The following is a 57,671-nucleotide window of genomic DNA, read 5'->3' as shown; positions in this document are numbered from 1 at the left end:
AATCCCGAAACTAAACAAGTCAAATTAATTGACTTTAGTATTGCATCTTTACTCCCACGGGAAACGCAAACATTCATCAATCCTAATGTATTAGAAGGGACACTAGCTTATATTTCCCCGGAACAAACAGGAAGAATGAATCGGGGGGTTGACTACCGAACTGATTTTTATTCTTTAGGTGTCACTTTTTACGAATTACTTACGGGAGAATTACCATTTCAATCAAATGACCCAATGGAGTTGGTACATTGTCATATCGCTAAAATGCCTATGGCATTAGGTGAGACCAGCCCCCGTCTTCTCCCAAGGGGAGACGCGAAGCGCGATGGCGGTCTCCGTCACGATAGCGCAGCGTTAGCGAGTCTTCTCCCAAGGGGAGGAGCGTCTGGGGGACTGGCGAATCCGAAGGGGAACAGGGAAGAGATTCCCCAGGTGATTTCAGATATTGTGATGAAATTGATGGCGAAAAATGCGGAAGATAGATATCAGAGTGCATTGGGAGTGAGATTTGATTTAGAAAATTGCTTATATCAGCTACAGGTTGATGGTGTAATTACAGGTTTTGAAATTGCACAAAGGAATGTGTGCGATCGCTTCATCATCCCTGACAAACTCTATGGAAGAGAAACCGAAGTAGAAAACCTACTCCAAGCATTTGAAAGAGTCAGTCTTGGTGTAACAGAAATGATGCTGGTAGCAGGGTTTTCAGGAATTGGTAAAACTGCGGTTGTCAACGAAGTTCATAAACCAATTGTGCGCCAACGTGGTTACTTTATCAAAGGCAAATTTGACCAATTTCAACGGAATATTCCTTTCAGTGCATTTGTGCAAGCATTCCGAGATTTAATGGGGCAGTTATTAACTGAAAGTGATGCACAAATCCAGCAATGGAAAAACAAAATATTCTCAGCAGTTGGCGAAAATGGACAGGTAATTATTGAAGTCATCCCGGAATTAGAAATAATTATTGGCCAGCAATCACCTGCCATAGAATTATCAGGAACGGCGGCACAAAATAGATTTAATTTATTATTCCAAAAGTTTACCCAAGTTTTTACTAGTGCTGAACATCCATTAGTAATGTTTTTAGATGATTTGCAATGGGCAGATTCAGCATCACTGAATTTAATGCAGCTGTTAATGGTTGATACAGGTCATCTTTTATTAATTGGTGCCTATCGTGATAACGAAGTTCACCCAGCACATCCATTAATGTTGACTTTGAGTGAAATCAAAAAAAAGCAAGCAACAATTAATACAATCAATCTAGCACCACTGAGTCAAGTTCGGGTAAATCAATTAGTTGCTGACACCCTAAAATGCTCGGAAAGTTTGGCATGGACTCTTTCTCAATTGATCTATCAAAAAACTCAAGGCAATCCGTTTTTTGCAACCCAGTTTCTCAAAGCATTGCATCAAGAGAGACTAATTGAATTTAATTTTGAGTCAGGTTTTTGGCAATGTGATATTGCCAAAGTGATAACTCTTGCAGTTACAGATGATGTTGTGGACTTTATGAGTTTTCAATTACGAAAACTACCGTCATCAACTCAACAGGTGTTGCAGTTAGCTGCTTGTATTGGCAACTATTTTGATTTAGAAACTTTAGCAATTGTTTCCGAACAGTCAAAGGTAGAAACGGCTGCGGATTTATGGAAAGCATTGCAAGAAGGATTGATTTTACCGATTAGTGATATTTATAAGTTTTATCAAGATTCATCATTAGTCATTAGTCATTGGTCATTAGAAAATAGCAAACAAGGGACAAAGGACATAGACGCGCTGGCGGCTACTCTTCTCCTGACGGAGACGCTACGCGAACGAGAACGCCAAGGGCGAACCCACAGGGTAGGACAAAGGACAGCTTCTTATAGATTTTTGCATGACAGAGTACAGCAAGCAGCTTATTCTCTGATTCCCAATGAACAAAAAGCAGTAACTCATCTCAAAATTGGTAGGTTACTTCAACATAAATTAGTCGAATTAGAGATTGAGGAAAAACTATTTGATCTTGTCGGACATTTGAATTTAGGAATTGACTTCATTACTCAATCCAATGAACGAGAAGCATTAATTAAACTTAATTTAAAAGCTGGAATTAAGGCAAGAAATTCTACAGCTTACGCCGCAGCAAGGGTTTATTTGCAAACAGGAATTGAGCTACTAGAGGTCAATTGTTGGCAAAGTCAGTATGAACTGACTCTGAATCTGTATGTGGCAGCAACGGAAGCCAGCTATTTGAATGGTGACTTTGTGGCTATGGAACAGCAAGCCATAGTGGTGTTGTCACAGGCACAGAGCATTTTTGACAAAGTGAAAATCTACGAAATTCAAATCGCGGCACTAACGGCTAGGAGCCAAATTCTAGCAGCGATCGCGGTGGGAAGAGAGGCACTGAGTCAATTAGGAGTGGATTTACCAAGTTCGCCAGATGAAGTGAAAATCGACAAAGTGCTACAAGACCTTGCAAGTCTTCAAAACGGTAGAGAGATTGCCAGGCTGATCGACTTACCTGTAATGAGCGAACCCAGGGCGATCGCTGCGATGCAACTGTTAGGAATGTTGTTTGTACCAGTGTTCGTGGGAATGGCAGGTTTAGTACCCCTGTTGAGCGCGACTATGGTGAGGTTGTCTCTCCAGTTTGGCAATTCCCCTGCCTCGACGGTCGGCTATGTGATTCATGGAGTAGTACTATGTGCCTTTTTGGGCGAAGTCGAAACAGGCTACGGGTTTGGTTGTTTAGCGCTCTCGTTGCTGGAGAGGTTTAATTCTCAGGATTTGAAGTCCAGCACCCTCAGCCGATTTGGAGCTTTTATTCAACATCACCAGGAAGCACTCTTAGCAACGCTACCAACTCAGAAAGAGGGGTATATGACTGGTATGGAAACCGGTGATTTTCTCAACGCTGGCTACAGTATGACAGGTTACGCTTCTACTGCCCTTTTCGCTGGTGTAAACCTGGACACTTTGTCATCCGAATTGGCTACTTATAGTACTGTCCTGGCTCAGGTGAAACAAAATTCGGCGCATATTTATTTGGACATAAAGCGGCAAACAGTGCAGCATTTGAGAGAAACAGTCAGCCAACCCGATCGCTTAATTGGTACTGCCTACGATGAAACGGTGATGCTGCCAAAGCACCAGCAAGATAACGATATCAGCGCCCTTGCATTTGCCTACAGCTATAAACTGCTGCTTGCCTACTCTTATGGAAATTATCAGGCTGCGCTGGACTACATAACCCAACTCAAGTCTTATTTGATGACAGTATCGGGATTGGTTTATATTCCCATTTTCCATTTTTATGCTGCACTCACGTACCTGGCACTCTTCCCCAGCCAGTCAGAAGCAGAGCAAGCAGACACTATTCTTCAGGTGCAAACCCATCAAACTGTTCTGCATCAATGGGCGCAAAATGCCCCAATGAACTACTTACATAAATGGTATCTAGTAGAGGCTGAACGTTATATAGTTTTGGGTCAAAACGTCTTAGCCAGTGAATGTTATGACCAAGCCATAAATCTTGCTCAAGAACATCAGTTCATCAACGAAGAAGCTTTGGCTAATGAACTGGCAGCAAAGTTTTACCTCAACTGGGGCAAAAAGCGCATTGCCCAAGAATACATAATCAACGCCTACTATAGCTATGCTCGCTGGGGAGCTAAAGCCAAGGTTGCCGACCTAGAAAGACGCTATCCGCAACTCCTGGCGACCATATTACAACAAACCCATTCTCCTCTCTCTAAGAGTGAAACTGTGTTTGCGTTGGGGAGTGCCACATGCACCAGTTCCCCCACTTCTAGCAGCAGTGTCTCTGTAGCTTTCGATTTAGCTGCCATTCTTAAAGCTTCCCAAACTCTTTCTGCTGAAATTGAATTAGAAAAACTGCTTTCATCGTTGCTTGAAATCGTCATCAAAAATGCCGGAGCCGATAAATGCGTGTTAATGCTGTTGCGAGACAATAGCCTGTTAATTAAAGGCTTAATTACCGAGGGAGAAAACCCAGTTGTGTTGCAGAAAATTCCCGTTGAAGACAGCCAGGAAATTCCCTTAAAGCTAATTTACAAAGTCAAGCACGACAAACATACTGTTGTTCTGCTGGATGCGACAGTTGATATAACCTTAGCTAACGATCCATACATCATACGTCAGCAGCCAAAGAGTATCTTGTGTAGTCCGATTTTGCATCAAGGTAAATTGATGGGCATTTTGTATTTGGAAAACAGTTTAGTGACGGGGGCGTTCACAAGCAATCGCGTTGAACTCCTGAATTTACTTTGCGCTCAAGCCGCAATATCCTTAGAAAATGCCCGACTTTATGAGCGATCGCTAGAGTATTCCCAACAGCTAGAGCGATCATTTCACGAATTGCAGCAAAAATCAGAAGATTTACAACAAGCTCAATTACAAATCGTCCAAAGTGAAAAAATGTCTGCATTGGGTAACTTAGTTGCTGGTGTTGCTCACGAAATGAATAATCCTTTGGGTTTTATTGCTGCTAGTCTGAAACAAGCCAAACCTAACTTTGCTGAGATTATTGAACATTTGAAACTATATGAACAAAAGTTTCCTACTCCCGGAAATGAAATTCTCGAACACGCTGAATCAATCGACTTGGAATATACCTTAGAAGACTTGCCCAAGATGATTGATTCTATGTCTATGGCATGTGACAGGTTAAAAAATATCAGTACTAGCCTCCGCACTTTCTCTCGTGCCGATAAGGACTACAAAGTACTATTTGATATTCACCAAGGTATCGATAGCACGATTTTAATTTTGAAACATCGTCTCAAGGCCAATGAACAACGTCCAGCCATTGAAGTTGTCACAAATTACAGAAATTTACCTCAAATAGAATGCTTCCCCGGTCAATTAAATCAGGTATTTATGAATATCCTGGCAAACGCTATTGATGCCTTAGAGGAGTCAAATCATGGACGCAACTTTGAAGAAATTAAAGCCAATCCCAATCTAATTACAATTACAACCTCAGTCGAAAATCATCTAGTTAAAATTGCCATTCTGGATAATGGAAAGGGTATGAATGAAGAGGTCAAATCAAAAATATTTGGCTATTTATTTACGACGAAAGCTGTCGGTAAAGGGACGGGGTTGGGGTTAGCGATCGCTCGTCAAATTGTTGAAGAAACCCACGGCGGTAAATTAAGTTTTAATTCTGTTTTCGGTGAAGGTACAGAATTTATCATTGGAATTCCGGTATAAAAGGGAGTCGGGAGTCGGGAAACACCCTTCCCTCAGCGTCCAATTTCCACATCTTCCAAGATGCCAAGTGCATCGGGGATGAGAATGGCTGCGGAGTAGTAGGCGCTGACAAGGTAAGAAACGATCGCTTTTTCGCTGATGCCCAAAAACCGCACAGACAAACTGGGTTGGTATTCATCAGGGATACCCGTTTTGTGTAGACCTACCACCCCTTGGTTTTCTTCTCCAACACGGAGTACTAAAATAGAGCTAGTACCTTCCCTGGTGATCGGAATTTTGTTACAAGGAAAAATCGGATAGTTGCGCCATGCAGGTACAATCTTTCCGTTCACTTGCGTGCTTGGGGAATAGATTCCACGACGGTTACACTCCCGGTTAAAAGCAGCGATCGTGCGAGGGTGAGCCAGGAAAAAATGGGATTTGCGCCGCCGAGAGAGCAATTCATCAAAATCATCTGGAGTCGGTGGGCCGGTGCGGGTAAAGATGCGTTGCTTAAGATCGGCATTGTGCAACAACCCAAAATTAGGGTTATTAAGTATTTCGTATTCTTGCCGTTCCCGCAACGCTTCGATAGTCAGCCGTAATTGTTGCTCCGTCTGGTTCATCGGTTCGTTGTAGAGGTCAGCAACTCGCGTATTCACCTGTAAAATTGTTTGAGCGACGCTTAACTCATACTCCCGTGGACTCAAGTCGTAATCAACAAATGTCCTGGGTAACTCAGTTTCCTGACTATGACCGGCAGACATGACGATCTCGGCTTGATTGTACCTATCCTGAGGTTTGCTCAATATAGCTCTCAAGCGATCGACCTGAGTTTGCAACGCTTCAGACTGGTTTAGCAACTCCCGAAACGCCTGTACTGGCAAAGACAAAACTATACAACGAGTAATAGCTCTCAGGCTAACCTCCCAAGTTTCCTGAGACAGAACTATAGCTTCGCCACCAAAACAATCGCCATCAGCTAGAATATCCCGTAAAGCTTCCGTTTCATACTTTCCGGCCTTCAGCTGATTAACTTTACCATGAGCAATTAATAACACCTGGTCGGCTGGTTGACCTTCCTGGACAATTACCTCACCAGGGGCAAATTCTTGTTGCACAAAGCGGGCTGCCAAGGCGTTGAGTACCTCAATATCCTCAAACCCACGCAGTAAAGATAGTTCATGAAGTGCTTGGGGAATGACCTGTACTTCGTCCCCTACATTGGTAAAGCTAACCCGTCCATTGCCAACATCATAAGTCAAGCGACGGTTAACCCGATAAGCTCCACCTGTGACTTGCACCCAAGGCAACATCTGTAACAACCACCTGGGGGTAATGCCCTGCATCTGGGGCGGAGTTTTCGTGGTTTTGGCTAAATTCCGTGCCCCTTTAGTGCTTAAACTTATCTGGGGTTGCCCGTTTTCTTGGTCTAAATTTGGCCCAATCGAAGCATCTGTCATAAAGTTAACGTTTCATGCGACTAAATTTACTTTCCTAAGAGAACGTGAGTTCGACGAACCTCTCCCTACCTTGAACTTTAGTTCAAGTCTGTTCCTCTCCGACTCGGAGAGGGACGGTTTTGCGTAGTCAAACCTTCTTAGAGGTTTTTTGATTGAGCAAATTGGGTAGATATTATATGAGCAATCGAATTCACGTTAAGAGAGAGCAGGGGGGTAGAGGCGAACGGTCGGAACACTAAGAGCGATCGCCCCTACTTTCAAGAGGATGTCCGACTACTTAAAGACCAATTTCTACATCTTCAAGAATACCTAATGCGTCAGGAACAAGAACGGCTGTAGAGTAGTAAGCGCTGACTAGGTAGGAAATAACAGCTTTTTCGTTAATGCCCATGAAGCGCACAGATAAACTAGGCTGATATTCATCAGGAATGCCAGTTTTATGAAGACCAATCACACCCTGGTTGGTTGCTCCCGCACGGATTAAGAGAATCGAGCTAGTACGCTCTTTCGTAACTGGAATCTTATTGCAAGGATAGATGGGAATACCACGCCAAGACGGAATTGCACTGTTACCCGTGGGGATAGGATCGGGATAGAGTCCTAGACGGTTGCATTCTCGACCAAAAGCAGCAATAGCGCGGGGATGAGCTAAGAAAAAGCTCGGTTCTTTCCAAACAAGAGAGATCAACTCATCAAGATCGTCAGGAGTTGGGGGGCCACTGCGGGTAAAGATGCGTTGTTTGAGATCGGCATTGTGTAACAGTCCGAAGTTACGATTGTTAATTATTTCGTGTTCTTGGCGTTCCCGTAATGCTTCGATGGTGAGCCGCAATTGTTCTTCAGTCTGGTTCAGGGGTTCGTTGTAGAGGTCAGCAACCCGCGTATTGATTTGCAAAATAGTTTGAGCGACGCTTAACTCATATTCTCGTGGATTGAGTTCATAGTCTGCAAAAGTCCCTGGTAATACTTCCTCTGCAAGGTGGCCGGAGGTAATATCAATCGAGGCTTCCCCTTCTTGGTTTTTGGGCTGGCGCAATTTTTCTCTGAATTGATCTACTTGCGCTTGCAAAGCCTCAGACTGGTTAACCAGGTTTTGAAAGGCTGTTTGAGGCAGAGATAAGATTGTAGAACGAGTCAGGGCGGTGAGAGTGACATCCCAAGTATCCTGGGATTCCACTAAAGCGTAGTCACCAAAATGATCGCCATCGGCTAATACATCCAAAACAACTTGCTCATCATACTTGCCAGGTCCAATTTTATTGACTTTACCATGAGCAATCAACAATACTTGATCGGCCGATTGACCTGCTTGGATGATCACATCTCCAGCAGCAAATTCTTGTTGCACAAATTGACTAGCCAAGGCGTTTAACACACCGACATCTTCAAATCCCCGCAATAAAGGTAACTCAGTGAGTTCTTGAGGAATAACCTGTATCTGAGCGCCTGTATTGCTAAAGCTAACCCGTCCATCCCCAACTGTATAGGTTAAGCGGCGGTTGACCCGATAGGTTCCACCCACTGTTTCTACCCAAGGCAGCAGTTTTAAGAGCCACCGTGAGGTAATACCCTGCATCTGGGGTTGGGTTTTGGTGGTTGTTGCCAAATTACGCGCCGCTTCTGTCCCCAAACTTATTGGCTGTTGCTCAATTTGATTTTCTAGGGGAGTATTTGCTGCATTAGTCATGATAAATCTCCATTGGTAGTGTTTGTTGACAAATTATTTAATTGACCGGAATAGGGACTCAGATTGAGCTAACCTTTAGTTCTTAACAGCGATCCGATTTTGGTAGCTGAAGTCCCTAACCCTGTTGGGCCACTCAGTAAGTTCTGCACCACTGGCTGAACATTGGTTTGAGTTGTTTCCTGACCGACACTTGGTCTAATTTGAGTTGCAGCAGTCCCTAAGCCTGTAGGGCCTTGGAGTAAGCGCTTTTCTGTCGAGTTATTCCGCAATTCAAATTCCTTATAGCGGTCTACTGCTCTATGCCATTTGAGTACCCCACACATCCACTGCTCTAGTTTCTTGATATATCCGTATAGTTTCTTGCGGGTACTTGTATCTAGTCCGAAATCATCACACAAGGCAGGGAGTTCAGTCGCAACAATATGTTCAAACTGAAGGGCACGAGAGGTCATGAGGTCGTTAACAATTGCCACAGCGTGGGGAATATCGCAGTTCAGGAAATTCTGAACCGCCAGCACACCGTTATTAATCTCGCCCTCGAATTCGATTTCTTTCTGATAAGAGAAAATATCGTTTGTCAAACAGGCGAAATCAGCAGCCGAATTATCGATATTCTGCATGGTTCGGGTGCGGAATATCTCTGGTGGGATCTCGTCTCCTTGGGAAAGTCGAGACAGGCTCATGGTTAGATCGGAGCCAAAGGTCTTACGACGCATTTCCACATAGTCTATCGGGTCGGGAATGCGATTCTGGATCTGGTTAGCCAGTTCCCATAACCAACTTTCCGTCATATCTTCAATCGCCTGACGAAACTGACGACGAGCATTAGGGTTCATGGGGCCAGCCGTCCGCGCCCAAATATCCGCCAAACCCCGTTCGACTGGGTTAGTGGCTTCGGGAACAGGACTCCCATCAAGGGGCATAAAGGCCGACAACCTCGCGTTGAAGATTTTTGCCCCAGCCATGTTGCGGCTATAACCATACAGTGCAGGGAAGTAGTCATCAGCATAGGTTCCCCAAACCAGCCAGCAGGCTGTGATATTCAACTCAGCACTAGACCCATTGGGATGAATATAAGCACCGCATAAAGCTACGTCAGCCACATCGAATTTATGGTCATCCCAGATGTAAATGCTGGGCATCCCTGGTAGTCTGTCCAGCATCCCCATTTGACGCGCCCATTCCTTAGAATGCCGCCGAGCCTCGTCTAGATGGGGATTCAAACTGGTGGAAAAGGGCATATAAAACTGTGGTAAGCTTACTGGCCCTACAGGCTGGTAGGGAACATGGGTAAAGCTTTTGAATCGTTTTAGTCCCAAACTATCGTATAAGGCTCCTAGACGAGCGGCCGATGTGCCTAGTCCAGTGGGGCCACCTAAAAACCAACTTGCTGGCGAAGATTTGTCTGATGTCTGGTTCATGTAGCGGCTCGATCGCGTATGCCACTCATGACCCCCCGACTGCCAGTCCTGAAGTCCTTTGGCATATAGGACGACTTTCACACGCTCATCAGGAGTCAGACTATATTCCTCGAACAAGGAAGGAAGCTCAGTGACAAAGGTATTCTCGAACTGTTGCACGCGAGATGTGAGTAAGTCGTTAGTGAGGTTGGCCGCTTCTTGGGTACTCACATCGAGGAATCGTTCCAAGACTAAGATACAGTTCGCATTTTCCCCTTCTTCTTCTACTTCTCTTTGGTAGGAGAAGATGTCATTTCGCAGATGTACCCCATCAGAAAAGGTATCTTTGAGGACACGCATTGGTCGAGTAGGCGCGATCGCTGCCGGAATTTCTGCCCCAACCGCGTGTTCCACTAGGTTAGCTGACCAGGGCGCTCCCCCTACCTTACGGCGCATCTCAATGTACTCAATGGGGTTAGCGACTCGATCCTGGCTGATATTGGCGAGTTCCCACTGAGATTCTTTGAGAAGATTGATGGTACTTTCAAAAAATCGGATTACCCAGTCTTGGGAGGCATTGGGGATGGTGCGGTTCCAGAGGTCTACTAAACCCAGTTCTACGGCATTAGTGGGTTCTGGCGGCGTTTCTTGGGGCTGGACAGGCATAAACGCTGGTAGTCCATTGAGGTACTTCTTAGCCCCCGCCATATCTTGGGTACGCTTGTAAAGCTCAAGGAAGTGATCGTCGAAGAAAAATACCCAAACATACCAGTCAGTTACCAGATTGAGCATCTGTTCATCGGCATCTGGATGGGTATAGGAACACAATAGTGCATAGTCATGGGCATCAAACTTGCGCTCATCCCAAATCCCATAATCTTCTGATCCCTCTGCCCCACCCAAAATTCCCATTTCATAAGCCCAAGCTTTAGAATGTACCCGTGCTGCTTCCAGGTTTGGGTTTAGCCGTGCCGGCCAAGGTACATAAAAACTCGGCAACTCAAAAGGTTGCTTACTTGAAGTCATTGTCCATTTAAACCTATCAGTTTAAGCTCATTGTATTGATTTAAGTCTTGTTATTTTTTTGATATTTTTGGTTAATCTTTGGTACCATAAAGTTGCTCCTTTTAATCGAAAAATTCACAAATTATTCTTACCAGAATTTCGTGAAATTGTTTAAGATAATCCCCTTTTTGCTAGTGAAATCTCACTATGCAGGAGTCTGAATGAATATATACTGATTGACTATCAATTGCTGCTTCTGAACGACTAGGTTCACGCCCCCAGCAACTCGAACCCACTAAGAAAGTTTGTCATACATCTTCAGCGAAGTATTATCTTTGCTTGATCTCCAAAAATAGCTATAAACATCTGTCTTTAAGATAATCTCAGCTTTATCAATAAAATGCAATAACAGTTAAGAAGTTTAGTTATCATTAAGTAGATAGTTAAGAAAATAATTAAGTAGACAGTTAAGACAATTAAGACAGTTAAGACAATAATTAAGTAGACAATTAAGACAGTTAAGACAGTTAAGAAAATAATTAAGTAGACAATGAAGTGAATAATTAAAATATAAAAAAAAATAATAAGTAATATATCAGTTCCCAACGAGAGTAATGCATGGTAGTCCCTACAGAACAGTGCAGGTAATCAGAAATAGAGCCAATCCTCCAGCAAACCGAGCCTACAAGCAAGGAAAATCGTTACTGAAACGATCGCTTGTTTCTTGTTCTGAACCTCGAAACCCTATATATTTCGTACCTGCACCTGTTTATAAGGACTAGCGAAGAAATATCCAGAGGCGATCGCTGGATAATTGAGGCATTGTCTCAACTGGAATAACCTGCTATGTTGCGATCGCGTAGCGTCTCGCTGTCCCTTGTTGATCAATAATCTTATATATTCTGGGAACACTAAATCTGGAAGTCTTAAAGATTTAGCAGTATGGTTAGTAATCTTGTGAATGTTCCTGGATACAAGGTAAATGAAGAACTCTACAATGGTTCCAGAACTCTAGTTTATCGAGGGTATCGAGAAACCGACTCATTACCTGTAGTCATTAAACTACTGAAAAATCCTTATCCGAGTTTCAGTGAACTCTTGTCGTTTCGCAATCAGTACACCATTGCTAAAAATCTCAACTCACCGCTAATCGTCCAAACCTATAGCCTCCAAGCTTATCAAAATGGCTATGCGCTGGTGATGGAAGACTTTGGGGGGATTTCTCTCAAGGAGTGGGGAGTGGGGGGAAGCGTAAAATCTCTGATGGAGTTTTTAGAGATAGCGATCGCACTATGCAATACCTTAGATATATTATATCGAGAGCGGATTATTCATAAAGATATCAAACCCGCCAATATTTTAATTAATCCCGAAACCAAACAAGTTAAATTAATTGACTTTAGTATTGCATCCCTACTACCACGGGAAACTCAAACACTGATGAATCCCAATGTGTTAGAAGGGACACTTAGTTATATTTCTCCTGAACAAACAGGCAGAATGAATCGCGGGATTGATTACCGGACTGACTTCTATTCTTTGGGTGTGACTTTTTACGAATTACTGACTGGTGAATTACCGTTTCAATCAAATGACCCGATGGAATTGGTACATTGTCATTTAGCAAAGCTGCCACCATCCCTTCGGAAAGTCAAAGGTGAAGAGATTCCGCAAATCTTGTCAGATATCGTGATGAAATTGATGGCAAAAAATGCCGAAGATAGATATCAAAGTGCATTGGGACTGAAGTTTGATTTAGAAAATTGTTTAACTAAACTCCAACAAAATGGTAAGGTTGAATATTTTAAAATTGGACAACGTGATGTGTGCGATCGCTTTATCATCCCTGATAAACTTTATGGACGAGAAACCGAAGTATCAACCCTACTGCAAGCATTTGATAGAGTTAGCCTTGGTGCAACAGAAATGATGCTGGTAGCTGGTTTTTCAGGTATTGGTAAAACCGTTGTCGTTAACGAAATTCATAAACCAATTGTCAAACAACGCGGTTATTTTATTAAAGGTAAATATGATCAATATCAACGGAATATTCCCTTTAGTGCATTTGTGCAAGCATTCCGAGATTTAATGGGGCAATTATTAACAGAAAGTAATGTTAAAATTCAACAATTTAAAAATAAGATTTTAGCGACTCTAGGTGATAATGGACAGGTAATTATTGAATTCATTCCAGAATTAGAAAAAATTATTGGTCAACAACCACCCGCTACAAAATTATCAGGAAGTGCAGCCCAAAATCGATTTAATTTATTATTCCAGAAATTTACTCAAGTTTTTACTAGTGACAAACATCCATTAGTAATATTTTTAGATGATTTGCAATGGGCTGATTCGGCATCGTTAATGCTAATGCAGTTATTAATGGCTGATACCAAGTATCTGTTCTTAATTGGTGCTTATCGAGATAATGAAGTTAATCCAGCACATCCATTAATGTTGACTTTAAATGATATCCAAAAAACAGCAGCTACGATTAATACGATTACTTTAGCACCACTTAGTCAAGAGCAATTGAATCAATTAGTTGCTGAGACACTTAAGTGTACAGAAAACTTGGCATTACCTCTTTCTCAATTGGTATTGCAGAAAACTCAAGGTAATCCATTTTTTGCTATCCAGTTTCTCAAGGCATTGCATCACGAGAATCTCATTCAATTTAACTTTGAGTCTGGATGTTGGCAGTGTGATATTACCCAAATTAATGAACAATCGATTACAGATGATATTGTTGCATTTATGGGTTTGCAATTACGAAAATTATCGTTATCCACTCAAAATATCTTGCAGTTAGCAGCTTGTATTGGTAATCAGTTTGATTTGGTAACTTTAGCTATTGTTGCAGAACAATTTGAAACTGAGACATCTGCTGATTTATGGCAAGCTTTACAAGAAGGGTTGGTTGTACCAATTAGCGAGCTTTATAAACTTTATCAAGGGGAAAGTAATGAGAAATTAGCGCGTCAAAATAAAAGTAACAATAAACATTTAGCTAAATATAGATTTTCGCACGATCGAGTACAACAAGCTGCCTATTCTCTTATTTCCGAAAACCAAAAACAACTTACGCACCTCAAAATTGGGCAAAGGTTACTTAATGCTACACCCGAACACGAGCGAGACGAGAAACTGTTTGAAATTGTTAATCAGTTGAATCAGGGAGTCGCATTAATTACTACTCAAACTGAGCGTTACGAACTAGCAATGCTCAATTTTGCGGCTGGACAAAAGGCAAAATCTTCAACTGCTTATGTAGCCGCAATGCAGTATTTAAATCAAGGCATTAAACTACTAACTATAGAAAGCTGGCAGCATTGTTATGAAATAACTTTAGCTTTACATGAGTTAGCTGCCGAAGTTGCTTGTCTGAGCGGTGATTTTGAGTTAATGGAGCAACTTGTGGATGATGTATTGCACAATGCTCAGAACTTACTAAACACTATTAAAGTCTATGAAGTAAAAATTCTGGCCTATGTGGCGCAGAGCAAACAACCAGAAGCTATTAAAATCGCCCTCACAGTTCTAGAATTATTTGGAATTGTGTTTCCAACCCAGCCTAGCCCAGCAGAGATTAATCAAAGTTTACAAGAAACTCAGTTACTCTTGAACGAAAAGCAGTTAGAAGAATTGCTGAAATTGCCTGAAATGACCGATCCTGAAGCCCTAGCAGTCATCCGAATTCTGGCAGCAGTGACAGCAGCAGTCTATCAAGCGGTTCCGCCTCTGTTGCCAATGATAGTGTGTAAACAGGTTTGCTTATCGATTCAACAAGGCAATGCGACTGTATCGACACTGGCTTACGCTTGGTATGGCGTGATTCTTTGTATCACAGGGGAAATTGATTTAGGAAATCAGGCAGGTCAATTGGCGTTGGATCTCCTCGCAAAATCTCGGAGTCAGGAATTTAAAGCCAGCACGATTAACATGGTGTATCCGTTTGTGAAGCCGTGGAAATATCCCCTTCAAACATCTCTTGTTCCTCTCCTGGAAGGATATCAGAGTGGTTTGGAAATGGGTGCTTTAGAATATGCCGCTTACTGTGCTTATAATTACTGTTCTATATCCTTTTTCTTAGGCAAAGAATTAACTGTTTTAGAAAAAGAAATGGCCGCTTATAGTCAAGCATTGGCTCAACTTAATCAGGAAGTTTCTTACAACTATCTGAAGATTTTTTATCAATCTACTTTGAATTTAGGGTCAACTTTAGTTAGTCAAAGTCATCTACCTTGGCAATTTCAAGGCGTAGTTTATAATGAAGCCAAAATGCTACCCTTGCACCAAAATGCTAATGATCTTTACGCCATTGGTACGCTGTACGTCAATAAATTGATCCTTTGCTATCTGTTCCAACAATGGGATGAAGCTATTGTAGTGGCAGACTATGCTCAACAATATTTAGATGGGGTAGCTGGCTGTATCATGGTAGCAATTTTTCATTTTTATGATTCATTAACCCAGCTAGCTATCTTACCTGATACTTGTGAAGAGGAACAAGAAAGATTGCAGCAGCGAGTCCTGGTCAATCAGCAAAAACTGAAGCAATGGACATCTCATGCTCCCATGAACTTCCAGCATAAATATTCTTTAGTCGAAGCCGAAAAATATCGCGTTTACGGACAGAAGAAAGATGCAATGGAACTTTACGATCTTGCTATTCAACTGGCTCAAAAAAATCAATATCTCCAAGAAGAAGCCCTCGCTAACGAACTCGCCGCTAAGTTCTATCTCGATTGGGGTAGAGAAAAAGTCGCCCAAACATATATGCAGGAAGCATACTATTGCTATGCTCGTTGGGGTGCAAAAGCCAAAATAGAAGATTTAGAAAAACGCTATCCTCAACTACTGCAAACAATTCTGCAACAGCGACAAATTAATTTCAATCCTCTAGAAACTATCGCTTTCTCTTCTGGCACTTCCTCATCTCATCGCGCTTCTACTACTACCAACACCAGTATTTCTAATGCCCTAGATTTTACCTCGATCCTCAAAGCTGCTCAAACTATCTCCAGTTCCCTAGAATTAGATCAACTCATTACCACCTTGACTAGCATTATCCTAGAAAACTCCGGTGCGAAAAAAGCTGTGTTAATTCTTCCCCAAGATAATATTTGGCAAATTAGGGCAATTACCTTTATCAATCATGAGAAAATACAAACTATTCTGGAATCTCAATTACTCGATGATTGTCAAGATATTCCCGTAAAAGTGATCAATTACGTCAAAAATACTCAACAAACAGTAGTTATAGACAATTGCAAAACAGATATTATCGGTTTGATTGGGGAATATATGTATCGAATACAACCCCAGAGTGTATTATGTACTCCGATTATGAATCAAGGGCGTTTGGTAGGGATTATTTATCTAGAAAATCAAGTGACTCAAGGAGTATTTACTAGCGATCGCCTTTCTGTGATCAATTTCCTTTGCACTCAAGCTGCGATCGCTTTGGAAAATGCCCAGTTATATAATCATCTCCAAGAGCGAGACAAGTTCCTCAGTAGTATTTACGAAGGTGTTGGCTGTCTCATCTTTGTGACTGACATCCGAGATAATGGTAAGTTTGAGTACACCGGATGGAGTAAATCGTGCGAACTAACGGTTGGTATACCTGCTTCGGAAGTGCTGGGTAAAAGTCCGCAAGAAGTAATGGCTCCTGATGAAAGTGCAGCAATCGAGCAAAAATATCTGCATTGTTTCCAAACTGGAATACCCATCACTTATGAAGAATGTCTAACATTTAATAACGGGAAAATTTGGTTCTTAACCACACTCAGTCCTTTAAAAGATGAGACGGGAAAAGTTTATCGCGTAGTCGGGACAACTATTAATATTACGGATCGCAAACAAGCTGAAGAAACAGTAACCGAAAAATCTCAAGCACTCGAAATAGTCTTAGAAGATTTACAAAAAGCGCAATTACAAATTGTTCAAAGTGAGAAAATGTCTGCACTAGGTAATTTAGTTGCTGGCGTCGCCCATGAAATGAACAATCCTTTGGGTTTTATTGCTGCGAGTCTCAAACAAGCTAAACCAACTATTGCTGATGTTGTTCAACACTTGAAACTTTATCAACAAAGTCTACCTAATCCGAGTACTGAAATTATTGATCATGCAGAAGAAATTGACTTAACTTATAGTTTAGAAGATTTACCCAAGTCAATTGATTCAATGGTGATGGCGTGCGATCGCCTCAAAAATATCAGCACTAGTTTAAGAACTTTCTCCCGTGCAGACAAAGATTACAAAGTGCCATTCAACATTCATGAAGGTATTGATAGTACGATTTTAATTCTCAAGCATCGCCTCAAACCAAATGAGCAACGTCCAGCAATTGAAGTGATAACTGAATATGGAAGCTTACCCAAAGTTGAATGTTTTCCTGGGCAACTAAATCAAGTATTTATGAACATTCTCGCCAATGCTATTGATGCTTTAGATGAGTCGAACACTGGGCGGAGTTTTGCAGAAATTAAAGAAAATCCTCACAAGATTACAATCAAAACTTCCTTGAAAGATCATTATGTTGAAATAAAAATTGCTGATAACGCCAATGGCATGAATGAAGCAGTCAAAGAAAAGATATTTGACCATTTATTTACTACGAAATCTGTAGGCAAAGGTACGGGGTTAGGGTTGGCGATCGCTCGTCAAATTATCGTAGAAAAACACAGCGGTTCGATACAATGCAATTCATTCCCAGAGCAAGGTACAGAGTTTGTAATTGCTATTCCAGTGCGGCAATGAAGATTGGTGAGTGGAGAAGTAAGCTGTTGTGATTATATGCACATTGAGGCGGCAGGGGAGCAGGGTGCAGGGAGCAAGGGAGAGGATTTACAGGTTTCGCCTAATCATGCTTGTGATGCAATTTGCAGGCGCAACAGTTTACACCCAATAACGGTTCGGATAAGCAGGGGAGGCAAGAGGATTTATTGTTCAGTAATTCTCGTAGAGAAGTACGGTTTTAAACCAACGTAAGTTCGACTGGTTATATCATGTCCACCCAAAAGACCTCTAAGAAGGTTTTACTACGCAAAACCTGTCCCTCTCCGACTCGGAGAGGGACAGACTTGAACTTTAGTTCAAGGCAGGGAGAGGTCTATCGAACTCACGTTAAACCAATATTCATTACCCAGTCATACAGAATTCATACTGAATTCTGACCGGAGCTTCGGAGTCTCCGGCTCTGCTCCTGAGTTCTGAATTCTTCTTATAAATCTCCGGTCAATCTAAAATCTAAAATCCAAAATTGTTTGACTATTGACTAATTGCTAAACAATCGGTTTCTGCCCACCAGGTATAAATAGGTGTATCACGGTCTGGTAAAACGCCAAAAGTATTTGGTTGTAACACATGAATCCTAATGCTATTTGTTAATTCCACAACATAATTAACGTGTGTACCCAAATACATAACGTTGATCAGCCGTCCTTCAAAGCAGTTAGCTGGCAAGTTTGGTGGATAAAGCGAAAGCTGTATTTTTTCTGGACGCACACTTACAACTACAGCTTGTGATAATTCAGTTGGTGTATCTTCAGTGCGGCTAATGACAATTGAGAGTCCTGTTTTTGTCGAAATTTGCACATTGGTGGAGTCTACCGCGACAATTTCACCACTGAATAAATTAGTATCGCCAATAAAATCAGCAACAAAAGACGTGCAGGGACGTTCGTAAATTTGGCTGGGAGTACCAACTTGTTCAATTTTGCCCTGATTCATCACAGCAATGCGATCGCTCAAAGATAATGCTTCTTCTTGGTCGTGTGTCACCATCACAAAGGTCAATCCCAAGTCTTTGTGTAAATTTGATAACTCAACCTGCATTTCCTTACGTAGCTTTAAATCTAACGCCCCTAAAGGTTCATCTAACAATACAACGGTAGGACGGTTGACTAAAGCCCTGGCTAAAGCAACTCGTTGCTGTTGACCACCAGAAAGTTGATTGGGAAAGCGCGATCGCAAACTTTCCATTTTTACGAGTTTTAAAGCTTCTTGGACTCTAGATTCAATTTTCGATTTGGGTATTTTTTTTAACCGCAGTCCAAAGGCGATGTTATTCCAGACATTCAGGTGGTTAAATAAAGCGTAACTTTGAAATACAGTATTGACGGGTCGGCGGTAAGGCGGCACATTAGTCATAGACTGACCCTGAATCAGCACCTTACCAGCGTCAGCGATTTCAAACCCAGCAATTAAGCGCAGTGTTGTTGTTTTGCCACAACCGGAGGGGCCTAAAATACTAAAAAATTCTCCTTGTCTAACATCCAAGTCGATTCCATTTACTGCTGGTTCTTGGTTAAAAAACTTGAAGACGTTACGCAGTTCAACATCAAGTGGCTGAAAACTTGTTATCCCCCTCTGATTCTGCATGACAATTTGAGCCATAATCTTCAGTAGAATGCCTTGATTTACCTTATTTTGTCACTTTATGTAGTCTATTGGGCAGACTAGATTTGACACCTTGGTTCATTGTATCCGCCAAAAACAATTGTTTAAGAATATACTCGCCGGATTATTTCATCCTCAGTATCATAGTATCAGCTTAATTGTATATACTCGTGCTAGTACTTAGATATTCTTTGATGAAGCTAATAAGCATTAAAACTGCATATTAACAATTTCTAAAAGGCTCGCTAAAATTGCGTTTATTCATTTTAAATTTTGAATTTTGTAATTGATACTTATGTCTTTATTCCCATCACTTGGCAGTAAAAAAGATACCCGTACAGTTGGACGTGGTTTCCAATCAATATTTTTAATCCTATTTACCCTATTAATGACGGCTGGGATTGGGGCGCGTTTGGCATATTTGCAAATTGTTGAAGGACCAAAACTCCGGGAAAGAGCCGAAGCAAACCGAATTCGGATGATTGCCAAACAACCTGAACGGGGCAATATTTTTGACCGGAATGGCAAACTTTTAGCCAGTACTCGCTATCCTAGTTCTGTATATTTGTGGCCGATGGCACATACTAAACCTTCCTGGTCTGTAGTCGGCCCACGTTTAGCGCAAATTCTCAACATTCCGCAAGATGAGATGGAAAAGAAATTAGAACAAGCAGGTGCTAATTCTTCTTCACTCATCCGGGTTGCCCGCGATCTAAATGAAGCAGAAATCACAGCATTAAAGGAGTATAAGAATGAACTCCCGGAAGTGGAAATTAATACAGACTCGGTGCGTTATTATCCCCACGGTAAGGAATTGGCGCATGTACTAGGTTATACGCGAGAGTTGACTGCCGACCAGTTAAAGGACAAAAAGGAGCAAGGCTACCGACTAGGAGATGTAATTGGTCAGATGGGCGTAGAAAAAGCTTATGAGAAAGCTTTACGGGGCGAATGGGGCGGTCAGCAGGTGGAAGTAGATGGTGCTGGTAGACCAATCCGGGTTATTGGCGAGAAACAGGCAAAAGCTGGTAACGATTTGCACCTAACCATCGATTTAGATGTGCAAAAGGCAGCCGAAAAAGCTTTAGGAAATCAACGAGGTGCGATCGCTGCAATTGATCCGAAGAATGGTGCGATTTTAGCAATGGTATCTTACCCCACCTTTGACCCAAATATCTTCTCCAAACAAAAACTCTCCCAGAAAGATTGGGAAAGCGTGCAAGGTAAAGATCATCCTTTGGTAAATCGTGCCCTGAGTGCCTTTCCTCCCGCCAGTACGTTCAAAATTGTGACTACCACAGCTGGATTGGAATCAGGTGAATTTTCTCCAGACTCAATATTACAGACCTTTGGTTCCCTGACTGTTGGTGGGGTGACATTTGGTGAGTGGAACCACGCCGGATTCGGGCCATTGGGATTTCCTAGAGCGATGGCTATGAGTAGTGATACTTTCTTCTATCAAGTTGGTAGAAAAGTCGGTGGCCCAACTTTAATCGAATGGAGTCGCAAATACGGGTTTGGTCAAAAAACTGGCATTGAATTTCCCAACGAAGAATCAAAAGGTTTGGTTCCAGATGAAATATGGAAGCAGAAAGTTTTAAAGACACCTTGGACTGTAGGCGACACGATTAATATGTCAATTGGTCAAGGCGCTTTGCAAGTGACACCCCTACAATCGGCGATTATGTTTGCTGTCCCTGCGAATGGTGGGTATCGAGTTAAGCCGCATTTGCTTAAAGATAATGAAGAAGCAAAAAGCTGGCGAGAATCCTTAAATATGAAATCGGAAACCATCAAAGTTCTCCGCGACGGACTGCGGAGGGTGGTAAGTGAAGGTACTGGTAAGAGTTTGAACGTGCCCACAATTGCCCCGGCATCTGGAAAGAGTGGCACTGCTGAAGCCGGTGTTGGTCGCCCAAATCATACTTGGTTTGGTGCTTATGCCCCCAGTAATCAGCCGGAAATTGTGGTTGTGGCTTTTGGGGAAAACTCCGGCGAACATGGCGGTACTATTTGTGGCCCGATGGTTTTACAAGTGCTGGAAGCTTATTTTCAACATAAATATCCAGGTAAGTATCAAAAAACTCAGTCTGAAGGAGCAGAGGCGAAAACTCAGAGTTCAGGACATGGTACTGGAGATTAGGAGGCAGGAGGTTGGAAATCGTGATTGACGACTATATTCGAGCCGCAATGACTCAAAATCAGATTCCGGGACTTTCTGTTGCGGTGGTGCAGTCAGGTGAACCTGTTTTAGTTAAGGGCTATGGATTGGCAAATATTGAACAGTCTGTTCCAGCTACTGAACATACAGTTTATGAAATTGCCTCTGTGGGTAAAACTTTCACCGCTACAGCCATAATGATACTTGTGGAACAAGGGATAATTTCGCTAGAAGATGCGATCGCAGACTATCTCGATTATCTACCCCTAACGTGGCAAAATGTCACAATCGGGCATATTATGTCTCATCAGTCTGGAATTCCTAGCTATACCGATGCCCCAAACTATTGGGAAATTACCCATCTTAATTTATCTAAATCTGAAATTTTGGCTCTAGTTACTCACCTACCGCTCAAGTTCCAACCGGGTGAGTTTAGCGCCTATGACAACACAGGCTACTAATCTGTTACACGTTTAACTTGCATCATTAGGGCGGGCGAGATGCCCACCCCACAAGGGTTATATAAATTTGAGATATGTGAACTCGATGTGGTTTAGCTTATCTACTGGGTTTGATCCTAGAAAAGGTAACTGGACAATCTTATGGAGATTTGTTGCAAGAGCGCATTTTTGCTCCTTTGGGAATGAATGCAACCGTGATGAATAATCCCAGTGACATAGTGCCACACCGGGCTGCTGGCTATCGGTTACCAAACAGCAAACTCGTTAACAAACCTTACTACAGTCCTTCTGTTACCTATTCTGCTGGAGGTCAACTTTCCAGCGTAGAAGATATGGTGAAGTGGGAACAGGCGCTTTGTGTTGGAACCCTATTAAAGCAATCAACCCTTAATAAAATGTGGACTCCTCATTTTCCCAGTCAAGGGGATGATTGGGAAAAATTGAGATATGTTGCAGGTTTAGGTTGGTGGGTATTCAATTATGGCGATCGCCGAGTAGTTGGTCATAATGGTTCGATTTTAGGATTTGCAAGTAACATTACCCGCTTTATTGATGACAAAATTACCGTGATTTTACTTTGCAATCTCGATAAAATTTCCCGACCAGATGCGATCGCAAAAAAAATTGCTGAATATTACTGTCCAGCGCTTAGGGAAGTGGTGCTTCAGCCTCCATTAGAGGAGAGGAAGTAGGTAAAACCAATTACTTCTGACTCAGCCAATTTTAGATTTTGAATTTTGGTGAAGCAGCGCGGTCTTGGGGTTTCCCCGATGAGCGACTGCTGAACCCGGAGGGATTGAAGGAAAAATCTAAAATCTAAAATCTAAAATCGTATAACTTCTATGGCGATATCTTAGCGGGTTTCAAATTTCTGGCTTTGTAGAACATTTCTAAACTATTGCGATCGCCTACAAAACGCCAGTGCCAAGGCTCATAACTCACACCTTGAATATTATCTTTGGGAAAAGACATTTCAAAGCTGAAACGGGCGGCATTTGCTTGCATCCACCGATAAGCTTTGGTATTGTCAAAGTTGGTTTGGAGATTAGTTGCTGGTACTGCTCCGTCTCCAATATCCACAGCATAACCTGTGTGATGTTCGCTATGACCAGGAGGAGCGCTGAGGGCAGCTCGTTCTGCTGGCGTTTGATTTCGTTGAGCGCCGACACCAAAAAACAATTGCTCCTGATCTTTGACTGAGCGAAAACCAGAAATTGGTACTAAAATTACCCCTGCACTCCGCGCTGCTGCTACCATCTCCTCAAATTTTTGGGCAGCAGCTTTTCGCATTCTAATGCCCCTATTTGCGGAGATGGTTACTAGTTCTGACTCAGGCGCTTCTGGGTAGGGAAAATGCCCTAACACAGTATCGCTGGAATTATTAGATGGTGTGGGAGTTGGAGTTGTAGGAGCAGAAGTAGCTGGTAAAGCTTGAGAATCGGCGGTTTTTTTGGGTGCGGTGACGAGAAACAAAAAACTGCTAATTAAAGCCAGCAAGACAAATCCCATTACTCCCCCAATCAGCACAATTCGGGGTTGCAACCAAATTTTTGGTGTTGCATCAGGGGTATCGCGTACTGCCACTGGAATATCATCACCAAGGTCATTTGATGAGTTTTGCGGTTTTCCAGAAAACCCTGCCTTATTCAAGGGTAAACTCCTGTTTTTGTGGGATAGCCATAACAGATTTTGCACTGGACAAAAGTAGACGTAACAGGTAGCATTTTACATCTGTGGTTTTTAGGCGCAAACTTGACAAACCTTTTAGAACTATACGTCAAGCTGGGAGGATTAGTCCTGGTAGGTTTTATTCTGGGACGCAAACTACCTGTGACAGTTCCTACACGTTTGGGACAGTTCCTATTTTGGGTGGGAGTACCCATAAGCATAGTATCCTTTTTACGTCAATCTAGCTTGTCAGGGCAAGTTTGGATTGCACCTGCGATCGCTTACCTAGCCATTTTACTCGGAGCATTTTTAGCTTGGTTAGGGATTAAAGGACAAGCATATTTTAAAAATACTGTCCCCCAAGCACCAACTCAGGCTAGCTTGATATTAGCCGCAATGTTGGGTAATACAGGTTATCTTGGTTTTCCCATTACCTTAGCAATGGTAGGCAAGGAATACTTTGCTTGGGCGTTATTTTACGATTTGTTAGGTTCCTTCCCCGGAACTTATGCCTTCGGTGTTTTATTAGCAGCGCGTTTTGGCGGTGGTGTCCAGAATCATTGGCAGACTGCTAGGGCTATCTTAATTAATCCTGCCTTGTGGGGTTTCGGATTTGGCTTGCTGTTTCGACAGGTGACAATTCCCACTGTCGCGGAATTCTGGTTAGAGAAATTTGCTTGGAGTAGTGTAGCTTTATCTTTGATGTTAATTGGAATGCGACTGGCGCTGCTCAAATCTTGGCGTAGCCTACCACAAGCAGGGATGAGCTTAGGAATCAAAATGCTGCTAGTTCCCTTGATATTGGGCAGTTTTTTACCACTATTTGGATTAACTGGGCCGATCGCCAAGATCATTGTGCTACAAATGGCCATGCCTCCAGCTTTCGCCACACTGGTAATTGCTGAGACATTCAATCTCGATCGCGATCTGGCAGTTACAGCCCTAGCTGCTGGGGCTATAGGATTGCTGGTTACTCTCCCAGTTTGGCTGTGGCTATTTTAATTTGGGATTTTAAGTCAATACAGTTCAGAATGAGCAACAAAACATTTGTAGAGACGGCGATTTATCGCGTCTCGAAAACCCAAAATTGTTTCTGGGTAGAAGAAGTATTTTTCACTTTTCTAAAGTTCTTACACTCAGCACTTGTGGTGGTGTCGAATCTGGTGGATAAATCACATCTACTTGTACTATCCGCTTAGTCGAAGGTGGAAGTACAAGCTGCACTAATGGTTCTAACACCTGACCAGTTCTGTGCCATAGATGTACGTAGCGCGTCTTTTGTTGTCCTTGGTCATCGAAATAGCGTAGCCGCACTGTACCACGGAAGAAAGGAAAATCTAAGGATGGTTTGCGGAAACGGACACCACCTTGGGATAATTTATCTTCCTTCAAAGGTGTTTCTAAAGTAACAGTCACGGTCTGGTTTTGGTTGGTATTGTTGCTTAAAGGTAAGGTGAGTTTATATTCCACCCCATAATTACCATGTGCTTCATAAGCCGTATCTGGATAACGTACCAGCATCTTGGCCGTTTGGATTTGTTGAGTGCCCAATCGACCACCGAGTAATGTGTCTAAAGCATAAGAAATCGCTTTGCCACGTTGGGGAATAGTCAGATTTGTGGTTTGGGGATTATCCACCAACTTTGCTTGCCATTGGGAACCACTAGACACACCAGCTACACGCCCATAAATCAGTGCGCCACTGGTAGCATTTGGAGGAGTAGGGGTTTTATCTCGCGGCCCGGCAAAGTTCCCGGTATTTAGTAAAGCTTCCCATTCTGCGAGAGTGGGTTGGCGTTCTTTTGATTCAGAATTTTTCTTGGCAAACATCGCTAAACTTGCCACATAAACTCGATCGCTACTCCGCAGCCGCATAAAGCTAGAACGACCATTTACTGGCTTTTCTAGATTTCGTACAGGAATCGGATGATTTAGTAACATCTGACTTTTTCCTGGCGGAATTATCAGCTTTGCCGGAAAATCCGCTTGTCGAACACCTCGGAGTACATCACCAACAGCGCGATCGCCTGGTCCTGAGTAAGCCTTACCATCGTTATTTTCGATGTAGGGTGCTGAGGTGACAAAGGGCGCATCCTGCATCAAATAACTCGCCGCTTGCAACACATCTACTGTTACAGGTTTTTTACCAGGGTTATGCACAATTACACCCAGGTATAGGGTTTGTAAATCTTTGGGAGTATGGGTGTAGTGGTGCGCGAATAAGTCAAAGCGTCCTTGAAAGGGAAAATTGAGGTGTGCTGCTGGAACTTTTTTACCGTTTGGAGGCAAGGTAGAAAGTAAAATACCCTCATTTTTAATCCATTCTGGGCTATTGCTGTTAAAAACAGGTATTGTATCCAACTTGCCTGGTAAGGCCCGAACTTCTCCTGCTTGCACAATTTCTTGGGGTGCTGGCTTCGGTGAAGTTTGAGCGATCGCTAAATTCTCTTTATGAGTTGTGCATCCAAAGGTTTGAGTTATGGCAAGTCCTAATACAAGTGATGGTAACTTAGCTAGCATAAATTTGAGCATCAATCAAACTGTAGTGTCAAAGATAACAAGCTATTACTACAAGTTCCTGGAAGCGGATTTCTGATAATGCGTTCGCAGTTTGTCACATTTGCTATTTAACAATGATTTTCATCGTCAGATTGCTCAATTACTTGACTTTGGAAAATACTAGTTAAACTTCTACTGGATGCTGCCCATAATATGGTAAAGCCTCAGACCAATTAGGAAATTTACCCTCTTGCCAATCGAGATTAGCTAATTCTAAAATACTTGTTACCGTTGCTGCTAACCCAGATTGGGCTTGAATCAACTGATAATTAGTGTGCCAATTCGCTAAAGTTTCCTGCCATGCCTCTGGTGTGAACACTCTATCTGATAAACACACTCTTAGTTGAGAAACATCTGATTCAAACTCATAAATACCAGCAAAAATTTGACCTCGTTGTGCTGGCATTTCCACAGCAATAGTTTTTGGATTTGGACTTTTGCCTGCTTCTGACCAAGCTACCGCAGCCAAAGTTGAAATCGCAAATACAGGAATATCTAATTGTTGCCCCAAAGTCCGGGCAGTAACAACACCAATTCGAGTGCCTGTAAAACCACCAGGGCCTTTTGCAACTGCAATAAAGGACAAATCTGCCCAAGTTTGCGGTTTGACAAATTCAATCAAATATTGATGCACTAAGCTGGATAAATCACGCCCCAAATTCCAAACTTGGGAGCGAGTTTCACCAGCAAAATCACTAATTGCCAAACCTAATTCAGGTGTGGTGGTATGTAGTGCTAAGGCGTATTTATTTATTACAAAGTCTTCTAGTTCCGTTGTCAAAGTTACTTAAATTATCTATTCTTATAGAGTTAACGTGATTTATTCAAGCATATAGCATAGCGGTTCTTAAGTGAACTCGCTTGTTTACCTTGAGAGTAGGAACTTCCGTGACGCGTTAAATAGACATCAAAAAGTTCACCTCAGCAATGGTTGAAGCGATCGCGTTCCGTCTGCGGTTGGATTTGCGATACCATAGCTTCACCCTCAGAAGGATATTGAATCGAGATGTTTCCAAATTAGCACACTGTTAAGTATGTCTGCGGCATGAATCTGGAACGATAACTAACTGAAACAGTACTATTGTTCTACAATAAACCAATTAAAGATAGTATTATTAAGGACTGTTTCATAAGAAACTCCTTCTTCGCCGCCCAATATGTCAGACCAACAGCTAGCAGCATCCTTGAATGGCCATCTTCCCAACCCCAGCCACAACAGCCAGAATACCATTCGGATTCGGGGTGCTAGGCAGCATAATCTGAAAAATATTGACCTGGAATTACCACGCGATCGCCTAATCGTATTCACTGGCGTTTCTGGTTCTGGTAAGTCTTCCCTAGCCTTTGATACCATTTTCGCTGAAGGGCAACGTCGCTATGTGGAATCCCTGAGCGCCTACGCACGGCAATTTCTCGGACAGTTGGATAAGCCGGATGTGGAAGCCATTGAAGGCTTAAGTCCAGCGATTTCCATTGACCAAAAATCAACGTCTCATAACCCCCGTTCCACTGTCGGTACGGTGACAGAGATTTACGACTATTTGCGGCTGTTATTTGGTCGGGCTGGTGAACCCCATTGTCCGATATGCGATCGCTGTATTGCACCCCAGACAATCGATGAGATGTGCGATCGCATTATGGAATTACCAGACCGCACCCGTTTTCAAATCCTTGCACCCGTTGTTCGGGGGAAGAAAGGCACACACCGTAAGCTTTTGTCAAGTCTGGCTTCCCTTGGTTTTGTCCGCGTGCGAATCAATGGCGAGATCCGGGAACTGTCAGATTCTATTGAATTGGATAAAAATTTTACCCACACCATCGAAGTGGTAATTGACCGCTTGGTGAAAAAGGCCGATATTCAGGAGCGTTTGGTTGATTCTCTTTCTACGTGTCTCAAGCAATCGGGTGGGATTGCAGCCATTCTGGTGACTCTACTTGGTGACGACGGACAAGAAAAAGAAGAAGAATTAGTATTTTCGGAAAACTTTGCTTGTCCAGAACATGGCGCGGTAATGGAAGAATTATCGCCGCGATTGTTCTCCTTTAACTCGCCTTATGGTGCTTGTCCGCACTGTCATGGTATCGGGACTTTAAGGAGATTTGCGCCAGACTTGATCGTACCTGACTGGGAAGCACCAGTTTATGCTGCGATCGCGCCTTGGTCAGAAAAAGATAATTCTTATTATTTGGAATTACTTTATAGTGTGGGACAGATTTATGGGTTTGAGTTACAGACAAATTGGGGCAAGCTGACAGAAGAACAGCAGCAAACTATTTTGTTTGGCGAGAAAGATGAACGAACCGCAGAGGCGCAGAGGAAGCAGAGTTTTAAAGGTGCTATTCCAATTTTGCAGAGGCAATATGAGGGTGGTTCGGAATTAGTTAAGCAAAAATTAGAGCAGTATTTAATCGATCAACCGTGTGAGGTTTGTCTGGGAAAACGGTTAAAACCGGAAGCCTTGGCGGTGAAGTTGGGACAATATGGAATTTTAGATTTGACTACCGTATCAATTCGGGATTGTCGAGAGAGAATTGAGCAATTTAAGTTGAGCGATCGCCAGTTACAAATTGCTGATTTAGTCCTGAGAGAAATCAAAGCTAGATTGCAATTTTTGTTAGATGTCGGTTTAGATTACCTCACCCTTGATCGTCCCGCCATGACCCTTTCTGGTGGTGAAGCCCAACGAATTCGTCTAGCAACGCAAATTGGTTCTGGTTTAACAGGAGTTCTCTACGTTTTAGATGAACCGAGTATTGGTTTACATCAACGAGATAATGGCAGGTTGCTGAAAACTTTAACTAAATTGCGCGATTTGGGTAATACATTAATTGTCGTTGAACACGATGAAGAAACAATTCGTGCAGCTAATTACATAGTTGATATTGGCCCTGGTGCAGGAATTCACGGCGGAAATATTATCGCCCAAGGTGATTTTCAGGCGTTATTAGCAGCAGAAGATTCCTTGACGGGTGCTTATTTATCGGGAAGGCGAGTAATTACCACACCAGCAGAACGCCGAGAAGGAAATGGGCGTAGTTTGGGAATTAAAAATGCCCATCGCAACAATTTACAAAATATAGATGTAGACATTCCACTAGGTAAACTCGTCTCCATCACTGGTGTGTCTGGTTCTGGCAAATCTACACTGATTAATGAATTACTATATCCATCTCTGCAACACCATTTAACTAAGAAAGTTCCCTTACCCAGACATTTAGATAAAATTCAGGGATTAAACGCGATTGATAAAGCGATCGTGATCGATCAATCTCCCATTGGACGCACACCACGTTCTAACCCTGCAACTTACACAGGAATTTTCGATGCGATTCGAGATGTATTTTCCCAAACAGTCGAAGCCAAAGCTAGGGGTTACAAACCCGGACAATTTTCCTTCAACGTTAAAGGTGGACGTTGCGAAGCTTGTAGCGGCCAGGGTGTGAATGTGATTGAAATGAACTTTCTCCCAGATGTTTACGTGCAATGCGAAATTTGTAAAGGTGCAAGATACAACCGCGAAACGTTACAGGTGAAGTATAAAGATAAGTCAATCTCTGACGTACTGAGAATGACAGTTGAGGAAAGTTTAGACTTTTTCCAGAATATTCCCAAAGCGATCGCGCGTTTGCAAACTTTATTTGATGTCGGCTTAGGTTATGTCCAACTAGGACAACCTGCGACTACTTTATCTGGTGGTGAAGCGCAACGGGTGAAATTGGCAACAGAACTATCTCGACGCGCCACAGGGAAGACGCTTTATTTAATAGATGAACCGACAACAGGGTTATCTTTTTACGATGTCCACAAATTATTAGATGTGTTGCAACGATTGGTAGATAAAGGGAATTCAATATTAGTAATTGAACACAACTTAGATGTAATTCGTTGTTCTGACTGGGTAATAGATTTGGGGCCAGAAGGCGGCGACAAAGGCGGAGAATTAATTGCTGTAGGGACACCGGAGGAAGTTGCAAAAAATCCCAGGTCTTATACTGGGCAATATTTAAAGCAAGTTTTGAAGCAGTATCCGGCGGTGAAATCTTAGTCTTTTCAAAGTAGGGTGGATTAGATAAAAATACGCTTGGGTTAAAGGCTACTGGCAACAGGCAATTCCCATCAACAAATAAACAATATTTGCATCAACGTGAAAAAATTTTCGTTTACTGCTCTTTCAGCAGCATTATTGGTTGGTTCCGAAATAAATGTTTTTATTTCATTCCATAAATAAATTTAATGACTTGTTCTCATTTTTATTTTTCTTTCTTTTGCCTTTTTACTTTTTACTTTTGCCTTGTTGCGTAACGTCGCAATGATACTTTATCAAAAAGCACTATAGCGTTTCCCGACCTAGTAAGGTCGGGAAACGCTATACTAAACTAATAAACACTTATTTCATCTAGTCAAACTCTTTACTGACACTATTCTCTCAGCTTCATTTACTGTAATTTGCGCTAGCCCAAATTGTTCAATTACCGCTGCATTTGTCGTCAAATGTCTACTCACTTCAGCCACCCGATAATGACTTTCCTGTGATGCTAAAGCCGCTGGCAATAATAACTGATCTGCTAAATGTTCATCTACTGCTGCGCCGGTGTAATGAAACTCAAGGAGTTGCTGACAAGCAATCTCTGCAACTGTCTCCGCCGACAACCGCAAACGCCCAAATCCACCAAAGCCAGTCAAGCTGTTTTCATACTCAGCAGTGAGAAAAATACCTGCCCCTGGTGCTACACCTCTTTCTCGCAAAGTCTGTATAGCAACTTTCAAATGGGCTTCGCGTAACAAATTTTCGGCCCGATTCGCCATCCGTTGGGGAATATGTGAAGGCAATTCCGTTACCACAGCTATTCCCCGCACTTGTTGTAAATTGCCCCGTTCCAACAAGTTGATTCCACCGAGTTTACCACCACCATCCACCTGTAATTCTACCTCTCCCCCACCTTGGGGAAACCACCCCCAAGCGCCTAACTTGACTTGGGCTTCCACTCCCATACGTTGCAGTATCGGCAAATAAACTTGCTCAATATACGTCACTGTTGGGCTAAAGTTCACATGAGTTCCGCCCTTAAGTGTTACCTGAGAATTACCAGATGCAAGTGCCAAAGGTAAGAGAATTGTCTGTAAAACCAGAGCGATCGCACCCGCAGAACCACCTTGTTGTGCTTTACTAACATCAAAGGTATAAATTCCCGCTTGCACAGCACTACCTGGAATGAATTCTAGCAGCGTTGAACCCAAAGCATCACCCTGTAGTTGGGCATTACAAATTCTCGCCGCAGCCCGAACTGCTGTTAAGTGTTGTGCGGCTAACCCTGGTTTTTTGCGTCCAGCGCGAATGCCTGTAATTCGTATGGGTTCGCCAGTAATGGCGGCTAGACTTAAGGAAGTGCGAAGAACTTGTCCGCCTCCCTCTCCGTAGGAACCGTCAATTTCAATCATGGGCGATTCTGAGATGTTGGATTTTGGGTTATCTCCACGGCTCTTAAAATCAAACCACAAATTATAAACGCCCAGCAACTAGCTTTTTGGTATGAGGTTACACAAATATACAGAGAAACTAGCTACGGTATACCCATGTCTCTTGACCTGCACCTTAGTTGCATCGACCTATAAAAATTAACCTCCCCGACGTTACGCAATAACTCTAACAGACTTGTGCGTACACGATAGCTTAAAAAGAGAGAGACTTTAAATTCTCCCCAGTCCCCAATCCCCAGTTCAATTTTGAATTTGGAATTGAATAACCTTGCTTTTACCGGGATTCATCAACCCATAAGGATCAACAATTTCTTTAAATTTTAACTGCTCAGGATCAATAACTTTTCTACCGCCATCTTCAATAATATATGTGTGGGGATTAGCAATACTCACACCATGTTCTTCGTGATAGCGGATAATCTCGTTGAGGCGTTCTTCTGTGGTGTAACGCACAAGTTGCAAAGCACCAGGAACTACAACACCATTCACCCGAAAAAATTCTAAATGCATCATTACCTCATCGCCGAAGTGATGATACATTTGCTCTATTAGTTGCAAACTGTGCTTGCCAGGAAACATACTTTGTAAGTAGGTAATACCCGTATCTACACTCCGGGCAAGTAAGGTGGTATGGTTCCAGCCAAATTCTGCTAAATGTATACCTTTAGCCGCTTCCTCTGCTGGTTTTCTATATGTAATCTGGCCGCCGTATTGCTGCACCAAACCCGGTAAGAATTCCAAACTCGATTCAGCAATTATCAAAAATACTGGGTGAGTCCCTTCAGGAATATACTCTTGTAAGGCGTGAAAATATTGGGGAATTTGGGATGCAAAGACAGAAATCAACTTCTTAATCATGCCATCAGCATTGCCAAGAGCCTGACCAAACTTTGCTGCGGTCATAAACTGATCAAATGTCACAATGACTTCTGCCCAAGGATAAGCTGGCCCCAAAGGGATTTCGACTTCGGTGATAATGCCATTAATTCCCCAAGCATGATTCACTTTTTGTACATCGTCGCCGCGTAATGCGATCGCACGGGGTTGATCTTCTACAGTTACCACTCGCAATGCTAGGATATTACCGCGATCGGCTAGTAACCCATATTGGATTGAGCCAATGCCCCCACTACCCCCAGCAATAAATCCGCCAATTGTCGCTGTGCGGTATGTAGAGGGTGCCATGCGGATTTCCCAGCCGATTTCTCGTGTTTTTTTATCCAAAGCCGCCAACTTCACCCCAGCTTCTACCCGCGCCACCCCCGGTTTTACCCAAAGAATCTTTTGCATCCGCGTCATATCTAAAATTACGCCACCATGCAACGGTACGCATTGCCCATAATTCCCTGTTCCCGCACCCCGTACAGTGATGGGTACGCGGTATTTAGCACAGGCGGCTGCAATTTTTAAAACTTCTGCTTCATTGATGGGACGCACTACGATATCCCCGACTTTTCCCTCTAGTTTCGGTACTAGCACTGGGCTAAAGGTGTGATAATCTTGGGATAATTTTGCGACTTGGGCGGAATCGGTTATGGTTTCTATGCCTTCTAGAGAATTAATTAGGGCATCTAAGTTAGTTTTTGTCATGACTTATTAATCAGGGTATCCAAGTTGCTTCCCCTCATAGCTTATTATTAATATTGAAGCAGGGAAACATTTTATCTAGGAATTTGAGAAAAAGTATAAAAACATTGTTTTCAGATTATTAATTTAGTTGTGAATGCGATGCTTTACGACCGAATGAAGGTCATCACTTGATATTATCCCTTGCTTTGACGCAAGCAAACTCAACATTTTCTAACATATCCTAATATTTAAGTGGTATAACATATAGAAAATTGCTAAAATAATCAAATATTGGTACTCAAAATATACGATGAATAAATGAACATATCGCTTAATCCTACTCACGAGCAATTTGTTTTATCTAAAATTGAAAGCGGGAAATACGCAAATGCAGACGAAGTAATTGCTACTGCATTGCAATTGTTGGAAGAACACGACCAATATACTCTTTGGTTAAATGATACTCGCCAAAAAGTAGCAGTTGGTTTGGAAGAAATTGAACGAGGTGATGTTCTAGATACCGAAGTTGTCATTAACCAACTTAAAGAGAAATTGCTTCAAAAACGCGAGGCTCAAAAATGAGTCGTTCCACTATCTCTCAAACTGCAAGCAGAGATTTGGTTGAAATTTTAGATTACTTTGTAAATATTAATATTGAAGCTGGGGAACGTTTCATACAGGAGTTTGAGAAAAAGTGCAAAAACATTGTAAATTTTCCAAATATGGCGCGTAGTTACGAAGATATTGCTCCCTTTTTACGAGGAATCCCTGTCGATGGTCATATAATTTTGTATAAAGTAATCGAAGATGAAATTACAATTGTCCGTGTTGTTAGTGGAAAGCGAGATTTGAAGTCATTGTTTTCAGATTATTAATTTAGTTGTGAATGCGATCGCAACTATCAGAGTTGTTTGTAAAATTACTGCATAAGGAAATAAACTGCGTTAAATCCATTTGCTTTGAGTGAATAAAACCGCCATGAGTAAACCAGAAATAGCCGCAGCGATAAAAGCAACGGCTGTGATTTGCAATGTAATTAATAATTATGAAAAAAGCGTTCATACATCAAACTGCCTTACTATTTACATACTCTATACTGCTGGTAGCTTGTGGTAAAAGTGGCGGTAATGATGCCAATTCTGCGAATCATCCAAATGCTATTCCTATCGGTATTGCCTTTGCACAAACGAGCAATATAGCATTACTTGGTCAAGAGGGAACTGATGGAGTAAAAATTGCTGAAAAGTATTTTAATAACAAAGGAGGTATTAATGGTAGACCAATTAAATTAGTCTATCAAGATACTAGTGGCGATGAAGTTGGAGCTATTAATGCTTTTCAAACTTTAATTAGTAAAGATAAAGTTGTTGGTATTATTGGCCCTACCTTATCACAACAAGCTTTTAGTGCCGATCCTGTAGCAGAACGCAATCAAGTTCCAGTTATTGGGGCATCAAATACTGCTAAAGGTATTCCCGAAATTGGTGATTATGTGGCTCGTGTTTCTTCGTCTGTTGCCGTTGTCGCTCCTTATTCGGTGAAAGCTGCACTCAAGCAAAATCCTAAAATCAAAAGAGTAGCTGTATTCTATGCTCAAAATGATGCTTTCAATAAGTCGGAAACAGAAATATTTCAGAAGACAGTTAAAAATTTAGGATTGGATTTAGTTACAGTTCAAAAATTTCAAACTACAGATACCGACTTTCAAGCTCAAGCCAGCGATGCTATTAATTTAAAACCAGATTTAGTGATTATATCCGGGTTAGCTGTAGATGGAGGTAATTTAGTTAAACAATTACGAGAACTTGGTTATAAAGGAATAATTGTTGGTGGCAATGGTTTTAACACATCTCATATATTTTCTGTGTGCAGAGCGCTTTGTGATGGCGTGATTGTGGCTCAAGCTTATAGCCCTGTATATCCCAGTGAAATTAACATCGCATTTCGCAAAGCCTACCTTGAACAATATCATAGAGAACCACCCCAAGTAAGCGCTCAAGCTTTTGCTGCTTTACAGGTATATGTAGAAGCTCTGCAATCTTTAGATAAAAAAAGCAACATTAACAAATTGAAACTACCACAGTTGCGTACAGAATTGAATCAGGAATTACTAACAAAAAGCTTTCAAACTCCTCTCGGTGAAATTGCTTTTACACCAACAGGTGATGTAATTCAAAAGGAGTTTTATGTTGCCCAACTCAAGATGGAAGCAAATGGTATAAATGGTAAATTTTCTTTTTTAAGCATAAAATAGTTGCGAGATTACCGAATTGGAAAGATAGTTGTAGCGACACTTTTGATCGTCGGTAAAACCATAGCTAGCTTCTAGTAATGGCCAATAATGTTAGCAGCAGCAGAGACATAAATTGCTTTGCCTTTAAGATCGGCAAGGGTTTTAATTGCTGGGTTGGGATGTGCAATCAGACACCAGGGGTCTTTCTGGAAAATTGCTGTGACTGTGATTTTGGGAATATTTTGTGCTACGCGTTCAAGGTATCCATGCCATAACCCATAAAGAAATCTACCGCACTCCCCATCAACAATTGAGTACCAATCGCCTGATAAAATCCACCATGTTCTGCTTGTGCTATCCAGTTTGTACCAAAGGTAACTTTATTCAACTGAGAACTGCTAGTTGACGGTTGGTTGCTGTTAGTACAAGCAGCAATAACGCTGCTACCAATGCAGATGGAACCGTATTGAATAAAATTGTGGCGACTAAGGCGACGAATTGCTGTTGATGAGGTGATGACGGATTCATAAAACAGTATAATTTTCTCTCCTATCTGCCGTTGTAGCTAAATCTAAATGTACATTCTAGAATCAACTTTTGATTCACTAGCGAATAGGGCTGAATTTCTAAAGCGCGCTGAAAGGCTCGGATAGCCTGACTATACTCTCCTAGTGCGGCATAACACAAGCCCATACCATGAAGCGCACCAAAATGTATTGGATTTATCTGCACAACCATCTGACAATCTGCTAGAGATTTTTGATAATCACCAACACTGTAATAGAGGAAAGCCCGACGATTCCAGGCTTCAGCAAAGTCTGGCTGGTCTTTAATTAGTGCTGTCAGCGCTGTTTCAGCTTCAGCAATTTCGCCTGCATCCAGTAATTTTTGACTGCGGTCAATTATTTCCAGCCCATAAATTCCCTTTTGCTGAAACCAGATCCGCCAAATTTTTCTGGTTGCTTTGTCCCGGACTGTGGCATCGGGGTTTTTTAACTCTTCAAGTAAGGAATTGATAGATAAAGAATCCATGAATTTGAAATCAGTGAATATACCTTTGTATTAACTTTCTCACAAAATATATCGATTAAATCATTTTTAAAGTCATCTTTAAATTTGCAGCGATTAATTGCTATTTATGAATTTTCTGTGTTCTTGACCGTATTCAGCAATGTGACTAATACCATGCTAGATATTTATAGTCTTGCAGAATAATTTAGAATTCAGAATCCAGGAATTCAGAATCAAGATGCTTACCAATACGGTTAAGTTAGGGCAAGAGACGTGAGAAATCGCGTCTTTAGCGATCTAGAATTTTCATCAAAAAACTTTAACGGAACCGTATTGAGATGCTTATAGACTTGCTTTCTCGTGTCCGTGAACGTCTTGAAAATTTGGCTTAAACCCCCTAGACTCATGCCCAATGCCCCAAGTTGGCAGCTATCCCTCTCCATGCCACTTGCGGGATGGAGTTTCCCGCCGACTTCCAATGAATTCGCCAATACTTAAGTTTGGTTCTCTGATATGAGTAGAACAGGGAATTTTGGATAGATGCTGGGGTTGATGCTATAAGCACGGGTGAGGCATATTTTTTTATACCATGAAAAAAGCTAATTCTTGGATTGGGAGATGCAACGCTTAGGAACTTCCAAATAAAAAAATACCCAAATTGGATATTTATTTCTTGGCGATTCTCTTATTTTACACTCAATAAGCTGATTCCCTATGAGAGCATGTTTTAAAAGTATTAGGTGAATAGAATTCGCTACTACACAAAACTTAGTCCACGGAGGTGGACTAACAGAAAATCAAGGATTTTTAACCCACGGAGGTGGGTTTTGTTTGTGTAGCCGCGACTTCCAGTCGCCTGTGAGTAATAAATTAGACTTTTTAAACAACCTCTGAGTAAATGATGAGCAATGCAGTAGAGGACTTCCAAATAAAAGAATATTCAATTAACTCTTGTGGGGTGGGCGGCACGATAGCCATATTATGAACTGGGCACTCATGTTGCCCACCCCACAATATTAGATAATTTATTTCTTGGAGTTCCCTAATTAGCCCAACACTGCCCAAATCGTTGATTCACAAATTTTACCTTAGTCAAATTTTTAAGTTTTTTAAAATAAATCCATAGCAAATAATCAAGTTAATCCACTAACTTCATACACAATATTGATTAATTCTTTCTGACAATTTTATAATCGTCTACTATAATGTTGAATACTTCGACTCCGAGACTCGAATGATAAATATTAAATCATAGCTACTATGGTACAAGCGAATATTGGAGAATTAGAAAGAGAACTATCACAGCAGATCATCAAATTCTATAATGATAGGATAGGTAAGCCTCCTAGCCAAATTATTTGCCATTTTTTTGATACTGAAATTGTCATTTCTCTAGAAAACTCAGTTACCCAAACTGAAAAAACTCTACTGAAGGGAGGTTATGATAATTTAGCTGAACAAGTACGATTATATTTAGAGAAAATAATTAAACCAGAATTAAAAAGTTTGATTGAGGAAATTATTGGTAAGCCAGTCCTTGACCTCATGATCAAAACAAATTTAGCAACAGGTCGTACCGGAATTATTGTGGTTTTTAATCAATTGTCTGAGGCTCACAATCCCGAATCTATATCCCAAAGTAAATGTTAGGAATGTGGCTGACTGATGTGGCGATTGATTACTACTTCTAATTGATTAAAATCATAGGGTTTAGTAATGCAATCATCAAATCCTGTGAGCATTGGGGATGCTTCATCTTGTGCTATTGTTAGAGGTGCTACTGCAATGATTGGGATAGTAGCAGTTTTTAAGTCGTGTTTGAGGTCATCAATGACTTGGTTAGCACTCAAATTAGATAGCATCATATCTAGCAAAATCAAATCTGGTTGATGAGTTTGTGCCAATACCACTGCCCTCACTCCTTGTTTAGTACAAATGCATGAGAAATTTAACGTTCCTAGATGAGAATTAAGTAGTTCTAAATCATGTAGACTCTGTTCTACAACCAAAATTAAAGGCTGTTCATTCATAAGCAAGCAGTTAATCCTGTCCAATAAAGTCTACGCATAAAGATTCCATCTATCAGGAAAATATAGAGGTCTTTTTTTACAGCAAGTAATTAAGTAAATGTACGAGGATGTATTCAGGTAACTAACTTAAGGCATAAAACGAATAGGCTGGTGTATAGTCCATTAGGTTGCTTATTTCCACTGAATTTTAGGGGATAATATAATAATATAAGCATAACGTCAAGCAAATATTAGCATAACTAATGTATGTATTTGCAAAGGTTGACTAAAAGAATTGCGATTTTTTATTAAGTAGGTAACACGTAAAGGACTTGGGGTTGGGGATTTACCAGCCTTACGCAAAGATGCCAAAATTGTGTAAGTGTATCCCGCACTCCAACAAAGGTTAGCGATCGCCCCAGGCATTGCATTAAGGTAATATCAGTAGAAATGGATTAAGTATATTTAACTATCAAGTAACTGACGTGCAAGAGCGATCGCTTCTATTGGTGTTGAGACTTTCCCCTCAGCTTGTGCTATGGCAATTTCTTTCAACAATTGGCCGATGATTGGCGAAGCCGGAATATCTAATGCTATAATCAACTCCTTCCCGCTCAGTAGGGGAGTGGGATGAGCGACCAGATCATCAGGGTTCAGGTAGCTGTTAATTAAAGATGCTAAGACTTGCCAGCGTTTTGCTTTGGTTTCCTCTATTGTAGCGACTGCTGGGTGTAGTAGCTTGTCAGCAGATATCGCCTCTACGAAATTATCAACTGCTACAGCTAGCACTGCCGTGGCAGGAAACACAATATCTGCATCATAGAATAAAAAGTATTGTTCTCGTAAGGACATATCCACTACTTGAAACTGCGGTAATAGTTTCAGTGCAGTGGTTACACCCCGGATTTCGGCACGACTATAAGTTAATTCCTGTAGCTCTATTTCTGCTAATTCTGGATCTGGGTTGACTAGACTTGCAAGTTTGGCAATACCTAACCAAGTGGTTTTGATCGTATCGCGGACAGACTCTTGCAGTTGTGCGCCTAGTTCTTGCCAATTTTGTGTAAGTAAAGCAGCTGCATTGTCAACTGCTGCTAGTTTGAGTAAGCTTTCACGGGTGGCGTTTTTGAAGAAAGGAGCAAGTAAACCATCTTCCCAAGCGCTTGTAATCCAAGGAGTACCCAGAGAATTTGCCAGTAGATAGCCAATTTCTACCCTAAATCGTTCGGCTGCAATTGTGCTGATATGTGATGCCAAAGAGCGAATAGCGGCTTGGGTAGCTGGTTCAATAGTAAAACCTAGCTGGGCAGCTTGGCGATAACCTCGCATTAACCGCAAAGGATCGTCTTCTAGGTTTGCGGGTGAAACCATTCGCAAAATGCCCTGTTGTAAGTCTACACAACCTTGCAGAGGATCGATAATTTCTTGCGTATGGGGATTATAGGCGATCGCATTGACTGTAAAATCCCGTCTGTGCAAATCAACTTCTAAGCTATCTCCTTCCTGTTGGGCAAAATCGGCTGTAGCGTTGGGAAAAACCACACGGGCAATTTGTCGCTCGGCATCAAGTAGTACAAAACCAGCTTTATAATGATGAGCGATCGCTCTCGCTACCTTTACCGCCTTAGATGGGATAACAAAATCTAGATCCAGATATTCGCGAGTTCTGCCAAGGATGGCATCTCGGACAGCGCCACCTACCATATAAGCTGGTTGTGGCAGAAATTCCAAGCTAAAAGGCCAATTTTCGGGAGCTAGGCTAGAAGGAACTGATTCGTGCATTGTAATAAAAATCAACCCATCAACTCATGAATAACAGTTGGGCTTAAGTTACATTAACAATAAAGGCCCCTGGAGTTGGTTCTATTATGTGTATTTGCGTGAACTGCCACTATGTAGACAGCTGTGTTACCTATCATGCCGTGGAAGGGCAGCACCAACAGCCTCACTTGACTGAAACACCAGATTTTGATCCGAATGAACCTTCTATCAATGTCAACATTCGGACTCAACATGATGTAATTGAAATGGAATGGGATGTTGTTGGTTGTCTGAGCTTTAAGCGGGAAACTGGTAAGTGGTCAAAGTTGCGTCCTGGTGAATTAGTGCCGACTTGATAACTCAAGAGTAGTATGTTATACTCGCGCTCATTAATAACAGAACCTTGACAATTAAATCACAAGTTTCCTGTTGAAATAAAAAGTATTCATTTTGACTTTGCACACGTAAGTTTTTCGCGGGGGTATGGCGATCGCTCAAACCATGATTCTTTCGTTGATCCCCGCGAAAAGCTTTCTGGGTAAGCTTTTGAGAAGGGTTTACTAGGGCTAAGTTCTCAATAAGCTACACTTATTGACAGGTAAATTAGACCCCCCGCGAAAATGGGTATCTGTAACCCTGTCTGCATAAGGCTTCTAAATGGGTAGGGTTTTAATTCCTTTACCCCTCACGGGGATGGAAACAATAGATAAACAGGATCAACATTCCAGAGGATAAAGTTTTAATTCCTTTACCCCTCACGGGGATGAAAACTTAATAGTGGTGGGCATCAGCCATTCCTACATTAACCTTTGCTTAATCTTTGCTTAAAAATAGCTTAATCATTAGGCATAGATAATGAAAAAGTGAAAAAAATACAATATCCGTAAGCAAATATTGTACCTAGTAGGAATACTGATATGCTCAAGAGAAATCTCTTTCTGTTCTTGTTAGCATCATTTTTTGTTGCCCCCGCAGCCAACGCAGATGTTAAGCTGATCGCAATTGGAAGCCTGAGTGGTAATATCAGCGATCGCTCCCAGAAAACCTCCGCTCCGCTCGAAAATGGAGTTGCAGGAAACCTCCTTGGTGGTTTTGGGTCAGGACTGGCCTATGCGGGTCGTAACACCTTCATTGCAATCCCAGATCGAGGCCCAAATGCCAAGGCATACAATAGCGCTGTGGATGATACAACATCCTATATCAACCGCTTCCAAACTATCACTGTGGAACTCGAACCAAGTCGATCTCCTTTAGGGTTGCCCTTTACTCTTACTCCTTATTTAGTTGACACGACTCTGCTATCCAGCAATAAGCCTCTTTACTACGGTACTGGCGTAGGACTGGGAGTGCCTAATGGTTCCCCTGCCCTGAATGCCAAGAATACCTACTATTTCACTGGACGCTCAGACAACTTCGACCCCACTCAGATATCGACCAATCCCAATAATGCCCGTTTTGATCCTGAAGGCGTGCGTGTATCCAATGATGGTAAGTCCGTCTTTATCTCTGATGAATACGGCCCTTATGTGTACCAATTCGATCGCAAGACAGGTAAGCGCATCAAAGTCTTTACACTCAACAGCAAGTTCGCTGTCAGCAATCTAAATCCTGTTGGTGCTAAAGAGATTAGCGCTAACACATCTGGACGTGTGGCAAACAAGGGTATAGAAGGACTGGCGATTACTCCTAATGGCAAGACCCTAATCGGCATACTGCAAAGTCCACTGATTCAGGATGGGGGTACTGATGGCGCTTACACCAGAATTGTTAAGATCGACATTGCAACAGGTGCTACTCAAGAATACGCCTATAAGCTAGATAATATCGGCACACCAGCTAAACCGAAATACCCGACAGTAAGTGAAATTTTATCCATTAGCGATCGCCAATTCTTAGTAGATGAACGAGATGGCAAGGGCTTAGGCGATGGCTCTCCGGCTGTCTTCAAGAAGATATATCGTATCGATCTGACCAATGCTCAAGAAGTCAGCAATATCACCGGGGCAAGCAACCTTGCGGGTAAAGAAGTTAGCAAAACCCTCTTCCTTGATGTCGTAGCGACGCTAACTCAGAATGGGATCAAACCAGAAGACATACCCGCCAAGCTTGAAGGTTTGGCTTTCGGGCCAGATGTGTTTATCAACCACGCGATCAAGCATACGCTCTTTATCAGCAACGATAACGACTTCGTTGGTACGATAACATCAGATCCTTTGCATCCAGCAGGTATCGACAACCCAAACAAGTTTTTCGTCTTTGCAATTGATGCTACTGACATTCCAGGCTTCGTACCCCAAAAGATTGAAGAAGAGCATGAATATTGGGGGTTCTGGGGAAGAAGGGGAAGAAGATAAGTAGGGAATGGCACTAAGTTAAGACACAGCCCTTACCCTAACTGCTTCCCAGCCTGGAGGCTGGGAACGAGACTACACGAGCTTTCGAGCTTTTCTTAGTGCCATTCGATAAGTAGGTAAGTATAAATAAACCCAACTACGTAACGAAATGCAAAATGCTTGAAATCCTTGCAGTTACTTGATTTTGCTTCACTCAGTTCATAATGACATAGTTATAAATTTTCTCGCCTACCTACTTAGTAGAAGTTGCAAACAATTCAGAGAAGCCCAAAACCCTGATGTAGAGACGCGATTTATCGCGTCTTCAGCCTTTAAAAATGATGTCGTACAGTGACAGCAGAATCTCCACCACAATCAGAATCACTACATACCACTCCACTCGCTGACTACTGCTATGCTGCATGAATTCCAGTACTGTTTGTGCTGTTTGGGTAATTAGCTCTAGTTTGCGTTCTAAGGCATTATGACGTTCACGGATTTCGTATTCATCCTCCAAGCGCAGATATAAGTTTTCTAGCTGTGGGGACTCCCAAAGCAACTCCGGCTTATCAATAATCTCTACTCGACCTACAATTTTATGTTGAACTAACAGCGTAGTCCCAAGTTGACGCAATAATTCCCTACTCTGGCGTCTTCCCCTGTGTTCACGCTGGAGACTAGCCGCAAATGGTTCAATTTGATCGAATACAGCCGCAAGGCTAGTTTCATAATGAGACAGCACAACACTCTTAGCGAGAATATCTGCGACTATCTGCAAGCGTTCTACACTAAATTCATGGAGAAAAATTTTTCCTTCCTTAACTCGCTCACTCTCCACAACGTTGAGATAAACTTCCACTTCTTCTGTTTCTGGGTCAGCAAAAGAGTCACTAACTTGAGAGGATAGTTTGGTCAAGAAGACTGCCTTTTCTATCGGCTCAAGATTAAACAGGACAACTGCACCATAGTCCAGCAGTACCGCACAGCCGTGTTCACCGACTGAAATCATTACTGGCATAGTCGCCAAGCAAATGTAATTCTCCAACGTCTGTAAGTTAATATCCTCACCAAGAAATAAGGCCTGCGCTCTAAATCTATCTCTGTCATTAAAAAGAAGTTTTTGCATTGTCGCTCTATGCTATATTCTGCCTGCTGATCTCAACTTTTCAATCACAATGTTTGCTGCATTTGAGCATAAGCTTCATAAACACCCTTCACGTTATACCAGTTGAGGAAGATTCGAGCAATTTCTAAAGCTAATTGCGGTTTACCTAAATTAATTAGCCATTGCAATAATGGAGCCATTGTCCGTTCATTCAGTACACCATTAAGTGAAAGAATACCCCAAAGTAAGCGATGCAGCCAAGTCATTTGAATCATCATTCGCACTTCCCATGTGGGATGTTTTTGATAAAACAAAACTCCCATACGTCCACGTTGAATTTCTTGGTCAATTAATCGGGGAATTTGTTCTAAGTTAAATGCTGGATGCCAGTGATATCCTACGGCTTCTGGACATTTAATTAGTGTCAAACCTAGTTTTTTGAGTCGCACACCTAATTCTAAATCTTCCCAGCCATAGAGTTGAAAGCTAGTGTCAAAAAGTCCGGCTTTCTCTAGCCAATGTTTGGGGATTGCGACATTTCCCGTAGCAAAAAAAGCTGCTGAAAAATCTGTGACTTTGTAGGGTTCAGCCGTTGGATTGTTGAAATTACAAGTATTAATAACTGCGCCGTAAGTGAAAAGGCGATCGCTCCCCAATTTCTCTTTCCCCTGCACTAAGGCGTTATCATGAGCTTGCAGGAAATTCTTCAGCACTACTAAATCACTATCAATAAAAATAATTGTGTCTCCCAGCGCCTCTTTTACCCCCAAATTCCGAGCCGCAGCTGGGCCAGCATGGTCTTGCTGAAACCAGCGCACATGGGGAAACTCTTCTTTGTGTTCTGCCAACCACTCCAATGTACCATCAGTAGAACCATCATCTACCAAGACAATCTCGTAATCAATAACCGAATTTGGCTGACTCAACTCCTGCACCTCCAAAGCGCGGAGGCACTTTTCTAAAATCGGTTGGCGATTATAAGTCGGTATCACAACGCTGAAAAACACAGTCTCCACCCACAACACTATTTATCCATCTCCAGAATAGGACAGATGGGGCGCTGACACTGTTCCTTAGTACAGCTTTGCATAAGTTCATAAGTTTTTTAAACGCAGAGGCATGGAGAAGTTAGTGCGCCCTTGCGGTTCCCCTTGGGACAAGCAACTGACGCATCGCAAGTTTTGATTACAAACAAAGTCATTGTGCAATTAGCAATAAATTATTAATAGGATATTTTCTGTAAGTTCATTTTTAACACAATTATTACCATTCCTTAAACTAAGCAAGATAACTTTTTAGAAGTTAATATTTTTCTGGTGTTCACATATTTGTGAATTTAAGCGGCATACCAATTGAGCGAATCCTGTACTGTAAAAGGCTTTTCTAGTAATGCTTTCACTTGAATGGTGTGGATGTGAACATGATTCGGCAAAAGCATTGAATAATCAGCAAAAATCTAAAGTATTGTGGCTAACAGTAGGTTTACTTGCTGTTTTTTTCATTGCTGAGTGGAGTGTGGGTTTATGGAGTCAAAGTTTATCTTTACAGGCGGATGCAGGACACATTTTATCGGATATTACAGCCTTAGTAATATCTCTCCTTGCTAGTTTTTTAGCACAACAACCAGCTAAGAAAAAAGCAACCTTTGGAAATCAGCGGATCGAAGTTTTAGCAGCCTTGTTAAATGGATTAGGTTTGCTGGCGATCGCTACTTTTATCATATTGGAAGCTATTCAACGCTGGCAACATCCAGCAGCCATTTTGGGCTTACCAATGTTAGGGATTGCCGTGTTAGGTTTAATCGTCAATCTGCTCAATATTATTTTGCTTCATCCCCACACTCACGACGATTTAAACTTGCGCGGGGCTTTGCTTCATGTCATCGCCGATACTGCTAGTTCTGTGGGCGTAATTATAGCTGCAATAGCCGTTCATTTTTGGGATTGGTGGTGGGCAGATGTTGTTATTAGTTTAGTAGTTGCAATTTTTACGGGTTTAAGTGCTTTACCTTTAGTGCAAGAAAGTTTAAAGATTTTTTTGGAATATGCACCAGAATCAATTGATCCCCTTGAGGTGGAAATATCTCTCAAATCTTTTCCTGGTGTTGTGCAAGTAGAAAAACTCCACATCTGGACACTTAGCTTAAATAAGGTAATACTTTGTGCCAACTTGACGGTTGAATGTACAACCATCAAAGAACGCGATCGCTTACTCAATAACTTGGAAAATCACATCCGACAAACTTTTCATATTGCTGAAATAACTTTGCAGCTAACTAGCTACAAAAAGCCATCATTAATGCCAATTCATCCTTTATTTAAACAAGATTTAGTATTTATGTTGTCTCCTAATAAAGCAAATTAATTTGTTTGTCTAAATTACTTAAATTAACATTTTAAAATCATGCTTATTGACATTGACTTTAATTGTCAAAGCATCGTGACCAGTTATTAATTAGGAGGTTTCCTGATGATGAGTTTCATGCAAAAATCCCCAATGATTTCATTACTGAAACAGTACAAACGCATCTTGGCTTGGTTCATATCTGGTCTGGTTTTGGCTGTTTTATTGTTCTTGGAAACATCAAATCAACAACCAGCAACCGCCTCTAACCCAAGTTATCCCACACCCTCAACTGTGCCAGATGTAACTTCTACATACTCAGACTTTGGTGCTACTCACCTAGAACCAAACTTTTATCAGTACTAACGGCTAATACTTGCTCAATTAATTCTAAGGCACATTGCAATGATTTCATTTTTGCGAAAGTACAAGCGATCGCTAGCTTTGACTATGGTCGGCTTGCTCTCTACCGTCCTACTCATATTTGGTAATTCTGTTTTTCAGCCGACTCTAGCCGCTGGTAATGGAGTTAACGTAATTATCATGATTGGCGATGGTATGGGTTGGAATATGGCCCGAGCCGCAGCCGTTGCCAAAGGCGCTCCTTTTTACACCAGTGGTAAAGGCTCAGGTCTGAGCTTCCAAAAGCTAAGTGGATATGGGCTGGTAACAACTTACGGCACAACAATTGAGGGAAATACACCAGCCAATCCAACAGGTCAACCCCACCTAACAGGTAACTCTGCTCTAGATGGATCTAATACACTCACAGGTGTAAGTCCTCTTCGTCCCAACTTTTCATTCAAGCCTACTCCTTTTAATCCAGGCGATCGCCTTGATGGCAACAGTTTAGCAGAAGGTAATCTCACAGGCTACGACCCTAGCAAGGGTGGTCCTCTTCCTTGGATTCCTCTAACCCCTGCTAATCCTGGTACTTATGACAAAGAGTACATAAAACACAGTTATCCCGACTCTGCTAACACCGCGACAACTCTTTATACTGGCGTAAAGAGCTTTAACAACGCGATGGGTGTAGACATTTACGAGAAAAAGTTGAAAACCATCCTGGAAATTGCCAAGGAAAATAATAAGTCTACAGGACTAGTGACTTCCGTACCCATTAGCCACGCAACGCCTGGTGCTGCTGCTTCTTTTGTGAATCGTCGCAGCAAATACGATAGTAAGTACGACCCCACCAAGACTAACCAAGACAGTATTCTGCAACAGACTTTACTAAACTTTCAGCCTAATGTTTTGTTGGGTGGTGGTCATCCGAAAGACTTTGACAATAAAAGTAGTACAAGTACTGCGGAAGGCGTCTTTAACTATACGTACATTACAGAAGACACTTATCAACATCTCAGCAATAACCCTACGTCAAATCGTTATGGCTATACCTTTTTGGAACGTGGGCCAAATGCAACTCAGACATTGCTAAATACGGCTGCTAAACTCAATCCAAATAAGGGAGATAAATTATTTGGTCTATATGGTGCGCGTGGACAAGAAGGCAACCTTCCTACGAGTTCTTCTAAGGGAGACTACAGTCTCACAGGTCTGAACAACGGCTCGCTCTATAGCTCTGTTGTTAAGAGTGTAAATCCCTGTCCATCAGGTCAAATTATTCCTGGTACATCTGGGGATTGTGTTCCTGTCGTTGACGCAGCAGGAAACCCAGTTAGTGGCCCTACACCTGATACTGTCCGTCCTCTGGCTCCCGGTGAAACCGATGCTAGCTTTATTGCCAGAGAGATTAACGAAAATCCGACTTTGGCTGATCTGACCAAAGCAGCTTTAACAGTTCTAGGTAAAGACAAAGATGGTTTTTGGCTAATGGTTGAGGGAGGCGATATCGATTGGGCTGCTCATGACAACAACATGGATAACCTAATTGGCGCTATGAATGATTTTGATAAAGCAGTCCAGCAGGTGATTACTTGGGTAGAAAATCATGGTGGTTGGAGTAAGAACCTACTACTGGTTACTGCTGATCATGACCACTATCTAACTCTGAATAATGATTTTGCCTCTAAATTGACTCCTAATCCTGACCCGAATCAGGCTAGAGGCTTGAAGTATAACGCCAAAGACATCACCTTCAACAAGCACAATCCTAGAGAAGCTGGTCACTTCTGGGGAGCCGATCCAAATTACAAGTACCTCTGGGGTAGCCATAGCCGCCGGATTGTACCTGTGTACTATCAGGGTGCTTATTCATCAACCCTGACTCGATCTTTTGGACAAAAGCTTCAATTCACAGATAGTTCTGGTACTTACACTGCGCCCGGTGTTCGGGGTGTGGTCGATCAGAGTCATATCTTCCAAGCGATGAAAACTGCGATCGCAAGTCCGCACCACTCACGAAATACTAACTGACAAGCTTTGTGTTGCAGAGACTTGGTAACACGCGTCTCTGTCTCAAAAAATGGTTCTTTTATCAATGTAAAAAAATGACTGACTCCATCTTCAAGAAGTTAGCCGCTGCAACGGTAGGAACTGCTTTGATTTTTTCCTTAAGTGAGACTATCCCCGCCCAAGCAGTAGCCCTAACTTATAATTTTTCTAACAACGATAAAACTCTCACAGGCACTTTTTCATTCGACCAAGCAGCAGCAGCAGACGATCAAGAAGTAACCATCGCCGAAGGTTTAAAGATTTCTGCTACCTATGGTGGACAGTTATACACTGAAGCGGATGATCCTTTAGCGTCAGTTTTCACTGACTTTTCAGGAAAAATTTTGAACCAAGCGGGGTTAGGGTTGTATTTTACACCTAGCACTTTTAATGTCTACCGTGATAGTTTTATCGATTTGAATGACTCCAGTAGTGCGGGTGTTCAAACCGTCACTTACACAAGTGTTCCAGAGCCAAGTTTGATGCTGGGATTGTCTGTATTCGGGTTGAGTTTGTTCTTGGGTAAAAAGATCGGATCTTCTAGACCATCAAGCACAAAAGCTTAAACCAGATTATCAAGAATAAACTGTTAGGCGGTTTATTTGCATCTATCTAAAACAGGGTGGGATTATCCACCCTGTCAATTTTTCACATTTATTGAGTCTGGTGAAAACTGATACAAAGCAATATAAAAAAGTTTTATCTAGAAGCGATCGCAATCCTATGTAATTTATGAAAATAGCAAGGCTCAGATTCCCGACTTCTCTAAAAAGTCGGGATTTTTATTATTCAGTTGCATGAATAAAATATACATGGATTAGTTTAGATATAATAATGACTCATTGTTTGTTGTCCTAACTGGAGAAATTAATGGGTCGCGCCAAAAAGGTTGTCCTGGCATATTCTGGTGGAGTGGATACTTCAGTTTGCATCCCCTACCTCAAACAGGAGTGGGGTGTGGAAGAGGTGATTACCCTAGCAGCAGATTTAGGTCAGGGAGATGAATTAGAGCCAGTTCGAGAAAAAGCTCTGAAATCCGGTGCAAGTGAATCCCTCGTGGCGGATGTCAAAGACAGCTTTGTTAAAGATTATGCCTTTGGAGCGATTCAAGCTAACGCCCTTTATGAAAATCGTTATCCTCTAGGCACTGCCCTCGCCCGTCCACTGATTGCTAAGGTATTAGTAGAAACAGCCGAAAAATATGGTGCTGATGCGATCGCTCACGGTTGCACTGGCAAAGGTAACGATCAGGTTCGCTTTGATGTCTCTGTAACCGCCCTGAACCCCAACCTGAAGATTCTCGCACCAGCCAGAGAATGGGGGATGAGCCGTGAGCAAACCATCGCTTATGGTGAAAAGTTTGGTATTCCCTCACCAGTCAAAAAATCTTCTCCCTACAGCATTGACAAGAATTTGCTCGGTCGTAGTATTGAAGCTGGTTTACTTGAAGATCCGTCATTTGAGCCACCAGAAGAAATCTATGAAATGACCAAAGCGATCGCTGACACTCCCAATGAGCCAGAGTACATCGAAATTGGTTTCCAAGGTGGTATTCCGACAAGCATCAACGGTATAGCGAAAAAGCCAGTTGAGCTAATTGAAGAACTCAATCAGCTTGCAGGCAATCATGGCATCGGCCGGATTGATATGATTGAAAACCGTCTGGTGGGCATCAAATCGCGGGAAATCTACGAATCACCCGCGATGTTGGTGCTAATTCAGGCACATAGAGATTTAGAAAGCTTGACTTTAACGGCAGATGTCACCCATTACAAGCGCGGCATTGAAGAAACTTACAGCCAAATCGTTTACAACGGTTTGTGGTACAGTCCCCTGAAAGTTGCACTCGATGCTTTTATTCAAAAGACACAAGAACGAGTCTCTGGAAGTGTGCGAGTGAAGTTGTTCAAGGGCAACTCTACGATCGTTGGGCGTTCGAGCGATAATTCCCTCTACACTCCTGATTTGGCAACCTACGGAGCCGAAGACCAATTCGATCACAAAGCCGCTGAAGGCTTTATCTACGTTTGGGGATTACCAACTCGCATTTGGTCGCGGCACGCTAAAAGTTAGGAGTTAGGAGTTAGGAGTTCAAAAAGCAAAATACAAGAAGTGAAAGTTAAAAGAAATAATTTTTCACTTTACCATACTCAGTGCTGAGTGCTGAGTAAGAAAAAGAGTACTCAGTAAAATCATCGCAGGTATTTGCCCCGCCCCTTGTGGGCGGTCTTTCAACTCAGCACTCAGCACTCCTCCCTCCTCACTCCTCACTACTCACTTCCTTAACTTGGCGAGACTCTAGCCACAGGGGCACAATAATTAAGGCAGCGAGGATCAGTAACGCTGCGATCGCAAATTGACCCACCCAAGCAACCAATTGTTCTAAAGAGACAACTTTGCCAGCAAAAAAAGCTAACGTCACCATCAAACTAGCCCAAGCAACTGCTCCTAAAAAGTTGTATAAAAAGAATTTTCCAAAGGGCATTTCAGCTATACCAGCTAGTGGTGCAGCAAAAACTCGTAACAATGCCAAAAAACGTCCAAAAAATACCCCTTTAGCAGCATTTTGACTAAATTGCTCTTTAATGCTTAGTAGTCGCACTTCCGAAATCCGAAAAATGCTACCAACTTTTACCAGAAAAGCCCAACCGCTAACTCTACCAATCCAGTAGCCACAAGTGCCACCAATGACAGCACCCATAATTGCGTCACCGAGAACCAGCCAGAAATTTAGTTCATCGCTGCCAGCTAGAAACCCGCCTACTAAGGTCACGGTTTCACCAGGAAGGGGAATGCCTAAATTTTCTAGCAAAATTCCCAAGAAAATTGCCCAATACCCGTAAGTGTGGGCGACTTTCTGGATATTTTCTAGTGAAATCAGCTCTAAAGACATCCCGCACCGCCGTCTTTACAAATTTTTACTTTTACTACATCTTTGCTTGTTTTTGAGTGGGGTGTCAATCAAACCACTAGATTCATTCATTAAGTCATTAGTTTAATTCTGCCCTATCCATAACTTATAGTCTATGGTAACTATCAATTTTCGACTATTAGCGGTGTGATTCTTGAAATTTATTACCACAAACTAAATATTTATTAAAAATAGAATAAAAAATTTATAGAAAATTTATAAACTTGAAGTTTAATTATAAAAATTTTGTAAAAGATACGCTTGATACCGAAATTATCAGACCCTTATGCCTATATTGATGGAAGTTATCACAAATTATACGGCATGAATACTGAAATAATTTCTTTCAACTATACGACTGCAATTGCCCAAATATCCGGGTAAAACAGTCATTTTGTCGTTGAAAGAAAAGAAGTATTGATGTCTTTTTTCAGTTTTTTTGTCAAGTGTTCCAATTACCCTGTTAAATTCATGGCTCTCACACAACAAGAATTTCCAGTGATTTTCTTTAAACCCGAAGGAAGCATAGATTTGGAAGGCGGTAAGGCCTTAAGTGAACAGATGGCTGGAGTTGTACCTCAAGCTCATCAACTCTGGATTATCGACCTCACAGAGGTTAATTTTATGGACAGTTCTGGATTAGTCCCTTTAGTCAAAGGGTTAAAAGCTGCACGCCAGAGTGGTTGCCGCTTGGTTTTATGCAACGTGCAAGCTCCTGTACGGTTAATTTTGGAACTTACCCAACTCGATACAGTATTTGAAATTTTCAATACTTACCAAGACATTTTTACTACCGTCAAAGATAACAGTCTGGTGCTAGCAGGCTAACTAATAAATCTACCGATAGAAGGATGGTAAAGTCAAGCAATATTTGTATTTTTTCACATTCTCCAAGATAACAGTCTGGTGCTAGCAGGCTGATGTTCTTTTTTTCTAGAGAAGAATGTTGAAGAAAACTCATGGTTTTGAGCGAGATGAATGAATCTGCTTACTGCAAACCATCTACCAAATAGGATGTTTGAAAAGTACTATTGCTAACATGGCAATCTCATAAACCTAACCCCTAGCCTTCTGAATGGCAGGATGGTTTCAGAAAAATTAAAACCGGGTTGCAAAGCTTCTCTCCACCTCGGAGAGAGCTTTGGAGATGGGTAAAAATTTATGGCTCTAAACGATAAATAAAACAAGAGTCAGAATTGGTGAATACTCTACCCATAAAGGTATAGAGTTTTCAAGCGAGAATATTTTAATTTTTTTCGCCCACCAGGGGCGAAAGCGCGTAGCGGGACGTACCCCTACGAGGATCTTGCTACGCGGTAGCATCTCTAAGAGTTGTATGGTTTTAACCAATATTTATTTCCCACTCGTACAGAATTCATACTGTTAGCGGTAGCGGGGCGTTTAGCCCATTCTGACTCCTGAGTTCTGAATTCTTCTTATAAAAGCTTCTATCTTTTTCTTTTTTCGGATGAAACCACCCTGCCTTCCCGATCGGGGAATGGGGGTTTCAAAGCATTTCTTTGCTTGCCTAACGGCAGGCTGATACCAACAGGGAGAGCAATGAATACAAGTAGGGTGTTTGGTATGTATGCTCTACTACTTTTCAAACATCCTCTTAAAGCAGACAATAGCAAAAATCGGTCAAAGCAAATGTAATTCTTGCTGACACTCCCCAATCTTTTAAAGACAGGGATTTTCAAATTACAAATTACTCTGAGCTAATTTTTCTAAGTAGAGCGGCATAAATAATTAAATAGTCTCCAAAATCCTTTGCCGCAACAATTTCTTACCTCTTAAGGTTCCACCATAATGGTAATATTAGGCATTCTGGGGAGTCGAAATGTTAGTTTGTTCGGATGCTGGACGGGGAAAATTTGGCAGATCAATACCGCTATGACTAGCATTGCGAGTTTTGAGTGCTAAACGGTAACTCACGCTTTGCAGTTCTGCTTGTAATTGGCGGTTTTCGCGTTGTAGCATTGCTACTTTTTCTCTGACTGGCGTCATCCGCTCCTCAAACTTCCGTCGGTAAATTTGAGGCAACTCTTGTACTACTTGTTCTAACATCCGAGTGCGATCGGTGAGTTCTTGAACTGACTGTCGCAATTGATAAATTTCGGAGTCACGAGTTGTAATTTGCTCTTGGTAGAACCCCACCTGCTGCTCTACAGCCTGGAGTTGTTCTTGCAAAGCGTGTAACTGGCTTAAATCTTGTTCAATATCCGGCTGTGGGGGCATAAAACTAGTATTGCCCTTTACCAGCCGGAAAAGTTCTTGAGATAGTTGTTGTACTAATTGATCGCGAAGTTGCAACTCTTGGCGTAGCTGCGATACTTCGGTAGATAGAACTTGAATATTCGGTGTATCAGATTGGATCACAGTAGCTTAAAGCTCCCATTCAGAATCTTGTCCACTCTTAGGTATAACTGCGGGAGTACTACCTTTGGCAAGTATTTGTTAATTTAGCATTCCCAAACTAGTCACGTCGCTTCGCTCCGAATTCAAAATTCAAAATGACGCTCACAGATTCGCTCTAAGCGTTCGCGCAGCGTCTCGTAGAGAAGCCATGCCGCAGGCTTTACGCTGCGCTAACAAAATTCAAAATTAATGATTCCCATAAATTTAGGGGCTTGTATCATGAGCCGTTTTCGGTCATGAGAAAAGAAAAATACAAAATTTTATTGAATGGGATTTGGGGATTTGGGGATTGGGGATTGGGGATTGGGGATTAATTATTTTTTCCTCATCTCCCTGCACCCTGCACCCTGCACCCTACTCCCTACTTCCTACTCCCCATTCATTACACTGTTGCAGTCGCAGCTACTTTAGTGGGCCTTTCCTTTTCCTCTTTAGGAGGTTTTTCTTCGGCAATTTCTTGCTTAACTGTCAGATAGCGAATTACTTCTTCACTCAAGCGCATGGCACGTTCAAAGGGAGCGATCGCAGTTGCCGGGGCACCGTAGTTTAATTGGATGTAGATGCCATCGCGATGTTTTTTGATTTCATAAGCCAGACGACGCTTACCACGATTTTGAATTTGGATATCTTCAGCGCCTTGATCGCGAAGCAAATTCTGATATTTAGTAACTGCTTGCTCTACCTGTTCCTCTCCGAGGTCAGGACGCAGAATGTACATTGTTTCGTAACTTGTAGTCATATTTTCCAATTTCCTCATGGACAAAAGTGGCTGCTGATGCTAATTTATACCTTTTTTACATTAAAAATGCCAGTATAGATCAACATCTGAAGCAACAAGGAATTATAATCTTACCAGTTTTCAATTTTGTTTCATTAGCCAAATCGCCAAAATTTGGATTTTTTGGATGCCCATAATGAAAACTAGGTCGGGAGGCAACCCCGATATTTCTTTAGCAAGATTGATCGAGCTATCAGCTTTGTCAAAGGTTATCTTTTTGTGAAGGCATCTATAGCGGCGATCGCTTTTTTGCTCAAGGCTCAATTGGTTCGTCAAACAGCTAACTGAACGATTGCCACCTGCTTACAGCTTCTAATCGCATATAAAAGGATATTCATTAAGGTTATGGCGCAGCGCTACGTGCGAATTCAAAATCCAGAAGGACAGATTTATTATGGGTTACTACATCTCTCCCTGAATGTGCAGGTGCTAGATGCTCCGCCCTGGTTACATGGACAACCCACTGATTTAACTTTAACACCAGGAAATTACCAAATTCTGGCTCCCTGCGCTCCTTCAAAAATTGTGGCGGTAGGTAAAAATTATGCAGATCATGCAGCCGAAATGGGAACTCCAGTACCTTCAGAACCATTAATCTTTCTCAAGCCACCCACGTCGATCATTCCATCTGAGAGGGAAATTAAATATCCTCCCCAGTCGCAAAGAGTTGACTACGAAGGAGAGTTAGCATTAGTGATTGGCGATTACGCCTTTGAATGCACACCAGAGGTAGCCCAAACCAAAATTTGGGGCTACACCATCGCTAATGATGTCACAGCGCGGGATTTACAAAAAAAGGATGGTCAATGGACGCGAGCCAAAGGTTTTGATACTTTCTGCCCTTTGGGCCCTTGGATTGTACGAGAATTAAATCCTGGAGCGAGATTACAGACTTTTGTAAATGACGACGTTAATCCAGTCCAATCTGCTTGTATCGATCAGATGGTGTTTTCCCCCGATGTTCTAGTTTCCTATATCAGTCAGGTGATGACGTTATTACCCGGTGATTTGGTGCTTACAGGTACACCAGAGGGTGTCAATCCATTGCATCCAGGCGATCGCGTCCGCGTTGAAATTGAAGGTATTGGTCGCCTGGAAAACACTGTAGCGGTTCGTTAACTTCTAACGCACCTGCATATACACTGCATCGGAAATCGCTGGAATTTCGGCATAACGTCCGATCGCAGATTGAATGACTGAATATGCTGCTGCTCCCACTATGCCGATAAAAATGGTTGTGGATAGGGTTTGGATTGCAAAACCACCAGCGGGAATTAGTCCCACAACATCAGTCAGGATGCCAAACAAAAAGATAATGATGTCCAAAAGGATTGCTTGCATGGTGTTGAAACGAATAAAGTGACTAATTTTTTCGTTTCTCACTACCAGCAAAAATAAAGCAAAGAAAATAATCATTCCTGCATAACGTACACCATAGTAAATATTTAACAATGGCAAAAGCGGCAGAAACAGCAGTTGTAGTGGTGGAAACTCTGAGAACAAATATCTACCAAATACAAAAACTTCAACTAGAGGAAGCAAATAAGGCAAGGAAGCAAAAATCCGATCTGAAACTGTTGTAGACCCGCGCCAAGACATTATGCGTTCTCCTGTGGTTAAATTTCTATAGTCACTTGAGCTTAGGATAACGCAGTTGCTTGGTTTTGCTGACAAATTCAACTATTCTATATGGGCAACGCGAAAGCCCATCATGCACTCATACTGATCGGGCTGCTGTTGAGTAAGTTTGCGAATAGCTTGACCACAGCGCAGTTGACCACCACGCCAACGTGGTTGACCGCTCCCGTCAGCGAGTAAACAAGACTGACAAACTTGCTCAGGGGCAAGGATTTGATCGTCCATTAAAATGACTAACATCGAATCCCTCCTGTAAATCCTCATTGTCAAACAATTTTGGATTTTAGATTTTGGATTTTGGATTTACCCCATAGATATATCTAGGGTTAAGCTAGGGTTAAGTGTTGTGATTGGCGATCGCAGATGACACTTAAGAGCCACATCCTACCTCTTTGTAGCAAAAATGTGGGCAATTACGTATTCAATAAAAATTGTCAAGTGAATCTGAATTTATTGTACGTTGTGTACATTGCAAATTGGACATTGTAGTAAAAAATAATACAAAAATCTTTGTAATAAGTTGGGCAGATACAGCCAAGGGTATCCACTGAACCCTGTTAATTTAGCACTTGAGAGTGTCAAACTTAATATTCAGAAAATAACAAAAGCTTTATCCACAAGCAACATGGCGAATCTTTGAAATTTCCTTGACGTGACTGGTGAAAGTGTGATAATTCAAGTCAGTAAAACTGAGTTAACTTGATAGCCATTTAAGTGATGCATTTCTAAAATACTGAGGTAAACTTGCAAGCAAGTTAATACACAATATTACTCAGCGGCTCGTCGGTCTGGGCATCACTTACAATGGAACACTGGCAATTTCTGATACAGAAACAAGGCGCTCGCTCGTGGCATATCCTAGAATCGCCAAATTTGGAAATTTTGGAAGGACAGTATAGAGTTTTGGCTCGTTCTAGCCTTCCGAATACAGATGTGGAAGTACGGGTAACTCACTCTTCAACCCAGGAAGTTCAACCAACGCGGCGAATTTTCAAGCGATCGCGTCGCACTAACTCAGAAGGCTTAATGGCGGTAATTCCTTTTACCTACTTCCAGGCGGGAGTTTGGGAGTTGCGCTGTTCTGGTGATTTGATGTCGGATCTGCTGGGTAAATCTTGGCAATACAAAGTCCAAATACAAGTTTTGTCTCAAGAAGAAGAGGAGGCGAAGCAGAGGGAGAAGTTAGAATCATATTTACTCGTTCAGCAAAATACTGTTTCTGAAAATCTGGAATGCACTGCCCCAGCAAAACCAGATGTGATCGCTGTTACCGCAGAACTGGTAATTGGAGAACTGGAATCTACTATCCCAGCAGAACCCGCAATTAATTTCGATAATGCGATTGCTGTTACCGCAGAACTGGTAATTACTGGAGAACTGGAATCTACTGTCCCAGCAGAAACCGCAATTAATTTCGATAATGCGATCGCTGTTTCCGCAGAATCGGTAATTACTGGAGAACTGGAATCTACTGTCCCAGAAGAAACCGCAATTAATTTCGATAATGCGATCGCTGTTTCCGCAGAATCGGTAATTACTGGAGAACTGGAATCTACTGTCCCAGCAGAACCCGCAATTAATTTAGATAATGCGATCGCTGTTTCCACAGAATCGGCAATTACTGGAGAACTGGAATCTACTGTCCCAGAAGAAACCGCAATTGATTTAGATAAT

At 41.9% G+C, this 57,671-nt stretch carries 43 protein-coding genes and 1 pseudogene (1 of these 44 running past the window's edge); 21 read left to right on the top strand and 23 right to left on the bottom strand.

Annotated features, from left to right (window positions below; translation table 11 throughout):
• Positions 1-5,226 carry the 3' portion of a trifunctional serine/threonine-protein kinase/ATP-binding protein/sensor histidine kinase gene (locus V7L07_RS29530; protein ID WP_335062788.1) on the top strand. It extends 432 nt beyond the left edge of the window, so only the last 5,226 of its 5,658 coding nucleotides appear in the window; the start codon falls outside the window, past its left edge; its stop codon occupies positions 5,224-5,226.
• A gap of 32 nt (positions 5,227-5,258) precedes the next feature.
• On the opposite strand, the gene V7L07_RS29525 is transcribed toward V7L07_RS29530, so the two are convergent.
• From V7L07_RS29525 to V7L07_RS29510, 4 genes are all read right to left on the bottom strand, one after another.
• Positions 5,259-6,668 (bottom strand): family 2B encapsulin nanocompartment shell protein, encoded by a 1,410-nt coding sequence (locus V7L07_RS29525; RefSeq protein ID WP_335062786.1) that lies wholly within the window; start codon positions 6,666-6,668, stop codon positions 5,259-5,261.
• 277 nt (positions 6,669-6,945) lie between these two features.
• Positions 6,946-8,355 carry a family 2B encapsulin nanocompartment shell protein gene (locus tag V7L07_RS29520; RefSeq protein WP_335062784.1) on the bottom strand — a complete coding sequence of 470 codons (1,410 nt, stop codon included), beginning with the start codon at positions 8,353-8,355 and terminating at the stop codon, positions 6,946-6,948.
• Positions 8,356-8,423: 68 nt separating this feature from the next.
• Entirely contained in the window at positions 8,424-10,781 is a 2,358-nt protein-coding gene (locus V7L07_RS29515) for a family 2 encapsulin nanocompartment cargo protein terpene cyclase (protein ID WP_335062782.1), read from the bottom strand.
• Between the two features lie 723 nt (positions 10,782-11,504).
• Positions 11,505-11,648 carry a hypothetical protein gene (locus V7L07_RS29510; protein ID WP_335062780.1) on the bottom strand — a complete coding sequence of 48 codons (144 nt, stop codon included), beginning with the start codon at positions 11,646-11,648 and terminating at the stop codon, positions 11,505-11,507.
• 54 nt (positions 11,649-11,702) lie between these two features.
• Here V7L07_RS29510 and V7L07_RS29505 point away from each other — a divergent pair, with 54 nt between their 5' ends.
• A complete protein-coding gene (locus V7L07_RS29505; RefSeq protein WP_335062778.1) occupies positions 11,703-17,525 on the top strand; it encodes an AAA family ATPase in 5,823 nt (1,940 codons plus the stop codon).
• A 510-nt stretch (positions 17,526-18,035) separates the two neighbouring features.
• On the opposite strand, the gene V7L07_RS29500 is transcribed toward V7L07_RS29505, so the two are convergent.
• Positions 18,036-19,163, bottom strand: a complete 1,128-nt coding sequence (locus V7L07_RS29500) for an ABC transporter ATP-binding protein (RefSeq protein ID WP_335062776.1) — start codon at positions 19,161-19,163, stop codon at positions 18,036-18,038.
• Positions 19,164-19,461: 298 nt separating this feature from the next.
• On the opposite strand from V7L07_RS29500, the gene mrdA reads away from it, so the two are divergent.
• The 3 genes from mrdA to V7L07_RS29485 all read left to right on the top strand — a co-directional run bounded on the left by mrdA (position 19,462) and on the right by V7L07_RS29485 (position 22,480).
• The gene (mrdA, locus tag V7L07_RS29495; RefSeq protein ID WP_335062774.1) at positions 19,462-21,309 is read left to right on the top strand and encodes a penicillin-binding protein 2; all 1,848 of its coding nucleotides are present in this window, start codon (positions 19,462-19,464) and stop codon (positions 21,307-21,309) included.
• Between the two features lie 20 nt (positions 21,310-21,329).
• A complete protein-coding gene (locus V7L07_RS29490) occupies positions 21,330-21,788 on the top strand; it encodes a serine hydrolase domain-containing protein (RefSeq protein ID WP_335062773.1) in 459 nt (152 codons plus the stop codon).
• A 110-nt stretch (positions 21,789-21,898) separates the two neighbouring features.
• Positions 21,899-22,480, top strand: coding sequence for a serine hydrolase domain-containing protein (locus tag V7L07_RS29485; RefSeq protein ID WP_442936093.1), 582 nt, complete (start codon positions 21,899-21,901; stop codon positions 22,478-22,480).
• Positions 22,481-22,628: 148 nt separating this feature from the next.
• Here V7L07_RS29485 and V7L07_RS29480 read toward each other — a convergent pair whose 3' ends face one another.
• Positions 22,629-23,438: a M15 family metallopeptidase gene (locus V7L07_RS29480; protein WP_335062771.1), complete on the bottom strand. Its 810-nt coding sequence runs from the start codon at positions 23,436-23,438 to the stop codon at positions 22,629-22,631.
• 102 nt (positions 23,439-23,540) lie between these two features.
• Between V7L07_RS29480 and V7L07_RS29475 the strand changes: the two genes are divergently transcribed.
• Positions 23,541-24,458 (top strand): AEC family transporter, encoded by a 918-nt coding sequence (locus V7L07_RS29475; protein ID WP_335062790.1) that lies wholly within the window; start codon positions 23,541-23,543, stop codon positions 24,456-24,458.
• 111 nt (positions 24,459-24,569) lie between these two features.
• On the opposite strand, the gene V7L07_RS29470 is transcribed toward V7L07_RS29475, so the two are convergent.
• Positions 24,570-25,976: a DUF3370 domain-containing protein gene (locus tag V7L07_RS29470; RefSeq protein ID WP_335062769.1), complete on the bottom strand. Its 1,407-nt coding sequence runs from the start codon at positions 25,974-25,976 to the stop codon at positions 24,570-24,572.
• A 163-nt stretch (positions 25,977-26,139) separates the two neighbouring features.
• Positions 26,140-26,796 carry a tRNA (adenosine(37)-N6)-threonylcarbamoyltransferase complex dimerization subunit type 1 TsaB gene (gene tsaB / locus V7L07_RS29465; protein WP_335062767.1) on the bottom strand — a complete coding sequence of 219 codons (657 nt, stop codon included), beginning with the start codon at positions 26,794-26,796 and terminating at the stop codon, positions 26,140-26,142.
• 376 nt (positions 26,797-27,172) lie between these two features.
• On the opposite strand from tsaB, the gene uvrA reads away from it, so the two are divergent.
• The gene (gene uvrA, locus V7L07_RS29460) at positions 27,173-30,061 is read left to right on the top strand and encodes an excinuclease ABC subunit UvrA (protein WP_335062766.1); all 2,889 of its coding nucleotides are present in this window, start codon (positions 27,173-27,175) and stop codon (positions 30,059-30,061) included.
• A 347-nt stretch (positions 30,062-30,408) separates the two neighbouring features.
• Here uvrA and rtcA read toward each other — a convergent pair whose 3' ends face one another.
• Positions 30,409-31,455, bottom strand: a complete 1,047-nt coding sequence (gene rtcA, locus V7L07_RS29455; RefSeq protein WP_335062765.1) for an RNA 3'-terminal phosphate cyclase — start codon at positions 31,453-31,455, stop codon at positions 30,409-30,411.
• A 279-nt stretch (positions 31,456-31,734) separates the two neighbouring features.
• Positions 31,735-33,084: an FAD-binding oxidoreductase gene (locus V7L07_RS29450; protein WP_335062763.1), complete on the bottom strand. Its 1,350-nt coding sequence runs from the start codon at positions 33,082-33,084 to the stop codon at positions 31,735-31,737.
• Between the two features lie 297 nt (positions 33,085-33,381).
• Here V7L07_RS29450 and V7L07_RS29445 point away from each other — a divergent pair, with 297 nt between their 5' ends.
• The 3 genes from V7L07_RS29445 to V7L07_RS29435 all read left to right on the top strand — a co-directional run bounded on the left by V7L07_RS29445 (position 33,382) and on the right by V7L07_RS29435 (position 35,317).
• On the top strand, positions 33,382-33,645 hold the full coding sequence (locus V7L07_RS29445; RefSeq protein ID WP_334780126.1) for a type II toxin-antitoxin system ParD family antitoxin: 264 nt from the start codon (positions 33,382-33,384) through the stop codon (positions 33,643-33,645).
• Positions 33,642-33,938, top strand: coding sequence for a type II toxin-antitoxin system RelE/ParE family toxin (locus V7L07_RS29440; RefSeq protein ID WP_335062762.1), 297 nt, complete (start codon positions 33,642-33,644; stop codon positions 33,936-33,938). The genes V7L07_RS29445 and V7L07_RS29440 overlap by 4 nt, the downstream gene beginning before the upstream one ends.
• 170 nt (positions 33,939-34,108) lie before the next feature.
• Entirely contained in the window at positions 34,109-35,317 is a 1,209-nt protein-coding gene (locus V7L07_RS29435) for an ABC transporter substrate-binding protein (protein ID WP_335062761.1), read from the top strand.
• Positions 35,318-35,543: 226 nt separating this feature from the next.
• On the opposite strand, the gene V7L07_RS29430 is transcribed toward V7L07_RS29435, so the two are convergent.
• Genes V7L07_RS29430 through V7L07_RS29420 form a run of 3 tightly spaced genes read right to left on the bottom strand, consistent with a single transcriptional unit; the run spans position 35,544 to position 36,328 of the window.
• Positions 35,544-35,684 (bottom strand): hypothetical protein, encoded by a 141-nt coding sequence (locus tag V7L07_RS29430; protein WP_335062759.1) that lies wholly within the window; start codon positions 35,682-35,684, stop codon positions 35,544-35,546.
• The gene (locus V7L07_RS29425) at positions 35,681-35,824 is read right to left on the bottom strand and encodes a hypothetical protein (protein ID WP_335062757.1); all 144 of its coding nucleotides are present in this window, start codon (positions 35,822-35,824) and stop codon (positions 35,681-35,683) included. Before V7L07_RS29425 ends, V7L07_RS29430 begins: the two co-directional genes overlap by 4 nt.
• Before the next feature lie 21 nt (positions 35,825-35,845).
• Positions 35,846-36,328 carry a tetratricopeptide repeat protein gene (locus tag V7L07_RS29420; protein WP_179065562.1) on the bottom strand — a complete coding sequence of 161 codons (483 nt, stop codon included), beginning with the start codon at positions 36,326-36,328 and terminating at the stop codon, positions 35,846-35,848.
• A gap of 1,239 nt (positions 36,329-37,567) precedes the next feature.
• Between V7L07_RS29420 and V7L07_RS29415 the strand changes: the two genes are divergently transcribed.
• The gene (locus tag V7L07_RS29415) at positions 37,568-37,957 is read left to right on the top strand and encodes a DUF2294 domain-containing protein (protein WP_335062756.1); all 390 of its coding nucleotides are present in this window, start codon (positions 37,568-37,570) and stop codon (positions 37,955-37,957) included.
• Here V7L07_RS29415 and V7L07_RS29410 read toward each other — a convergent pair.
• A complete protein-coding gene (locus tag V7L07_RS29410) occupies positions 37,954-38,337 on the bottom strand; it encodes a response regulator (RefSeq protein WP_335062755.1) in 384 nt (127 codons plus the stop codon). The genes V7L07_RS29415 and V7L07_RS29410 overlap by 4 nt on opposite strands.
• Positions 38,338-38,781: 444 nt before the next feature.
• Positions 38,782-40,098 (bottom strand): CCA tRNA nucleotidyltransferase, encoded by a 1,317-nt coding sequence (locus V7L07_RS29405; RefSeq protein ID WP_335062753.1) that lies wholly within the window; start codon positions 40,096-40,098, stop codon positions 38,782-38,784.
• An 86-nt stretch (positions 40,099-40,184) separates the two neighbouring features.
• Here V7L07_RS29405 and V7L07_RS29400 point away from each other — a divergent pair, with 86 nt between their 5' ends.
• Both V7L07_RS29400 and V7L07_RS29395 read left to right on the top strand, forming a co-directional pair.
• On the top strand, positions 40,185-40,433 hold the full coding sequence (locus tag V7L07_RS29400; RefSeq protein ID WP_335062751.1) for a Ycf34 family protein: 249 nt from the start codon (positions 40,185-40,187) through the stop codon (positions 40,431-40,433).
• Between the two features lie 561 nt (positions 40,434-40,994).
• A complete protein-coding gene (locus V7L07_RS29395) occupies positions 40,995-42,431 on the top strand; it encodes an esterase-like activity of phytase family protein (protein WP_335062750.1) in 1,437 nt (478 codons plus the stop codon).
• A gap of 304 nt (positions 42,432-42,735) precedes the next feature.
• Here V7L07_RS29395 and V7L07_RS29390 read toward each other — a convergent pair whose 3' ends face one another.
• On the bottom strand, positions 42,736-43,536 hold the full coding sequence (locus V7L07_RS29390) for an RMD1 family protein (RefSeq protein WP_335062748.1): 801 nt from the start codon (positions 43,534-43,536) through the stop codon (positions 42,736-42,738).
• Positions 43,537-43,580: 44 nt separating this feature from the next.
• Positions 43,581-44,522, bottom strand: coding sequence for a glycosyltransferase family 2 protein (locus tag V7L07_RS29385; protein ID WP_335062746.1), 942 nt, complete (start codon positions 44,520-44,522; stop codon positions 43,581-43,583).
• Positions 44,523-44,904: 382 nt separating this feature from the next.
• Here V7L07_RS29385 and V7L07_RS29380 point away from each other — a divergent pair, with 382 nt between their 5' ends.
• The 5 genes from V7L07_RS29380 to V7L07_RS29360 all read left to right on the top strand — a co-directional run bounded on the left by V7L07_RS29380 (position 44,905) and on the right by V7L07_RS29360 (position 50,325).
• Positions 44,905-45,879, top strand: coding sequence for a cation diffusion facilitator family transporter (locus tag V7L07_RS29380; protein ID WP_335062744.1), 975 nt, complete (start codon positions 44,905-44,907; stop codon positions 45,877-45,879).
• A gap of 105 nt (positions 45,880-45,984) precedes the next feature.
• Positions 45,985-46,224 (top strand): hypothetical protein, encoded by a 240-nt coding sequence (locus V7L07_RS29375; protein WP_335062742.1) that lies wholly within the window; start codon positions 45,985-45,987, stop codon positions 46,222-46,224.
• 39 nt (positions 46,225-46,263) lie between these two features.
• On the top strand, positions 46,264-48,234 hold the full coding sequence (locus V7L07_RS29370) for an alkaline phosphatase (RefSeq protein ID WP_335062740.1): 1,971 nt from the start codon (positions 46,264-46,266) through the stop codon (positions 48,232-48,234).
• A gap of 74 nt (positions 48,235-48,308) precedes the next feature.
• On the top strand, positions 48,309-48,818 hold the full coding sequence (locus V7L07_RS29365) for a PEP-CTERM sorting domain-containing protein (protein WP_335062738.1): 510 nt from the start codon (positions 48,309-48,311) through the stop codon (positions 48,816-48,818).
• A gap of 304 nt (positions 48,819-49,122) precedes the next feature.
• Complete coding sequence (locus V7L07_RS29360; RefSeq protein WP_335062736.1) at positions 49,123-50,325, top strand: argininosuccinate synthase; 1,203 nt, start codon at positions 49,123-49,125, stop codon at positions 50,323-50,325.
• 187 nt (positions 50,326-50,512) lie between these two features.
• Here V7L07_RS29360 and V7L07_RS29355 read toward each other — a convergent pair whose 3' ends face one another.
• A complete protein-coding gene (locus V7L07_RS29355; protein ID WP_335062734.1) occupies positions 50,513-51,145 on the bottom strand; it encodes a DedA family protein in 633 nt (210 codons plus the stop codon).
• 489 nt (positions 51,146-51,634) lie between these two features.
• On the opposite strand from V7L07_RS29355, the gene V7L07_RS29350 reads away from it, so the two are divergent.
• On the top strand, positions 51,635-51,991 hold the full coding sequence (locus V7L07_RS29350) for an STAS domain-containing protein (protein WP_335062732.1): 357 nt from the start codon (positions 51,635-51,637) through the stop codon (positions 51,989-51,991).
• A gap of 990 nt (positions 51,992-52,981) precedes the next feature.
• Here V7L07_RS29350 and V7L07_RS29345 read toward each other — a convergent pair.
• The 3 genes from V7L07_RS29345 to V7L07_RS29335 form a co-directional block, all read right to left on the bottom strand.
• Positions 52,982-53,542, bottom strand: coding sequence for an Npun_F5560 family protein (locus V7L07_RS29345; RefSeq protein ID WP_335062730.1), 561 nt, complete (start codon positions 53,540-53,542; stop codon positions 52,982-52,984).
• Positions 53,543-53,963: 421 nt separating this feature from the next.
• Complete coding sequence (rpsF, locus tag V7L07_RS29340; protein ID WP_179065663.1) at positions 53,964-54,320, bottom strand: 30S ribosomal protein S6; 357 nt, start codon at positions 54,318-54,320, stop codon at positions 53,964-53,966.
• A gap of 120 nt (positions 54,321-54,440) precedes the next feature.
• The gene (locus V7L07_RS29335) at positions 54,441-54,635 is read right to left on the bottom strand and encodes a hypothetical protein (RefSeq protein ID WP_335062728.1); all 195 of its coding nucleotides are present in this window, start codon (positions 54,633-54,635) and stop codon (positions 54,441-54,443) included.
• A gap of 69 nt (positions 54,636-54,704) precedes the next feature.
• Between V7L07_RS29335 and V7L07_RS29330 the strand changes: the two genes are divergently transcribed.
• Entirely contained in the window at positions 54,705-55,478 is a 774-nt protein-coding gene (locus V7L07_RS29330) for a fumarylacetoacetate hydrolase family protein (RefSeq protein ID WP_335062726.1), read from the top strand.
• A 3-nt stretch (positions 55,479-55,481) separates the two neighbouring features.
• Here V7L07_RS29330 and V7L07_RS29325 read toward each other — a convergent pair whose 3' ends face one another.
• Together V7L07_RS29325 and V7L07_RS29320 are read right to left on the bottom strand one after the other, a co-directional pair.
• Positions 55,482-55,958: a Tic20 family protein gene (locus tag V7L07_RS29325; RefSeq protein ID WP_335062724.1), complete on the bottom strand. Its 477-nt coding sequence runs from the start codon at positions 55,956-55,958 to the stop codon at positions 55,482-55,484.
• 81 nt (positions 55,959-56,039) lie between these two features.
• Positions 56,040-56,237: a hypothetical protein gene (locus V7L07_RS29320; protein WP_334910738.1), complete on the bottom strand. Its 198-nt coding sequence runs from the start codon at positions 56,235-56,237 to the stop codon at positions 56,040-56,042.
• Between the two features lie 564 nt (positions 56,238-56,801).
• On the opposite strand from V7L07_RS29320, the pseudogene V7L07_RS29315 reads away from it, so the two are divergent.
• Positions 56,802-57,671, top strand: a pseudogene (locus V7L07_RS29315) (hypothetical protein); the annotation flags it as partial.

Origin of the sequence: Nostoc sp. (assembly GCF_036916985.1) — a bacterium.
Lineage (GTDB): Bacteria > Cyanobacteriota > Cyanobacteriia > Cyanobacteriales > Nostocaceae > Nostoc.
Note: the sequence above shows the minus strand (reverse complement) of the source record. Positions and strands in the feature narration are given on the sequence as shown.

Excerpts from the sequence above, each read along its gene's own strand:
- V7L07_RS29500 (WP_335062776.1), bottom strand. The coding sequence starts at position 19,163 with ATGGCTCAAATTGTCATGCAGAATCAGAGGGGGATAACAAGTTTTCAG.
- V7L07_RS29320 (WP_334910738.1), bottom strand. The coding sequence starts at position 56,237 with ATGTTAGTCATTTTAATGGACGATCAAATCCTTGCCCCTGAGCAAGTT.
- V7L07_RS29360 (WP_335062736.1), top strand. The coding sequence starts at position 49,123 with ATGGGTCGCGCCAAAAAGGTTGTCCTGGCATATTCTGGTGGAGTGGAT.
- V7L07_RS29435 (WP_335062761.1), top strand. The coding sequence starts at position 34,109 with ATGAAAAAAGCGTTCATACATCAAACTGCCTTACTATTTACATACTCT.
- V7L07_RS29365 (WP_335062738.1), top strand. The coding sequence starts at position 48,309 with ATGACTGACTCCATCTTCAAGAAGTTAGCCGCTGCAACGGTAGGAACT.
- V7L07_RS29330 (WP_335062726.1), top strand. The coding sequence starts at position 54,705 with ATGGCGCAGCGCTACGTGCGAATTCAAAATCCAGAAGGACAGATTTAT.
- V7L07_RS29450 (WP_335062763.1), bottom strand. The coding sequence starts at position 33,084 with ATGACAAAAACTAACTTAGATGCCCTAATTAATTCTCTAGAAGGCATA.
- rpsF (WP_179065663.1), bottom strand. The coding sequence starts at position 54,320 with ATGACTACAAGTTACGAAACAATGTACATTCTGCGTCCTGACCTCGGA.
- mrdA (WP_335062774.1), top strand. The coding sequence starts at position 19,462 with ATGTCTTTATTCCCATCACTTGGCAGTAAAAAAGATACCCGTACAGTT.
- V7L07_RS29440 (WP_335062762.1), top strand. The coding sequence starts at position 33,642 with ATGAGTCGTTCCACTATCTCTCAAACTGCAAGCAGAGATTTGGTTGAA.
- V7L07_RS29420 (WP_179065562.1), bottom strand. The coding sequence starts at position 36,328 with ATGGATTCTTTATCTATCAATTCCTTACTTGAAGAGTTAAAAAACCCC.
- V7L07_RS29525 (WP_335062786.1), bottom strand. The coding sequence starts at position 6,668 with ATGACAGATGCTTCGATTGGGCCAAATTTAGACCAAGAAAACGGGCAA.
- uvrA (WP_335062766.1), top strand. The coding sequence starts at position 27,173 with ATGTCAGACCAACAGCTAGCAGCATCCTTGAATGGCCATCTTCCCAAC.
- V7L07_RS29390 (WP_335062748.1), bottom strand. The coding sequence starts at position 43,536 with ATGCAAAAACTTCTTTTTAATGACAGAGATAGATTTAGAGCGCAGGCC.
- V7L07_RS29425 (WP_335062757.1), bottom strand. The coding sequence starts at position 35,824 with ATGAATCCGTCATCACCTCATCAACAGCAATTCGTCGCCTTAGTCGCC.
- V7L07_RS29395 (WP_335062750.1), top strand. The coding sequence starts at position 40,995 with ATGCTCAAGAGAAATCTCTTTCTGTTCTTGTTAGCATCATTTTTTGTT.
- V7L07_RS29505 (WP_335062778.1), top strand. The coding sequence starts at position 11,703 with ATGGTTAGTAATCTTGTGAATGTTCCTGGATACAAGGTAAATGAAGAA.
- V7L07_RS29350 (WP_335062732.1), top strand. The coding sequence starts at position 51,635 with ATGGCTCTCACACAACAAGAATTTCCAGTGATTTTCTTTAAACCCGAA.
- V7L07_RS29325 (WP_335062724.1), bottom strand. The coding sequence starts at position 55,958 with ATGTCTTGGCGCGGGTCTACAACAGTTTCAGATCGGATTTTTGCTTCC.
- V7L07_RS29470 (WP_335062769.1), bottom strand. The coding sequence starts at position 25,976 with ATGCTAGCTAAGTTACCATCACTTGTATTAGGACTTGCCATAACTCAA.
- V7L07_RS29520 (WP_335062784.1), bottom strand. The coding sequence starts at position 8,355 with ATGACTAATGCAGCAAATACTCCCCTAGAAAATCAAATTGAGCAACAG.
- V7L07_RS29375 (WP_335062742.1), top strand. The coding sequence starts at position 45,985 with ATGATGAGTTTCATGCAAAAATCCCCAATGATTTCATTACTGAAACAG.
- V7L07_RS29410 (WP_335062755.1), bottom strand. The coding sequence starts at position 38,337 with ATGAATGAACAGCCTTTAATTTTGGTTGTAGAACAGAGTCTACATGAT.
- rtcA (WP_335062765.1), bottom strand. The coding sequence starts at position 31,455 with ATGATTGAAATTGACGGTTCCTACGGAGAGGGAGGCGGACAAGTTCTT.
- V7L07_RS29445 (WP_334780126.1), top strand. The coding sequence starts at position 33,382 with ATGAACATATCGCTTAATCCTACTCACGAGCAATTTGTTTTATCTAAA.
- V7L07_RS29370 (WP_335062740.1), top strand. The coding sequence starts at position 46,264 with ATGATTTCATTTTTGCGAAAGTACAAGCGATCGCTAGCTTTGACTATG.
- V7L07_RS29380 (WP_335062744.1), top strand. The coding sequence starts at position 44,905 with ATGCTTTCACTTGAATGGTGTGGATGTGAACATGATTCGGCAAAAGCA.
- V7L07_RS29355 (WP_335062734.1), bottom strand. The coding sequence starts at position 51,145 with ATGTCTTTAGAGCTGATTTCACTAGAAAATATCCAGAAAGTCGCCCAC.
- V7L07_RS29400 (WP_335062751.1), top strand. The coding sequence starts at position 40,185 with ATGTGTATTTGCGTGAACTGCCACTATGTAGACAGCTGTGTTACCTAT.
- V7L07_RS29415 (WP_335062756.1), top strand. The coding sequence starts at position 37,568 with ATGGTACAAGCGAATATTGGAGAATTAGAAAGAGAACTATCACAGCAG.
- V7L07_RS29515 (WP_335062782.1), bottom strand. The coding sequence starts at position 10,781 with ATGACTTCAAGTAAGCAACCTTTTGAGTTGCCGAGTTTTTATGTACCT.
- V7L07_RS29405 (WP_335062753.1), bottom strand. The coding sequence starts at position 40,098 with ATGCACGAATCAGTTCCTTCTAGCCTAGCTCCCGAAAATTGGCCTTTT.